Origin of the sequence: Streptomyces sp. ST2-7A, from assembly GCF_021390475.1 — a bacterium.
Taxonomy (GTDB): domain Bacteria; phylum Actinomycetota; class Actinomycetes; order Streptomycetales; family Streptomycetaceae; genus Streptomyces.
In genome coordinates, this window is record NZ_JAJUWS010000022.1 from 1 (window position 1) to 57,671 (window position 57,671).

Annotated in this window: 43 protein-coding genes and 2 CRISPR repeat arrays (1 of these 45 running past the window's edge); of the genes, 22 read left to right on the forward strand and 21 right to left on the reverse strand. The window is 73.5% G+C overall.

Annotated features, from left to right (window positions below):
- Nucleotides 1-182 precede the first annotated feature (182 nt).
- A CRISPR array of direct repeats spans nucleotides 183-1,674; the repeat unit is 28 nt; unit sequence CTGCTCCCCGCGCACGCGGGGATGGTCC.
- A 233-nt stretch (nucleotides 1,675-1,907) separates the two neighbouring features.
- Together LZF96_RS14750 and LZF96_RS14755 are read right to left on the reverse strand one after the other, a co-directional pair.
- Nucleotides 1,908-2,111 carry a DUF397 domain-containing protein gene (locus tag LZF96_RS14750; RefSeq protein ID WP_233871605.1) on the reverse strand — a complete coding sequence of 68 codons (204 nt, stop codon included), beginning with the start codon at nucleotides 2,109-2,111 and terminating at the stop codon, nucleotides 1,908-1,910.
- Complete coding sequence (locus tag LZF96_RS14755) at nucleotides 2,108-2,938, reverse strand: helix-turn-helix transcriptional regulator (RefSeq protein ID WP_233871607.1); 831 nt, start codon at nucleotides 2,936-2,938, stop codon at nucleotides 2,108-2,110. Before LZF96_RS14755 ends, LZF96_RS14750 begins: the two co-directional genes overlap by 4 nt.
- Before the next feature lie 402 nt (nucleotides 2,939-3,340).
- On the opposite strand from LZF96_RS14755, the gene LZF96_RS14760 reads away from it, so the two are divergent.
- From LZF96_RS14760 to LZF96_RS14780, 5 genes are all read left to right on the forward strand, one after another.
- Nucleotides 3,341-3,547 (forward strand): hypothetical protein, encoded by a 207-nt coding sequence (locus tag LZF96_RS14760; RefSeq protein ID WP_233871609.1) that lies wholly within the window; start codon nucleotides 3,341-3,343, stop codon nucleotides 3,545-3,547.
- Nucleotides 3,548-4,143: 596 nt separating this feature from the next.
- Nucleotides 4,144-4,720: a CRISPR direct-repeat array (repeat unit 29 nt; unit sequence CTGCTCCCCGCGCACGCGGGGATGGTCCC).
- A 117-nt stretch (nucleotides 4,721-4,837) separates the two neighbouring features.
- Nucleotides 4,838-6,049, forward strand: coding sequence for a methyltransferase, FxLD system (gene fxlM / locus LZF96_RS14765; RefSeq protein WP_233871611.1), 1,212 nt, complete (start codon nucleotides 4,838-4,840; stop codon nucleotides 6,047-6,049).
- 78 nt (nucleotides 6,050-6,127) lie between these two features.
- Nucleotides 6,128-6,301: a hypothetical protein gene (locus LZF96_RS14770; RefSeq protein WP_233871613.1), complete on the forward strand. Its 174-nt coding sequence runs from the start codon at nucleotides 6,128-6,130 to the stop codon at nucleotides 6,299-6,301.
- Between the two features lie 88 nt (nucleotides 6,302-6,389).
- Nucleotides 6,390-9,248: a lantibiotic dehydratase gene (locus LZF96_RS14775; RefSeq protein ID WP_233871615.1), complete on the forward strand. Its 2,859-nt coding sequence runs from the start codon at nucleotides 6,390-6,392 to the stop codon at nucleotides 9,246-9,248.
- Entirely contained in the window at nucleotides 9,245-10,441 is a 1,197-nt protein-coding gene (locus LZF96_RS14780; RefSeq protein ID WP_233871617.1) for a lanthionine synthetase LanC family protein, read from the forward strand. Before LZF96_RS14775 ends, LZF96_RS14780 begins: the two co-directional genes overlap by 4 nt.
- A gap of 428 nt (nucleotides 10,442-10,869) precedes the next feature.
- Here the strand turns inward: LZF96_RS14780 and LZF96_RS14785 are convergent, their stop codons facing one another.
- From LZF96_RS14785 to LZF96_RS14795, 3 genes are all read right to left on the reverse strand, one after another.
- On the reverse strand, nucleotides 10,870-11,508 hold the full coding sequence (locus LZF96_RS14785) for a 1,4-alpha-glucan branching protein (protein ID WP_233871619.1): 639 nt from the start codon (nucleotides 11,506-11,508) through the stop codon (nucleotides 10,870-10,872).
- 72 nt (nucleotides 11,509-11,580) lie between these two features.
- Nucleotides 11,581-13,239, reverse strand: coding sequence for a penicillin-binding transpeptidase domain-containing protein (locus LZF96_RS14790; protein ID WP_233871621.1), 1,659 nt, complete (start codon nucleotides 13,237-13,239; stop codon nucleotides 11,581-11,583).
- Between the two features lie 347 nt (nucleotides 13,240-13,586).
- Nucleotides 13,587-15,380, reverse strand: coding sequence for a dolichyl-phosphate-mannose--protein mannosyltransferase (locus LZF96_RS14795; RefSeq protein ID WP_374203242.1), 1,794 nt, complete (start codon nucleotides 15,378-15,380; stop codon nucleotides 13,587-13,589).
- A gap of 604 nt (nucleotides 15,381-15,984) precedes the next feature.
- Here LZF96_RS14795 and rsmI point away from each other — a divergent pair.
- From rsmI to LZF96_RS14835, 8 genes are all read left to right on the forward strand, one after another.
- Nucleotides 15,985-16,854 carry a 16S rRNA (cytidine(1402)-2'-O)-methyltransferase gene (gene rsmI, locus LZF96_RS14800; RefSeq protein WP_233871804.1) on the forward strand — a complete coding sequence of 290 codons (870 nt, stop codon included), beginning with the start codon at nucleotides 15,985-15,987 and terminating at the stop codon, nucleotides 16,852-16,854.
- A gap of 121 nt (nucleotides 16,855-16,975) precedes the next feature.
- Complete coding sequence (locus LZF96_RS14805; protein WP_374203239.1) at nucleotides 16,976-17,263, forward strand: hypothetical protein; 288 nt, start codon at nucleotides 16,976-16,978, stop codon at nucleotides 17,261-17,263.
- A 100-nt stretch (nucleotides 17,264-17,363) separates the two neighbouring features.
- Nucleotides 17,364-18,239: a TatD family hydrolase gene (locus LZF96_RS14810; RefSeq protein ID WP_233871625.1), complete on the forward strand. Its 876-nt coding sequence runs from the start codon at nucleotides 17,364-17,366 to the stop codon at nucleotides 18,237-18,239.
- A gap of 324 nt (nucleotides 18,240-18,563) precedes the next feature.
- Nucleotides 18,564-19,571, forward strand: a complete 1,008-nt coding sequence (gene rsmA / locus LZF96_RS14815) for a 16S rRNA (adenine(1518)-N(6)/adenine(1519)-N(6))-dimethyltransferase RsmA (RefSeq protein WP_233871628.1) — start codon at nucleotides 18,564-18,566, stop codon at nucleotides 19,569-19,571.
- Nucleotides 19,568-20,569, forward strand: coding sequence for a 4-(cytidine 5'-diphospho)-2-C-methyl-D-erythritol kinase (locus tag LZF96_RS14820; RefSeq protein ID WP_233871630.1), 1,002 nt, complete (start codon nucleotides 19,568-19,570; stop codon nucleotides 20,567-20,569). The genes rsmA and LZF96_RS14820 overlap by 4 nt, the downstream gene beginning before the upstream one ends.
- Nucleotides 20,570-20,722: 153 nt before the next feature.
- Complete coding sequence (locus LZF96_RS14825) at nucleotides 20,723-22,570, forward strand: ABC-F family ATP-binding cassette domain-containing protein (RefSeq protein WP_233871632.1); 1,848 nt, start codon at nucleotides 20,723-20,725, stop codon at nucleotides 22,568-22,570.
- A 1,327-nt stretch (nucleotides 22,571-23,897) separates the two neighbouring features.
- A complete protein-coding gene (locus LZF96_RS14830; RefSeq protein ID WP_233871634.1) occupies nucleotides 23,898-25,376 on the forward strand; it encodes a PQQ-binding-like beta-propeller repeat protein in 1,479 nt (492 codons plus the stop codon).
- A 339-nt stretch (nucleotides 25,377-25,715) separates the two neighbouring features.
- Entirely contained in the window at nucleotides 25,716-26,411 is a 696-nt protein-coding gene (locus LZF96_RS14835; RefSeq protein ID WP_233871637.1) for a response regulator transcription factor, read from the forward strand.
- Between the two features lie 421 nt (nucleotides 26,412-26,832).
- Here LZF96_RS14835 and LZF96_RS14840 read toward each other — a convergent pair whose 3' ends face one another.
- The 3 genes from LZF96_RS14840 to LZF96_RS14850 form a co-directional block, all read right to left on the reverse strand.
- Nucleotides 26,833-27,732: a helix-turn-helix transcriptional regulator gene (locus LZF96_RS14840; RefSeq protein WP_233871640.1), complete on the reverse strand. Its 900-nt coding sequence runs from the start codon at nucleotides 27,730-27,732 to the stop codon at nucleotides 26,833-26,835.
- Between the two features lie 91 nt (nucleotides 27,733-27,823).
- A complete protein-coding gene (locus tag LZF96_RS14845) occupies nucleotides 27,824-29,254 on the reverse strand; it encodes an aldehyde dehydrogenase family protein (RefSeq protein WP_233871643.1) in 1,431 nt (476 codons plus the stop codon).
- A gap of 41 nt (nucleotides 29,255-29,295) precedes the next feature.
- Nucleotides 29,296-29,538 (reverse strand): hypothetical protein, encoded by a 243-nt coding sequence (locus tag LZF96_RS14850; protein ID WP_233871646.1) that lies wholly within the window; start codon nucleotides 29,536-29,538, stop codon nucleotides 29,296-29,298.
- On the opposite strand from LZF96_RS14850, the gene galT reads away from it, so the two are divergent.
- Genes galT through galK form a run of 3 tightly spaced genes read left to right on the forward strand, consistent with a single transcriptional unit; the run spans nucleotide 29,525 to nucleotide 32,792 of the window.
- A complete protein-coding gene (gene galT / locus LZF96_RS14855) occupies nucleotides 29,525-30,577 on the forward strand; it encodes a galactose-1-phosphate uridylyltransferase (protein ID WP_233871649.1) in 1,053 nt (350 codons plus the stop codon). The two genes, LZF96_RS14850 and galT, sit on opposite strands and share 14 nt — an antisense overlap.
- Nucleotides 30,574-31,554, forward strand: a complete 981-nt coding sequence (galE, locus tag LZF96_RS14860) for a UDP-glucose 4-epimerase GalE (protein ID WP_233871652.1) — start codon at nucleotides 30,574-30,576, stop codon at nucleotides 31,552-31,554. Before galT ends, galE begins: the two co-directional genes overlap by 4 nt.
- Nucleotides 31,551-32,792 (forward strand): galactokinase, encoded by a 1,242-nt coding sequence (gene galK, locus LZF96_RS14865; RefSeq protein ID WP_233871655.1) that lies wholly within the window; start codon nucleotides 31,551-31,553, stop codon nucleotides 32,790-32,792. Before galE ends, galK begins: the two co-directional genes overlap by 4 nt.
- A gap of 323 nt (nucleotides 32,793-33,115) precedes the next feature.
- Here the strand turns inward: galK and LZF96_RS14870 are convergent, their stop codons facing one another.
- Complete coding sequence (locus tag LZF96_RS14870; protein ID WP_233871658.1) at nucleotides 33,116-33,958, reverse strand: alpha/beta fold hydrolase; 843 nt, start codon at nucleotides 33,956-33,958, stop codon at nucleotides 33,116-33,118.
- Nucleotides 33,959-34,876: 918 nt separating this feature from the next.
- Here LZF96_RS14870 and LZF96_RS14875 point away from each other — a divergent pair.
- Nucleotides 34,877-35,563 carry a response regulator transcription factor gene (locus tag LZF96_RS14875; RefSeq protein WP_233871661.1) on the forward strand — a complete coding sequence of 229 codons (687 nt, stop codon included), beginning with the start codon at nucleotides 34,877-34,879 and terminating at the stop codon, nucleotides 35,561-35,563.
- A 243-nt stretch (nucleotides 35,564-35,806) separates the two neighbouring features.
- Here LZF96_RS14875 and LZF96_RS14880 read toward each other — a convergent pair whose 3' ends face one another.
- Nucleotides 35,807-36,304 (reverse strand): MarR family winged helix-turn-helix transcriptional regulator, encoded by a 498-nt coding sequence (locus LZF96_RS14880; RefSeq protein ID WP_233871664.1) that lies wholly within the window; start codon nucleotides 36,302-36,304, stop codon nucleotides 35,807-35,809.
- A gap of 101 nt (nucleotides 36,305-36,405) precedes the next feature.
- On the opposite strand from LZF96_RS14880, the gene LZF96_RS14885 reads away from it, so the two are divergent.
- Nucleotides 36,406-37,245, forward strand: a complete 840-nt coding sequence (locus LZF96_RS14885; RefSeq protein WP_233871667.1) for a trans-aconitate 2-methyltransferase — start codon at nucleotides 36,406-36,408, stop codon at nucleotides 37,243-37,245.
- 104 nt (nucleotides 37,246-37,349) lie between these two features.
- Here LZF96_RS14885 and LZF96_RS14890 read toward each other — a convergent pair whose 3' ends face one another.
- Both LZF96_RS14890 and LZF96_RS14895 read right to left on the reverse strand, forming a co-directional pair.
- On the reverse strand, nucleotides 37,350-38,027 hold the full coding sequence (locus LZF96_RS14890; RefSeq protein WP_233871670.1) for a TetR/AcrR family transcriptional regulator: 678 nt from the start codon (nucleotides 38,025-38,027) through the stop codon (nucleotides 37,350-37,352).
- Nucleotides 38,024-39,094: a fatty acid desaturase gene (locus tag LZF96_RS14895; RefSeq protein WP_233871673.1), complete on the reverse strand. Its 1,071-nt coding sequence runs from the start codon at nucleotides 39,092-39,094 to the stop codon at nucleotides 38,024-38,026. The genes LZF96_RS14890 and LZF96_RS14895 overlap by 4 nt, the downstream gene beginning before the upstream one ends.
- 798 nt (nucleotides 39,095-39,892) lie before the next feature.
- Here LZF96_RS14895 and ppc point away from each other — a divergent pair.
- From ppc to LZF96_RS14910, 3 genes are all read left to right on the forward strand, one after another.
- Nucleotides 39,893-42,610 carry a phosphoenolpyruvate carboxylase gene (ppc, locus tag LZF96_RS14900; protein ID WP_233871807.1) on the forward strand — a complete coding sequence of 906 codons (2,718 nt, stop codon included), beginning with the start codon at nucleotides 39,893-39,895 and terminating at the stop codon, nucleotides 42,608-42,610.
- Between the two features lie 191 nt (nucleotides 42,611-42,801).
- Entirely contained in the window at nucleotides 42,802-43,095 is a 294-nt protein-coding gene (locus LZF96_RS14905; protein WP_233871677.1) for a hypothetical protein, read from the forward strand.
- 262 nt (nucleotides 43,096-43,357) lie between these two features.
- Nucleotides 43,358-44,224, forward strand: coding sequence for a putative protein N(5)-glutamine methyltransferase (locus tag LZF96_RS14910; RefSeq protein ID WP_233871680.1), 867 nt, complete (start codon nucleotides 43,358-43,360; stop codon nucleotides 44,222-44,224).
- 166 nt (nucleotides 44,225-44,390) lie between these two features.
- On the opposite strand, the gene LZF96_RS14915 is transcribed toward LZF96_RS14910, so the two are convergent.
- The 3 genes from LZF96_RS14915 to pth all read right to left on the reverse strand — a co-directional run bounded on the left by LZF96_RS14915 (nucleotide 44,391) and on the right by pth (nucleotide 46,855).
- On the reverse strand, nucleotides 44,391-45,212 hold the full coding sequence (locus LZF96_RS14915) for an LPXTG cell wall anchor domain-containing protein (protein WP_233871683.1): 822 nt from the start codon (nucleotides 45,210-45,212) through the stop codon (nucleotides 44,391-44,393).
- A gap of 223 nt (nucleotides 45,213-45,435) precedes the next feature.
- A complete protein-coding gene (locus LZF96_RS14920) occupies nucleotides 45,436-46,116 on the reverse strand; it encodes a hypothetical protein (protein WP_233871686.1) in 681 nt (226 codons plus the stop codon).
- Between the two features lie 130 nt (nucleotides 46,117-46,246).
- Nucleotides 46,247-46,855 (reverse strand): aminoacyl-tRNA hydrolase, encoded by a 609-nt coding sequence (gene pth / locus LZF96_RS14925; protein WP_233871689.1) that lies wholly within the window; start codon nucleotides 46,853-46,855, stop codon nucleotides 46,247-46,249.
- 415 nt (nucleotides 46,856-47,270) lie between these two features.
- Here pth and LZF96_RS14930 point away from each other — a divergent pair, with 415 nt between their 5' ends.
- A complete protein-coding gene (locus LZF96_RS14930) occupies nucleotides 47,271-49,544 on the forward strand; it encodes an N-acetylmuramoyl-L-alanine amidase (RefSeq protein WP_233871810.1) in 2,274 nt (757 codons plus the stop codon).
- A 69-nt stretch (nucleotides 49,545-49,613) separates the two neighbouring features.
- Here the strand turns inward: LZF96_RS14930 and LZF96_RS14935 are convergent, their stop codons facing one another.
- The 6 genes from LZF96_RS14935 to LZF96_RS14960 all read right to left on the reverse strand — a co-directional run.
- A complete protein-coding gene (locus tag LZF96_RS14935; RefSeq protein ID WP_233871692.1) occupies nucleotides 49,614-50,192 on the reverse strand; it encodes a 50S ribosomal protein L25/general stress protein Ctc in 579 nt (192 codons plus the stop codon).
- Nucleotides 50,193-50,538: 346 nt separating this feature from the next.
- On the reverse strand, nucleotides 50,539-51,516 hold the full coding sequence (locus LZF96_RS14940; protein WP_233871695.1) for a ribose-phosphate diphosphokinase: 978 nt from the start codon (nucleotides 51,514-51,516) through the stop codon (nucleotides 50,539-50,541).
- A 124-nt stretch (nucleotides 51,517-51,640) separates the two neighbouring features.
- Nucleotides 51,641-53,128, reverse strand: a complete 1,488-nt coding sequence (gene glmU, locus LZF96_RS14945) for a bifunctional UDP-N-acetylglucosamine diphosphorylase/glucosamine-1-phosphate N-acetyltransferase GlmU (protein ID WP_233871698.1) — start codon at nucleotides 53,126-53,128, stop codon at nucleotides 51,641-51,643.
- 78 nt (nucleotides 53,129-53,206) lie between these two features.
- Nucleotides 53,207-54,865 (reverse strand): hypothetical protein, encoded by a 1,659-nt coding sequence (locus LZF96_RS14950; protein WP_233871825.1) that lies wholly within the window; start codon nucleotides 54,863-54,865, stop codon nucleotides 53,207-53,209.
- 294 nt (nucleotides 54,866-55,159) lie between these two features.
- The gene (locus LZF96_RS14955; RefSeq protein ID WP_233871701.1) at nucleotides 55,160-57,334 is read right to left on the reverse strand and encodes an SUKH-4 family immunity protein; all 2,175 of its coding nucleotides are present in this window, start codon (nucleotides 57,332-57,334) and stop codon (nucleotides 55,160-55,162) included.
- 8 nt (nucleotides 57,335-57,342) lie between these two features.
- A protein-coding gene (locus tag LZF96_RS14960; RefSeq protein WP_233871704.1) for an HNH endonuclease crosses the window boundary here: on the reverse strand, nucleotides 57,343-57,671 show its final stretch. The gene runs 646 nt beyond the window's last position; only the last 329 of its 975 coding nucleotides appear in the window; its start codon lies beyond the right edge, outside the window — the gene reads right to left on this strand; it ends in the stop codon at nucleotides 57,343-57,345.

The window sequence follows — 57,671 nt, forward strand, 5'->3', positions numbered from 1 at the left end:
CACCCCCGGCCGACCCTGTCCCGCCCTTTTCGGGGGTGCCACGGGGCGGGTCGGCGTCGGTGGAACCGGTTACGGTGGTGTCCATGCGGATGTTCAGGAGCCCCGGACGAGACGAAATGTCCGAGTTTCCGCTTCTTGTAAAAAACACCCACCCCGGCCGGTAAACTCCCAGGTCAGTTACTCTGCTCCCCGCGCACGCGGGGATGGTCCTCCTGCCGGGGGGACGTTCAGTACGGGGAGATCCTGCTCCCCGCGCACGCGGGGATGGTCCCATCGACAACATCGCACCGGAGTCCCTGTCCACCTGCTCCCCGCGCACGCGGGGATGGTCCTTGCGGTTTTCTGCTTGTCGGTGGCGCGAAAGACTGCTCCCCGCGCACGCGGGGATGGTCCCAACGTCCTGACGCTGCCTTTCGCACTGGGGGTCTGCTCCCCGCGCACGCGGGGATGGTCCCTCGGCGTCTGCTGCCGACGTCGTGGTGGTGGCCTGCTCCCCGCGCACGCGGGGATGGTCCCCGAACAGTCCACCGGGGCAGGCGACCAGGAGGCTGCTCCCCGCGCACGCGGGGATGGTCCCGACAGAAGTGCCCCCGCCCCGGCCGAAGCCGGCTGCTCCCCGCGCACGCGGGGATGGTCCTATCGGGCCCATACGAGTATCGACCATTTGGCTCTGCTCCCCGCGCACGCGGGGATGGTCCCGGTCCACGTGCCGGCGGCACCGTCACCTACAACTGCTCCCCGCGCACGCGGGGATGGTCCCCCGACAATCCCATGCGGGCGGCCCCACCTCTCCTGCTCCCCGCGCACGCGGGGATGGTCCCCAGCGCCCGCCCGTCGGTGACCTCGCCGAGCTGCTGCTCCCCGCGCACGCGGGGATGGTCCCAGCCAGATCGCCCGACTGGCGCCGGTCAAGCTCTGCTCCCCGCGCACGCGGGGATGGTCCCGACCGGGCCGAATTGATCTACCGACAGGGAGTCTGCTCCCCGCGCACGCGGGGATGGTCCCCGGGCCCGTGATGAACTGGCCGACGCGATCGCCTGCTCCCCGCGCACGCGGGGATGGTCCTTCGGGCAGGTTTTCCGTGATCCGGCGGACGATCTGCTCCCCGCGCACGCGGGGATGGTCCCCGGCGCGGTAAGCGCGTCGGGGACCGTGACGACTGCTCCCCGCGCACGCGGGGATGGTCCCGAGCCGGGCTCCGGGCGGGTGACGCTGCCCGCCTGCTCCCCGCGCACGCGGGGATGGTCCCTTCCTGCCGCCGAAACCCGACGCCCGTACCGGCTGCTCCCCGCGCACGCGGGGATGGTCCCCGCCGCGCCTTCGGGGTGCTGGTGGCGGTGGGCTGCTCCCCGTGCACGCGGGGATGGTCCCGCGGTGGTAGAGCCCATCTCCTTGGCGAGCGACTGCTCCCCGCGCACGCGGGGATGGTCCCCCCGGCGACATGGACCGCGACGCCTGGCTCACCTGCTCCCCGCGCACGCGGGGATGGTCCCCGCGACCGCTACCCCGACGACTGGTCAGAGATCTGCTCCCCGCGCACGCGGGGATGGTCCCCCCACTCACCTCAGCTTTCCGTGGTGGGTGCTGCTCCCCGCGCACGCGGGGATGGTCCCTCCCCGCCCCGCAGCCGACGGCGGCCCTGGGGCTGCTCCCCGCGCACGCGGGGATGGTCCGCTCGGCGTGTGTGGGGTTGGTTGCTGTTCGGGCTACGGGGAGGTGCGGTGCTCGCGGTGGGTGGCCGGGCGTGGGAGAAGCCCCGTCGCGGATGTATGGGTGCGACGGGGCTTCGATGTATCTCTGCCGGTTCCTGCGGCTGGCCGCAGGAGCCCTTGGGACGTTTTGTGCTTCGGGGAGAAGTCGTGGATGTACCTGCCCGGTGAGGGGGAGGCCGCTTCTTTCCTGGCCGTTCAGTTGACGGCTGGGGTGTCGGCTTTGAGGTCCGCGACCAGGGCGGTGAAGGCGGAGGTGCGGAGGCGAAGGACCGGGCCGTCCGGGTTCTTGGAGTCGCGGAGGGGGACCAGGCCGTGAGTGGTGGCGAGGTCGGCGGCGACCTCCACGCAGGCGCCGCCGTTGCTGCTGTGGGAAGACGTGAACCAGCGCAGTTCGGTCACAGGGGACTCCCTTTTCTGGCTTCCTTGATCATGGCGACAGAGGCTGTCTGGGAGGAAGCTTCGGCCTGTAGCTGATGGTAGGCCGTCATCAAGGGCTGCACGGATCGGATATCCCGTTCCAGACGGCCTTGATGCGCGGACTCGGCGTATGCCATGAGGGAGCGATCCGGCAGGGCCAGCAGATAGATGGGTAGATCGAACGACCGTCGTTCCCCCAGGTCGTACGGGGCGACTTGGACCACGGTGTTGGGCAACTCGGCGAAGGCGAGGAGTCGATCCAGCTGGGCGGCCATGATCTTCGGGCCGCCCACCGGCCGACGGAGGCAGCTCTCGTCCAGGACCGCGTGAATCAGGGGGGCCGGGATGCGTTCCATGGACGCCTGTCGCTTGGCGAGGAGCGTCAACCGTTCCTCCGCCTGTTGTTCCGTGATCGCCCCGCGTCGCACGGCGCCCGTGGTGATGGCGGCGGCGTACTCGGGGGTTTGGAGCAGTCCGGGGATGATGCCCAGTTCGAAGAGTCTGATCTCCGCCGCCCGCATCTCGTGTGGGACGTATTCCGAAAATCCTTCCAGTAGCGCGGTGTCGCGCACGGCCCGTCCTTGGCGTTCGAACTGATCTCCGGTTCCAAAGGCTTTGTCAGCGCTGTGCGAGAAGTGGAGAGTTGGGGATCTGCGGCCGGTTTCCACGGCCGATACATGGGTGCCCGAATAGCCCATTCGCTCCGCGAGGTCGTCCTGTGTCCAGCCGCGCTGCTCCCGCAGGCTGCGCAGACGCGCTCCGTAGGCGGCTCCGGGGGATTTGTCGGGGTCAAGCTCTTTCCGGTTCAACGATTCCCACCCAAGTCTTCGTGCGGATAACGCAGGTTGAAGCCCTTCCGACTGTAAGCCACTCTGGGCATTTCTGGTAGTGGCTTCACTACGGAGAGGAATCGTCATGTCCGAGAAGGAACACGGCCGATGGTCCACCGCTCCTCGAATCCGTTCCGATTCCGCACGTGGTCCGGCGGCCACCGTCGGGTTCGCGGCCGATGCCGAGAGTGCTTCACGGGCAAGCGCGGGAAAGGGGTCGGGGCCGGAATCCGGGGGACCGTGTGATGTCTCCTCGACGGACGGCCCCTCGGGGGACGGCACTCGACGGTCGGCGTCGCGCACACCGCTCGCCGAATTGCTGGACCGTTCCGCAGCCCTCAGCCGTGCCATCGACGAACACCTGCGTCGGTTGGAGGGCCGGTGAGTTACCGATACGGCCGAACCCTGCTGTCCTCCACCTGCGGGCCGGTGATCTTTCGGGCCCAGTGCGAGCGGTGCGCCGAAATGGGGCCCCGGGCGGAGACCGGCGAGGCGGCGATGGTCTGGGTGGTGATCCACCGGAGGCAGGAGCCCGATCACGAGGTGTTCCGCGAACTCCGTTCCCTGCCCTACCGCGTTGAGGTGTGACCGTGGGCGCGTCCGGGGTGGGCGGTTACTGGGCGGAAGTGGTCGTGCGGAGTCCGGACGCCGGAGGGGAGTGGTACCTCTCCGCCGCGTGGTCGGATACCCCGGAGGAGGCGTTGTCGTGGCTTCGAAGCCAGGCAACCCGACTCGCGGACGTACTCGAAGCCGCCGAAGACGAGAAGACGTCTTCTCCCGTCGGCTACACGGAACCCATCGCGGCCGTTCTGCGTGGCTGGGCCGGGGATGAGGTGTTCCGACGGGTTCAGCGTGAAGCCCTGGCGGAGGGCCGGCCTGTGAGCGCGAATGCCCGTGGGGCGGACCGTATCTGCGGTCTCCGCGACGTGGAAGTTCTCTACTCGCTCTCGGCCCGCCCCATCATCCGGCCAGGCTGTTCCCGGGGAAGGCCGAAGTGGTGACCCGGGATAGGCCCTTTGTGAGGAGCAGACCGCTGCGCGATCGACCGTCGGCTCTATGCCCCTCGGAGCCGCTACGGTGGTCGCGTGTGGCAGCCCCGGACTACCACGCGAGGCGGAATGTCCGAATCCCCGTTTCTTGCAAAAAACACCCACCCCCGCCGGTAAACTCCCAGGTCAGTTACTCTGCTCCCCGCGCACGCGGGGATGGTCCCCTGTGGGGCGCAATCAACTATGCGGGTGCATCCTGCTCCCCGCGCACGCGGGGATGGTCCCACCGGCCCCCAGGCCAAGGTGCGCACCGCCACCTGCTCCCCGCGCACGCGGGGATGGTCCCAACACGGGTGACTGGATCATCGGCTGGTTCAACTGCTCCCCGCGCACGCGGGGATGGTCCCGCCGGGACTCCCGGCGGAACAGGTCGGGACTCCTGCTCCCCGCGCACGCGGGGATGGTCCCCAGAGGTTGGGTTCGGGGTGGGTGCGGCAGTACTGCTCCCCGCGCACGCGGGGATGGTCCCATCGCCGGGTCCCCGCCGGCCAGCGAGTCGCTCTGCTCCCCGCGCACGCGGGGATGGTCCCCGAGACGGACCATGTGCGGCTGTTCGGGGAGCTGCTCCCCGCGCACGCGGGGATGGTCCCTCCTCCTCCGCCGTCACCTCGCCCCGATCAATCTGCTCCCCGCGCACGCGGGGATGGTCCCCCGGGGTCGCTGCGAGTGCCATTACCAAGGCTCTGCTCCCCGCGCACGCGGGGATGGTCCCCGCCATTAACCGGGGCGGGCACGTCCCGTGCGGCTTCCCTCGGCGGGTCCGCGAGCGACGGCTGAGCCGGGATGAAGGCAGAACTGATTGGTGTGGACTGCGATGAGAAAGGGCAGCATGACGGCTGGAACAGAGGTAACCCCCGAAGAACTCCGTGAGCGAATGGTTCGGGGGCTGGTGGAGCGAGGAGCCATCGTGTCCTCGGCCGTGGAGGCGGCGTTCCGGGCCGTCCCGCGCCACCGCTTCGCGCCGGAGGTGCCGCCGGAGGAGGTGTACGGAGCACCGGAGGCCATCTTCACCAAGCGCACCGATGACGGGCGCGCGGTCAGTTCCGTGTCGGCTCCCTGGTTGCACGCGCGCATGTTGGAGGCGGCTCGTTCGGCCCCCGGGATGCGGGTACTGGAGATCGGCTCCGGCGGTTGCAACGCCGCGCTGCTGGCCGAACTGGTCGGTCCGGCCGGGGCCGTCACCAGTGTGGACATCGATCCGGACGTCACAGGCCGCGCACGCAGGCTGCTCGACGGGACCGGATACCGGCGTGTGCGTATCCGTACGGGCGATGGAGCGTTGCCGGTGGTCGATGCCCCGGCCGGGGGGTGGGACCGCATCATCGTGACCACCGGATCGGCCGATCTTCCGGAGGCGTGGTTCGATCAACTGGCCGCCGACGGGCGTCTCGTCGTTCCGCTGCGCTTCCGCGGGCTGTCCCGCACCCTGGCCTTCGCCCGGGAGGGGAAGTGGCTACGGAGTGACACCACCATCGTCTCGGGGTTCCTCGCCATGCGAGGAGAGAGCGCGGACGCACCGAGGGTGGTTCGCCTGGCCGATGACGATGTCCGGCTCACCGTCGATGAGCGACAGCCCTGTGACGAACCCGCCCTCCGCGAAGCGTTCTCCACAACCCGCCACGAGCTGTGGACCGGAGTGCGACTGACGGGCTCGGAGGGACTACTGCCGCGCTTGGACGTCTGGCTTGCCGGTGTGGTCGCACCCTACGGGCGCCTGCGCGCCAACCGGGCCGCCATGGAGCGCGGATTGGTCGGCTGGGTCCTGGGAACGGGTGCGGCCACCGTGTGGAACGACGACTCCCTCGCCTACCTCACCCTGCGCCACGCACCGGACCACACCGACCGCTTCGAACTCGGCGTCATCGGCCACGGTCCCGATCGGGAACACCTCGGCGCCTCACTTGCCGACGCGGTTGTCCGTTGGAACGAGACCGCGCGCCACCAGGGTGAACCCGTGGTGCGCGCCTACCGGCGGAACGACCCGGAGCGCCCCACCGGAGTGGTCATCGAGAAGTCCGACGCGCGCCTGACCATCACCTGACCCTGCGGCCCACCCTGCGGCGGGCCGCACACAGATCTCCTGGCACGGTGCCGGGAACTTCACCGCAAGGAGAATCACATGTCACCACCTCTGTCACCTGCACCCGAGCTGGCCGACGCCTTCGACCTCGACTTGCAGCAGCGGCCCGTGGAAGGACTCCACGTATGGCTGAGCGGCGATGAGGAAGAAGGCGACACGACCGGGGACGGCTGCGGAGAGTCTCCGCCCCAGGGCCCGACCACCGGCTGCTGAGTCGACTCGACGGCCCGCGGCCGGGTGCCCATCGCATCCGGCCGCTCTCCGCCATATCCACGTCCCCCTTCCGACGAAAGGTGAGGCGATGCCCCGCAGGCTGTTCTCCGCTCAGCCGGTAGCCATGGCCCGAATCCCGCTCCGGCCCCACCGAGGATCCAGCCCGTTTGCCGACGGCCTTCTGACCGAGGGTGTTTTCCTCGCGAACCGGGCCATCGACCGGTCCGAAGCCGAGACCGATGTCCGCACCAGGGCGACTCTGCGCGCCTATGACATCCGCTCACGCAGCCGCACAACGCCGCACGGCGTCTTCGCAGGAGTAGCAGCGGCGTCCCTTACCGCCCGAACCACCACGTTGCGGCTGGGTCCCACCCACCGGGCCATCACCAATCCCGGCCCACGATGGCTGACCGCACTCGCCGATCGACTTTTGCACGAGGAGCCCGAACTGCTTCCCGTCCTCACCCTGACCACCAGCAACCTGATCACCCGACGTGGGGGGCGTCTGGAAACCGAGCGTCCCACCGAACGGGGAGCGGAGATCGGCAGTGTGCGGGATACCGAGGTCTCCCGCAGGCTGCTCCGAACATGTGCGGCCGGCACGCGGGCCGCCGACATCCTGGTCGCCCTCGCCGACCGGTACCCCGGTACAAGCCCTTCCAGCATCAGGCGCGCGGTGCTGAACATGATCGAGGCCGGCGTCCTGCTCAGCGATCTGCTACCGGACGATCCTCGCGCCGACCCCATCCACCACCTCCTCGAACGGCTTCCCGCATACTCACCGGCCGCCCGCACTCTGGAACAACTCCGAGCCTGTCTCTTCGAAGCCGACAGCCGACCCCCCGGCTCACCCCGCCGTCATCCGCTGCTGTCATCAGCCCATCGCCTCGCAGACTCCCTCCATTCCTCCCCTCGTCCACTGACCGTGGACACCCTCGCGGATGCCGAGATCGGTCTACCGCCGACCGTGGGCGACAGCGCGGAACTCGCCGCATCGGTCCTCTGGCGCATCGGTCACCGCAGGCCGCCGCTTGGTGACTACCACCGCCGTTTCTGCGCCCGGTACGGTCACCACCGTCTCGTCCCCGTCCTCGAAGCCCTCGACCCGGCGACAGGATTGGGTCCACCCACAGCTCACGATGCGCTCGGCATCGACGAAGAACTTGCCCCCGATCGAGCAACCGCACTGGCCGCTCTGCTCGCCAATGCCCTCGGCACCAACACTCTTGAGATCTCCCTCCGGGAACACGACCTCGACCAGCTCGCGAACCCCTCGCCGCTGCCGCCTCCCCGTACTGCCGAGATCCACATTCAGCTCCTCGGCGGCAACAACGGAACGCCGCGTATCGCGGTCGTTCCCGGAACCGGTTCCCAGGACGCCGGAGCGGCACCGGGTCGCTGGACCCCCTGGCTGCCCGAACTCGCTCCGAACGAGCCCTTCGATGACGGCAACGGAACGATGGTCGCCGAAATCGTCTGCCGCACCCGTACTGCCGCCACCGGCACACTCAACGTCGAAACCGGCACCGCCCCTTGGCGTATTCCGCTTGGTGTTCCCACCCGACCGGGAGATCTGCTCCCCGAAGAACTGGCCCTCACCACCACCGGCACGCATCTGTTGCTGTGGTCCACCCGCCACGACCGGCCCGTAACCCCGGTTCTCCACAGCCGCATCGCGCCCCGCCTGTTGCCGCCGGTTGCCCGCACCCTGCACCTGCTCGGCCATGCCGGTACCCGCCCCTGGCACCCCTGGAGTTGGGGCAGGCTCTCCACTTTTCCCTTCACTCCGGGTGTGCGCTATCGAAACATCCTTCTGGCACCCGCTCGTTGGCACATTCCGGTGGAATTGGCCACCGCAGCGGGTAACCGCGGTGACTTCGTCCTCGCACTCGAAAGCTGGTCCCGCTCGGTCCGTCCCGCCCTCCCCGACACCGTGGTCGTCGTCGAGAACGACCGCCATCTTCCTCTCGACCCACGCGACCCCGACGAGCGCGAACTCCTGCGCCGAAGTGTCCACCGGGGTGCCCGCATCCTCCACCATCCCCTCGGCTCTTCCGACGCCCTGGAGGTGCTCCTCGGCCCTCACGGCGAACGTCATCAGCTCGAACTCGTCATACCGCTCATCCGGCGTGACGCACCGCTTCGCCCTCCACCCAGTTCGCGCCGCGCTCCTCGCTTGCCGGGAACCGGCCGTTATCTTCCCGGCAGCAGCTGGCTTTCCGTGGCCCTGCCCGGCCCGGCCGAGCTCCACGACACCACCCTGACCGAACTCACTTCCCTGTTGAACCACCTCACTGCCCAAGCTGACATCGACCGTTGGTTCTGGCTTCGTTACACCACTCCGGCCCTCGGCCCCCACCTCCGCCTTCGCTTCCATGGCAACCCCGCCGGCTTGGCCGCTCTCGTGCAACCCCAACTCGCCACAGCCGTCGATCGCCTTCACCAACGCGGACTGCACGGCAGCCTCCACCTGGAGCCCTACGATCGGGAGACCGAGCGTTACGGTGGCCCGCAGGCCATCACCGCCGCCGAGGATCTCTTCTGCGCAGACAGCAAACTCACACTCCTCGCCCTCTCCCTCACCGAGGATGAGCGACTCCTCCTTGCTGCCGCATCATCCGCCGAAATCGCCGAATTCCTCGCCCCCAACCACGCTCGACTCACACTCAACCCCGGTCGCCTCACCCCGGACCAACGCCGCCGCCGCGACGGTCTTCGTTCAACCATCCACAACGACCCCCCGGCCCTCATCCCACCTGCCCTGACCACCGTCCACGCGGAACGTCGCAAGGCACTCCTCACCTATCGCGACGCCCTCCCCTCCTCTCTCCTTGCCCCCTGCGCCTCCGACGTCATCCATATGCACAGCAATCGGCTTCTTGGAACCGACCCCGGTCATGAACGCCTCGCCCGAACCCTGGCCGCCGACTTACTCCACCGCCCATGACCGATAACCCCCGTGCCCTTGCCGCTGCCGGCGCGAGGGAACTCGCCGGAGCCCTTCGTTCCCCCGAGTCCGTCGTATCGACCGTCTCCGCCCGGGCCGCACACACCCTTTGCCATGGCCTGGCAGGCACCGCCCTCCTTCATGCCTGCCTCGGTGACGCGAACACAGCTGCCGACCACTGGAACGCAGCCTCCCGCATGCTGGGCAGCGCCCCGTCCGACGGCATCCACACCGGTCCCGGCGCTCTCGCCACATCCCTGATCATCGGCACCGCTCACTTCCCCGCCGGCAGTGCCCACCACGCACTGGTGCCCCGCGCCACCACCTGGCTCTCGGCCCGTGCCCAAGCACTCGCCCACCATCGACAGACCGGCTCCACCCCCTGGACACCCTGGGCCGTCTACGACGTGATCAAGGGTTTGAGCGGGATCGGCCGCATTCTCCTCGCGGCTTACTCCACCGGTCACGAAGCCGAAGCCGCTGTCGGGCTGCGAGTCGCCCTGTCCACTCTCACCGAGATGATCCTCACCGACCAGGGCACCCGCCCCGGTTGGTGGCTTCCCGCCCATGCCCATCCGCCCACCGTCCGCATTCCGCCCTCGGGCGCCGCTACCACCGGCATGGCTCACGGCATCGCCGGACCTCTCGCCTTCCTCGCCCTCGCCCAACTCGCCGGCCACACCGTCCCCGGTCAGCACGACGCCATCGCCAACGCCGTCCACTGGCTCCTCACCCGGGCAGATCCCGGACCTTTCTGGCCGCCCCACATCAGCGGCACCGACCTCGACACCGGTCCCACCTCGACATCCGACACCACACCCGGCCGCCGAACCGCCTGGTGCTACGGCACTCCCGGCATCGTCATCGCCCTCATCCACGCTGGCCGCGCTCTCGGCAACCCCACCCTCCTTCACACCGCCGCAACCGCGCTCACTCTCCTGGTCGGTCACCCGGACCGCTGGGACATCGAAGGCTCCGGCCTTTGCCATGGCACCGCCGGCCTCCTTCAAGTCACCACCCGATGCAGCCCGCACCTCGCCCACGTCACTGCTCGGGCTGCCCTGACCGTGCCCCCTGACGCTTGTGGCTTTCTCAACGGCGCAGCGGGGACAGCCCTGGCCTTGGCCGACTACGCTGGTCTTCTCGTTCATCCGGATTCAGCGGCGTGGGACGCGATCCTGCTGGTGTCCTGAACTCCGGGTGAATGGGCCGGTCGATAGCCGAGTGTTGAAGGGCGAGGTCGTTATTACCCCGAAGGCCGAGCACAGTGGAGAGAAGGGAAATGCCGGCCCGAACAGGTCCGGCGGTACCGGGTGCGGCCGGCGGAAGAAGCCGTCCCGCACGGTGGCCGACACCGAGGCCATCATCAGTGGGTTGGCCCGGCCGGTCTGGCCGATGAGTTGGGCGGCGCGGGCGCGTTGCGATGCAGCCTGCTCCCCGCGCACGCGGGGATGGCTCCGTCGCCGGGCCGGGCTTCGTGCCGGTTCGGGTGGACCCTCCCTCGACCGGTGCGGACCGGTGGGCCGGGTCGGCTTCCGGGGGCGGTTCTTCGGGGGATCAGTCGAAGCCGGCGCCGGCCGCCCGGGGCCGGGGGCGCCCGGACGGTCGGCGCCGTAACCGGCTACGGCGTCGTCGGCTGTGAGCGCACGCCGGCCAGGACCACGGGCCCGCCTTCGCTCCATCGGCCGGTGAGGGTGGCGTCCGCCGGGGTGATGTCGGCGCCGACGGTACGCACGACGACGAGTTCCGCCTCGCCTGCGTGGACCACCGTGGTCGGCCCGTCGTTGCGGCAGGCCACGGTGTCGATGCCGGTGAACGCCGGGGTCCCCGGGTCGCCGTCCGCCCGCACGCGCACCGTCGGCTCACGCGACTCCCGGTGCCCGTCGGCCTCGATCACCTCCTCGGCCTGGTCCTGCTGCCCGAGGGCACCCCTGATCATCGCCGTCACCCCGACCGGGTCGCCGCAGCCGTCGTACACCCACCGGGTGCCGAGTACCGAGTGCTCGGTGGTGCCGATGAGGAATTCGTCCGCCCCTTCCAGCGGCGCGCCGCGGTACGTCACCGGCACGTGGAGAAGCGTGCCGTCGTCCGCCTCGAGCAGGAAGGCTTCCAGGCCCACCTCGCCCGCCGGGTCGTCGAAGCGGTAGGCGCCGACCTGCCGGAACCCGGAGCTGCCCGCGCTCCACGGCCGGTGGGGCAGCCAGCCGCCGAGCAGGTCGAGCTTGCCGGGGGTGAGCGTTGCTTTGTAGATGAGTGCCATGCCGTGGACGTTAGCCGATCGGGCCCCCGTCGCGCGGTCGGCGACGGGGGCCCGGTCGGGGGAAAGGCTCGGTCAGGGGGCGGAGTTGAGGACCTTGGCCACCAGGGGGCCGGCGATCTTGCCGCCGTGTCCGCTCTCCGGCACCACGGCCGCCACGGCCAGGTCGTCCCGGTAGGCGGTGAACCAGGCGTTCGGGTCCTCCTGGCCGATGACCTCGGCGGATCCGGTCTTCGCCCCGGCGTCACCGGCCACCCCGGACATCGCCGCCGCCGCCGTGCCGTACTGCGCCGTCGCCACCATCAGTCCGCGCAGCTGCGCGGCGGTGCCCTCCGAGGGCCCGGCGGCGGTGGCGAGTTCGCGGCCGTCGTGGTCCGGCGGCACCAGGTACGGCTGGCGGAAGGAGCCGTCCCGCACGGTGGCCGACACCGAGGCCATCACCAGAGGGTTGGCCCGCACGCCGGCCTGGCCGATGAGCTGGGCGGCCATCTGCGCGTTGGACTCCACCGGGACCGTGCCGGTCTCCACCGCGATCCCGGCGTCCCACTCCAGGCCGATGCCGAAGGTGTTCCGGGCGTAGGCGCCCAGTTCCTCGTCCGACAGGTCGGGCGCGGCGGAGACGAAGGCGGTGTTGCAGGAGGCGGCGAAGCTCTGCGTGAAGGTGCCGTTCTCCAGCTCGAACTCGTTGAGGTTCTCGAACGGCCAGCCGCCGTGGTCGAAGTTCTTGGGACACGGGTGGGCGGCGGACGGTGAGGCGAGTCCGCGGTCGATCATCAGCGCCGAGCTGACGATCTTCCAGGTCGAGCCGGGTGCCAGTCGTCCCTTCACCGCCAGGTCGGTGGACTCCTCGGGGTCCTCGGCCGGGTCCGGGGCCGGCGTGGTGACCAGGGCGAGGATCTCGCCGGTGCTCGGCCGGATCGCGGCCAGACCGGCGCGGTCGGTGCCGGCCAGCACCTCCTCGGCCGCCGCCTGGAGGTCGGAGTCGATGGTGGTCGGCACCTCGACCGGGTTCGACCCCGCCAGTTCCAGCAGCTGCTCCACGCGCGCGCCGGCGGAGTCCACGAGCCGCAGTTCGCTGCCGGTGTCGGCCTCCGCGCCGTAGCGGGAGCCCAACTCGGTGAGCATCGCGGCCAGCGAGGGGTGGGCCTCCGCCGTCAGTTCGTCGCCGTCGCGGTCCAGTACCCGCACGGCCGCGTCGTCGGACAGCGGCCCGGTCTCCAGGCGGTTGCCGTCGGTCAGCCGGGGGTGCAGGACGGTCGGTTCCCAGGCCACCACGGTGCCGAGGTCGTCGTCCTGCCGCACCGACAATTCGGAGCGGTACTGCCAGTCGACCAGGTTCTGATCGCCCTGCCCGTCCTGCCCGTCCTCGTCACCCGGCCCGGTGGGCAGGCGGGCGGTGACCAGGAAGGAGATGGCGCCACCGGAGCTCGTGCCCGGGGTGAGGGTGAGGTCCGACAGTCGGGTGTCGGAGGCGAAGGAGGCGAGCGCGGTCCGCGCCGCGCCGGGGTCATCGGTCAGGCTCGCGGCCTGCTCGACGTCGCCGTTCTCCCAGGCGGTCAGGAACTCCGCGGCGGTCTCGGCCGGGGTGGCGTTCCGGGCGGTCGGGCCGTCACCGGAGTCATCACCGGAGTTGCACCCCGCCAGCAGGGCCAGCGCGGCCACCGCGACGGTGCCCCGGACGACGCGCCGGCCGGGGCCGCCGCGTCGGTTCGCGCGGGACGCCGCGCGGGACATCGGTCGCGCCGTCCGTCCCGACCCCGGGTCGTTCTCCGCCGGTCCCGGGAGCGGGCCGCCTCGCCCGGCCCCAGCTGTCGTGTCACGCGCTTCCCGCGCCCTTCCCGTCACCGGTGTCCCCCACCGTGTCGTTTCGGATCCCCCGGTCGTGCCGGAGCCGCCGCTGGTGTCGATCCTGTTGATGGCCGTCCCCGTCGCGCCGGTACCGGTCCCCGGGCCCCGCCGGCCCCACAGCGTTCTCATCCGCACCTCGCACGTTCAGACGCCGCAGCCTACCCGGCGTGGTCCCGGGCCCTCGCGAGGTGTCCGCCGGGAAGACCCCGAACCCGGGTCGGATCGGGCCCGGGTCAGATCCAGGTCGGCAGCCACATACGGGCGCGCCAGCCGTCCATCGGCAGCGGCACGTCCGCGTACACGGGGTAGAAGAACACGAAGTTCCAGACCACGACGAGGACGACGATCCCGCACACCGCGATGCCCACCGCCCGCCGCCGCTCCGGGCAGCCCGGCGGTCCGAGGATCGCGCCCAGCGCCATCGTCAGCGCCAGGCACAGGAACGGCACCAGCACCACGGCGTAGAAGTAGTAGATCGTCCGGTCCTGGTAGAGGAACCACGGCAGCAGCCCCGCCGCCGTCCCGCACAGGATCGCGCCGGCCCGCCAGTCGCGACGCGCCGCCCACCGCCACAGGCAGTACACCAGCGCCGCGCAGGCCGCCCACCACAGCAGGGGGGTGCCCAGGGCCAGCACCTCGCGGGCGCAGCCGCCGGCCTCCCGGCACATCCCCTCGCCCTCCTCCTCGGAGAGGTAGGAGAACGACACCGGGCGCCCGAGTACCGGCCAGCTCCACGGGTTGGACTGGTAGCTGTGCTCGGAGTCCAGGCCGACGTGGAAGCCGTAGACCTCCGCGTGGTAGTGCCACAGGCTGCGCAGCGCGTCCCCGACCGGGTGCCCGGTGGGGGCGTTCTCCGCCGCCCAGTCCCGGTGGTACCCGCCGGGTCGCAGGAGCCAGCCGGCCCAGGAGGCGACGTAGACGACCACCGCGACCGGGACCGTGGACAGGAACGCCGGCACGGCGTCGCGGCGCAGCATCGACCGGTACGGGCGGGGCGCGCCGGCGGTGCGCCGGGCCGCCGCGTCCCACAGCACGATCATGATCCCGAAGGCGGCCAGCACCCACAGGCCGCTCCACTTGGTGCCGCAGGCCAGGCCGAGGCAGACGCCGGCGGCGATCCGCCAGGGGCGCCATCCGAACCGGGCGCGGTGCCCGACCCCGGGGTCCGGGCGCAGCATCCCGTCGTCGGAGCGGTTGCCGCGCGGCGGCCGGTCGGGGTCGCGCTCCGCCTCCTCCAGCGCCGCCGCCATCCGGGCCCGGGCGCGGTCGCGATCCACCAGCAGGCAGCCGAAGGCGGCCAGTACCCAGAACATCAGGATCAGGTCGAGCAGGGCGGCCCGGCTCATCACGAAGTGCAGCCCGTCCACGGCCATGAACAGCCCGGCGAGGCAGCCCAGCGCGGTGGAGCGGAACAGTCGGCGGCCGATCCGGCACAGCATCAGCACCGACAGCGCGCCGAGCAGCGCCGGGACGAAGCGCCAGCCGAAGGGCGTCATGCCGAAGGCCCACTCGCCGAGGGCGATCATCCACTTGCCCACCGGCGGGTGGACCACGTAGGAGGCGGTGTCGCCGAGCGGCACGACGCAGTCCAGGATCCGCTCGTTGGCGTCGTCCGGCCAGCTCGCCTCCCAGCCGTGCCGCAGCAGCGCCCAGGCGTCCTTGGCGTAGTAGGTCTCGTCGAACATGACGATCGCGGGACGGTCCAGGCGCACGATGCGCAGCACCCCGGCGACGGCGGCGACCAGCAGCGGTCCCGCCCAACCCATCACCCGGTTCAGGCGGACGGCGGTCGCGGGCGGGATGCCGAAGTACTCCCACAGCCGGGTGCCGGCCGGCGGGAAGGGCGGGACCAGGCGATGGCGGACACCGCCGTCGGCGCGCGGCCGGTGGAGGCGTTCCCCCCGGCCGGCGTCCGGCGGCGGGGGACCGGGGGAGGGCCGGCCCGGGCGGGGGCGTGGGGGTTGGCCGGCGTCCCCGTCGCCGGGGAGTCGGCCGGGGCCGGGGCCGGGCGCGTACGGGTCGTCCACGGGACCCGGGGCGTCGGTGTCGATCGGGGCGCCCGGGTCGGTGGCGGCGCCGGAGCGGCTCCTCCCGGCGGGGCGCGGTCCGGGGCCGCCGCTCACCGGGGCCCCGCGGGCGTCGGTGAGCCGGCGCCGCTCGTCTCCGTCGTCCCCGTCATCGGGCCGCCGTCGTTCCGGTTCGCTCCGCTCACCCGGCCCATCTTGTCATCCGTCGTCCGGCGGGCCCGGGAGGATGACGGATGTGACGGCGGAGGAGGAGAGGGACGTGCGGGAACGGACGGGACGGGACGGCCGAGAGGGCCGGGACCCCGGTGAAGCCGGGGGCGGCCGGGAGGCGGCGGGGTCGGGCGCGGACGTGTCCGACCCCGCCGGGCCTCGCCCGGGCGACGGGCGCGAGGCGCCGGGCGACGGACCGCGCGCCGGTACGGCCGACCCCGCCGGGCACGGCCCGGAGTACGAGTCGGACGGGCACGAGGGGCTGCCCGCGGTCGACCCGTACGACGGACGCGACGCGTACGACGGGGCGGAGGCCGACGGGCCGCACGAATACGAGGGGGCGGAGGCCGAAGCCCTCCCCACCCCCCGGGCCCGGGAACCGGAGGAGGGCGGGCTGTTGGTGCTGGCCGGCACCCCCATCGGCGACCCCGACGACGCCCCGCCCCGGCTCGCCGCCGAACTGGCCCGCGCCGACGTGGTCGCCGCCGAGGACACCCGCCGATTGCGCCGGCTCACCCGCGACCTGGACGTGCGGATCACCGGCCGGGTGGTCTCCTACTTCGAGGGCAACGAGGCGGCCCGTACGCCCGAGCTGGTCGAGGAGTTGGTGGCGGGCGCCCGGGTGCTGCTGGTCACCGACGCGGGGATGCCCTCGGTCTCCGATCCCGGCTACCGGCTGGTGGCCGGGGCGGTGGAGCGCGGGGTGCGGGTGACGGCCGTGCCCGGGCCGTCGGCGGTGCTCACCGCCCTGGCCGTCTCCGGCCTGCCCGTGGACCGCTTCTGTTTCGAGGGCTTCCTGCCGCGTCGTCCCGGTGAACGCGCCGCGCGGCTGCGGGAGAGCGCCGGGGAGACCCGCACCCTGGTCTTCTTCGAGGCCCCGCACCGGCTCGCCGCCACCCTCGCGGTGATGGCCGAGATCTACGGCCCGGACCGGGAGGCGGCGGTCTGCCGCGAGCTGACCAAGACCTGGGAGGAGGTGCTGCGCGGCACGCTGGCCGAGCTGGCGGCCCGCGCGGAACAGGGGGTGCGCGGTGAGATCACCCTCGTGGTGCGGGGCGTCGACCCGGCCTCCGCCCCGCCCCCGGACCCCGCCGAGCTGGCCCGCCGGGTGATGGCGCTGGAAGCCGGCGGGACCCGTCGCAAGGAGGCCATCATCGAGGTCGCGAAAGCGGCCGGTCGGCCCAAACGGGAGGTCTTCGACGCGGTGGTGGCGGCGAAGCGGGAGGGGCATACTGGTGGCGAGCGGGGCGAATCGGGCCGGTAGCGGTCCGGGGTTCGTCGCCCGTCCCGGTCGCCGAGCGCGCCGGGTTCCCGCGCGGGCGCGGCCCCGATCCGCCGTCCCGGCGTCCCGCCGCCGGCGCCGAGCACAGCCCCCGGAGGGGCCGATGAGGGACAGCCACCGCGAGACGGTCACCGAGTCCTACGCCTTCGCCTGCCTGAGCTGCGGTCACGGCTGGGAGCGCACCTATCGCATCGAGCACCACGTCGATCCCCTCGGCCATCCCTTCGTGTTGTATTTCGCCGATGGCGAGCGGGTCCCCTCCCCGCTGAGCCGGCCCCGCTGCCCCGACTGCGGCGGCGGCCGGATCCGGCTGATGCGCTCGGGGCTGGTCTCGCGGGTCGAGCACGCCCTGGACGAGGTGCCCCGTCCGGCACCGGGCAAGTGGATCTGACCCCGGGGACCCCGGGGACCCCGGGGTCCCCGGAGCGCCCGGGGTCCGGCGCGGTACCGGCCGGCGGGTCGGCCACCGTCCCGGCCGTAGACTCGGGCCCATGCCGCAGTCCAAGGCCGCCCGCGCCGCCCGCGCGGAGATCCCCCCGCTCCCCGAGCCGCTGGCCCACCCGGTCGTCGACTCCCACACCCACCTCGACATGCAGGAGACCGAGCCGGCGCTCGCGCTGGAGCGGGCCGCCGCCGTCGGGGTCGAGCGGGTGGTGCAGATCGGCTGCGACGTCGAGCGCGCCCGGTGGGCGGTGAAGACCGCGACCGACCACCCCGACCGGGTGTGGGCGGGGGTGGCGCTGCACCCCAACGAGGCGCCCCGCCTGGAGTTGGAGCACGGCCCGGCCGCGTTGGACGCCGCGCTGGAGGAGATCGCCGGGATCGCCGCGCTGCCGCAGGTGCGTGCCGTCGGCGAGACCGGCCTGGACCACTTCCGGACCGGCCCCGAGGGGCGGGCGGCCCAGGAACGCTCCTTCCGCCGGCACATCGCCCTGGCCAAGGAGTTGGACCGCACGCTGGTCATCCATGACCGGGACGCCCACGAGGACGTGCTGCGGGTGCTGGGGGAGGAGGGCGCCCCGGCGCGCACCGTCTTCCACTGCTTCTCCGGGGACGCCGCGATGGCCCGCCACTGCGCGGAGCGCGGCTGGTTCCTGTCCTTCGCCGGGAACATCACCTTCCGCAGCGCCGAGCCCCTGCGCGAGGCGCTGGCCGTCACCCCGCCGGAGCGTCTGCTGGTGGAGACCGACGCCCCGTTCCTGACCCCGGCGCCGTTCCGGGGCCGGCCCAACGCCCCGCACCTCATCCCGCACACGCTGCGGGCGATGGCCGGGGTGCTGGATCTGGACGAGACGGAGCTGGCCCGGCACATCGCGGACAACTCGCGGCGCGCCTTCCCGGAGCCGGGGGCGGCGCCGACCGTGTGAGCGGAGGCGGCCGGCGGGAGGCGTCCCGGCCGGCCCGCCGGCCCGCCGGCCCCACCGACTCCACCCGTCCGACCGCGTCGGACGGTGCCCGGTCGGCGGCGGGCCCCGGGGGAAGCGGGAGAGCGCTCCGGGCCTCCGCCCCTCCCGATCCCCACCCGGGAGCCGGCCCGGGCGGAGTGCCCCGGGCGGCCCGCACGGCTCATGGCGCCGGGCGCGGTACCGCCGACCGGAGGCGTGCCCGACACCCCGGGAGCCCCACCCGTCCCGCCGGCCCCGGGCCGGCGCCCGACCGGGCGCGGGCCCGAGCGCCCGTAGACTGCCGGCATGACTTCGGAACGGGACGACGCCGCACCCGGCGCGGGCGCCGACGGGCTGCTGGGCCCGTCGGACGTCCGTGAACTCGCGGCGGCGCTCGGCGTGCGCCCCACCAAGCAGCGCGGCCAGAACTTCGTCATCGACGCCAACACCGTGCGCCGCATCGTGCGCGCCGCCGACCTGCGCCCCGGGGACACCGTGGTCGAGGTGGGGCCCGGCCTGGGATCGCTGACCCTGGCGCTGTTGCCCGCCGCCGCGCACGTCACCGCCGTGGAGATCGACGACACGCTGGCCGCCGCCCTGCCCGCCACCGTCTCCGCCCGGCTCCCGCGTCTGGTCGACCGCTTCGCGCTGGTGCACGGTGACGCGATGCGCGTCACCGAACTGCCCGGCCCCGCCCCCACCGCGCTGGTCGCGAACCTGCCCTACAACGTGGCGGTGCCGGTCCTGCTGCACATGCTGGCGACCTTCCCGACCCTGGAGCGGGCGCTGGTGATGGTGCAGGCGGAGGTCGCCGACCGGCTCGCCGCCGCCCCCGGCTCCCGGGTGTACGGGGTGCCCTCGGTCAAGGCCGCCTGGTACGCCCGGACCCGTCGCGCGGGTTCCATCGGCCGTTCGGTCTTCTGGCCCGCCCCCAACGTGGACTCCGGACTGGTCTCCCTGGAACGGCGGGATCCGCCGCAGACCACCGCGAGCCGCCGCGAGGTCTTCGCGGTCGTGGACGCCGCCTTCGCGCAGCGCCGCAAGATGCTGCGTTCGGCGCTGTCCGGGTGGGCCGGGTCCTCCGCCGCCGCCGAGGCCGCCCTGGTCGCCGCCGGGGTCGGGCCCCGGGCACGGGGTGAGGAGTTGACCGTGGAGGACTTCGCGCGGATCGCCGCGCACCGCCCCGGCCGGACCGACGGGCCGTCCGCCCCCACCGACACCCCAGCCGGCGCCGAGCCCCATGCCCCGGGCACCACCCCCGCCGACCACCGGGACCGGGAGAACGCCGAGAACCAGGAGAACACCGCCGCATGACCCCCGAGCCCACCGGCCGGACCGTGCCCCCGCCCGTCCCGACCGGACCCGCCGCCGGACCCGGGGCCGTGACGGTCCGGGCCCACGCCAAGGTCAACGCGCAGCTCGCGGTCGGGGCACCCCGCGCCGACGGCTACCACGACCTGGCCAACGTCTTCCTCGCCGTCGGCCCGCACGACGCGGTCACCGCCCGCCCCGCCGACCGGCTGCGCGTCACCTGCTCGGGCCCCGGTTCCGAACAGGTCCCGCTGGACGGCACCAACCTCGTGGCCCGCGCAGCCGTCCTGCTCGCGGAGCGGCACGGCCGGGAGCCCGCCGTCCACCTGCACATCGACAAGGACATCCCGGTGGCCGGCGGCATGGCCGGTGGCAGCGCGGACGGCGCCGCCGCGCTGCTCGCCTGCGACCTGCTGTGGGGCACCGCCACCCCGCGCGCGGAGCTGTTGGAACTCTGCGCCGAATTGGGTTCGGACGTGCCGTTCTCCCTGGTGGGGGGCGCCGCGCTGGGCCGGGGCCGGGGGGAGCGGCTGACCGGTCTCCCGGTCACCGGCACCTTCCACTGGGTTTTCGCGCTCGCCGACGGCGGCCTGTCCACGCCGGTGGTCTACCGGGAGTGCGACCGGCTACGGGAGGCGGCCGGGGAGACCGTGCCCGAGGTGCCCGAGCCGGACCCCGCGATCCTCGTGGCGCTGGCCACCGGGGACGCCAAGGCACTGGCCGCCGCCCTCGCCAACGACCTGCAACCGGCTGCCCTCGCGCTGCGTCCCGCCCTCGCCGACACCCTGGCGGCGGGGACGAGGGCGGGTGCCCTGGCCGCGATCGTCTCCGGCTCCGGTCCCACCTGCGCCTTCCTCGCGGAGGACGCGGAGGCGGCCGGGCGGGTGGCGGCGGCCCTGGAGGCGTCGGGCACCTGCCGCGCCGCCCGGGTCACCACCGCGCCGGCGCCGGGGGCCCACCGCGTGCCGCCGGAGTCCGTCGCCGGCGTGCCCGACGCCTGACCGCGCGACGCCCGACCCCGGGGCGTCCCGACCGCACGGCGCCCGCCGGGACGCCCCGGACCCCGGAGCGTCTCTCGTACCGGGCCCGGAAACCCGGTGCCCCCGCGCCGCCCCACGACCCCACCCGTGACCACGACTTCGGACTGAGAGCCCATGGCAGCCCCCGCGAAGAACCTCGTCAACCTGGAGTCCGTCACCAAGGTCCACGGCACCCGGACCCTGCTGGACGGCCTCTCCCTCGGTGTCTCCGAGGGCGACCGCATCGGTGTCGTCGGTCGCAACGGCGACGGCAAGACCACCCTGATCCGCGTCCTCACCGGGCTGGAGGAGGCCGACGCCGGCCGCGTCGTGCACGCCGGCGGCCTGCGGGTGGACGTGCTCACCCAGCACGACTCGCTCGACCCGGCCGCCACCGTGCGGCAGGAGATCATCGGCGACCGCGCCGACCACGAGTGGGCCGGCGACGCCCGCATCCGCGACGTGCTCACCGGCCTGTTCGGCGGCCTGGACCTGCCCGGTTTCGCCGACGGCCTGGACACCGTCATCGGCCCGCTCTCCGGCGGTGAGCGCCGGCGCATCGCGCTGGCCCGGCTGCTGATCGCCGAGCAGGACCTGCTGGTGCTGGACGAACCGACCAACCACCTCGACGTCGAGGGCATCGACTGGCTCGCCCGCCACCTGGGCTCCCGCCGCTCGGCACTGGTCTGCGTCACGCACGACCGGTGGTTCCTGGACACCGTCTGCACCCGCATCTGGGACGTGCAGCGCGGCACCGTGCACGGCTACGACGGCGGCTACAGCGACTACGTCTTCGCCCGCGCCGAGCGGGAGCGGATCGCCGCCACCGAGGAGAGCAAGCGGCAGAACCTGATGCGCAAGGAGTTGGCCTGGCTGCGCCGGGGCGCCCCGGCCCGCACCAGCAAGCCGCGCTTCCGCGTCGAGGCGGCCAACGCCCTGATCGCCGACGTGCCCGCCCCCCGCGACGGCGCGGAGCTGATGCGCTTCGCCAACGCCCGGCTGGGCAAAACCGTCTTCGACCTGGAGGACGTCACCGTGCGGGCGGGGGAGAAGACCCTGCTCACCGACCTCACCTGGCAGCTCGGACCCGGGGACCGGATCGGTCTGGTGGGCGTCAACGGCGCGGGCAAGACCTCGCTGCTGCGGGCGTTGGCCGACGCCGCCGAGCGGCAGACCGCCGGCGCGGAGGACGGCACGGCGCCGCGCGGCGTGGTCTCCGGCACCGTCCGGGTCGGCCGCACGGTCCGCCTGGCGTACCTCTCCCAGGAGGTCGCCGAACTCGACCCGACCTGGCGGGTGTTGCAGGCGGTGGAGCGGGTGCGCGGCCGGGTGGACCTGGGCAAGGGGCGGGAGATGACCGCCGGTCAGCTCTGCGAGCAGTTCGGCTTCGGCAACGAGAAGCAGTGGACGCCGGTGGGCGATCTCTCCGGTGGCGAGCGGCGCCGGCTGCAGATCCTGCGCCTGCTGATGGACGAGCCGAACGTGCTCTTCCTCGACGAGCCCACCAACGACCTCGACATCGAGACCCTCACCCAGTTGGAGGACGTGCTCGACGGCTGGCCCGGCTCGCTGGTGGTCATCAGCCACGACCGGTACTTCGTGGAGCGCACCACCGACCGGGTGTTCGCGCTGCTGGGCGACGGCCGGCTGCGGATGCTGCCGCGCGGCGTGGACGAGTACCTGGAGCGGCGGGCGGCCGTGCGTTCCGCCGAGGGCGAGCGGATCGCGGCGGCCCCGGCGGCCGAACGGGAGCGCCCGGCCACCTCGCCGTCACAGCTCTCCCGCGAGGCGCAGAAGGAACAGCAGCGCATCGAGAGGCAGTTGGACAAGCTGGGGGACCGGGAGACGCGGCTGCACGAGAGCATGGCCGAGCACTCCACGGACTTCGCCCGGGTCGCGGAGCTGGACGCCGAACTGCGGGAGGTCGTGGAGCGACGGGAGGAACTGGAGACCCGCTGGCTGGAGCTGGCCGAGGGCGCCTGACGCGGTGCCGGCCGGCCGGTGCCCGGGGTCGCCACCCGTTTCGGTGCGGCGTGGTGCCCGGTTCGGCCCGGGGTCGCCACCTTTTTCGGTGCGGCGTGGTGCCCGGTTCGGCCCGGGGTCGCCACCCGTTTCGGCGCGGTGCGGTGCCCGGCGGTTCGCCGCCCGGCGCGGCGGGGGCCGGCGCGGTACGAGGCCGGCTCGCTTTCGGGGTCGCCACCCGGCGGGGCGAGGGTTCGGCATCCGATGTGGCGCGGTTCGGTGGTCGGTTCGGCCCGGTGCCATCACCGGGCGGGACGGGGCCGGCTCGGCCCGGTGCCATCACCCGGTGTGACGCGGCATGGTGCGGGTTCGGCATCCGGCACGGCGCGGGGCGGGGTTCGCCGCCCGGCGTGATGGGAACCGGTGCCGGGATGGGTTCGGCACCCGGCGCGGCGCGTGGCCGGTTCGATGGGTGGCGGACACCCGGTGCGGGGTGGGATCGGCGCCGGCGTGGCACCCCGTGCGGCGCGGGGAAGGGGGAACCCCTGGTGGGGCCGGTCGAGTTGGGACGACGGCCGGGGCGACGGTCGACGAACGGGTCGTCGTCGCGTTCGGTGGTCGGACGGTCACCCCTCGCGGTGACGGGAACCACTCCCGACACCGCCGCAGTCCGGTGATAGAAAGAGCCTGCCCGTACACCATCGGCCGTCGGACCCGACCGTTCGACGCGCCAGGCACAGGGGGATCCATGTCACAGCCGCCGCCACCGCCGAACCAGCCGCCACCCCCGCCGGAGGAACCGCCGGGCGGGAGCGGCGTGTCGGAGGAGTCCACCCCGGAACCCGCCTCTTCGGATTCCACCCCGGAACCGGCGGTCGAGGGCTCCGGCGGCACGGACGGGAAGCCCGCGGGTGACGCGGTCCCCGGTGACGCGGGTGCCGACGCGCCGGGCGGGACCGACGGGGTCCCGACGCCGCCCGCCGGCGGGTTCGGCGCCCCGGCCTCCTCGCCGGAGCCCGTTCCGCTGCCGCCGCACGTGCCGGCCCCGCAGCAGGTTCCGCCCCCTCCGCCGGCAGCGACGCCGCCGGCCGCCGCGCCGCCGGCCGGGTACGGTTCCCCGTCGCAGCCCCCCGCCGCGACACCGCCCGCGGGAGCACCGCCGGCCGGGTACGGCTACCCGTCCCCGCCGCCGCAGCCCGGTTACGGCCACCCCCAGCAGCCGCCGCGGCCCGGTTACGGCTATCCGCCGCAGCCCCCCGCCGGCTTCGGCGCTCCCGGTGCCCCCGGCCCGTACGGTCAGCCCGGTGCGCCCGGTGCGCCCGGCCCGTACGGCGCTCCCACCGGCCCGATGCCCGGTTACGGCTATCCCCAGCAGCCGCCGCAGCCCGGCGTGGTGCCCGCCAAGCCCGGAAACGGCGGTAACACCCCCCGGATGGTGCTGATCATCGGTGTGGTGTTGGCCGTCCTGCTCGCCGGCGGCTTCGGCGCCTACTACGTACTCGCCGGTGGCTCCTCGCCCTCCGCCGGCGGCGGCACCGACACGGACACGGATACCGACACCGACACCGACACCGATGGGCCGGATGACGGCACCGGCGGCGACGACGCCCCCGACGGTGGTGGCGCGGCCCTGCCGGACGGCGCGGTCGAGGCCGAACTGGTCATGGAGGTCGCCCAGCCGGAGGTCCCCGAGGAGGACATCCTCACCGAGGCCCACGGCTACTGGGTGATCGGGGACGACCTCGTGCGCCTGATGACCCGCGAGGTGGTCTCCTACGACCTGAACACCGGTGAGCAGCAGTGGAGCTTCTCGCTCCCGAACAACGAGTGCCGTGCCTCCCACGAGCACTCCGAGGGGCTCATCGCCATCCTCCAGGGCCGCGACTGCGAGGTGCTGACCGTTCTGGACATCACCACCGGTGAGGACGTCTGGACGACCACCATCGAGACCAACGTCACCCCCGGCCGCTACGCGGTGCCCGCCATCCTCGGCGACACCGTGGCCCTGGGCTGGACGATGGGCGGCCACGGCTGGAGCATCTCGCAGGAGGAGGCCCTCTGGGAGCCGCGCGCCAGCGAGGACTGCCGAGAGGACTCGTACGCCGTGATGGACGGCGTGTTCATCTCCAAGGTCGGGTGCGGCTTCATCGGCGACGACGGCGGCAGCATCCGGGCCACCGAGGAGGACGGCACCGAGCTGTGGGAGTGGGCGTATCCGGCCGAGGTGGACGCCGGGGACAAGCTGCGCTTCCGCTCGGTCATCTCCGCCGACCCGCTGGTGGTGCGGATGGACATCGGTGATTTCGCCGACGCCGAGGAGCAGATCTGGGTGATCGACGACGCCCGCGAGGACGTTGCGCACGTGCTGCCCTACGACCGCGAGCGGCACGTCGGCCCCTGCGACGCGGTGACACTGTCCTGGTGCCCCGGGGCCGTCGTCCACGACGGGATGATGTACCTGGCCTCCCTGGCACAGCAGAACTCGGTGATCGCTTTCGACCTGTCCACCGGCACGGCGGTGTGGGAGGTCTCCTCCGAGCGGGAGGCGACGATCATGCCGATGCAGGAGCAGGACGGGAAGATCCTCGCCTACGAGATCCCGACGAGCGAGCAGCCGGGTGCCGTGGTGGCGATCGACCCGGCCACCGAGAGCGCCGAGCCGGTGATGATCCTGCCGCGCGAGTCGCGGGACGACCAGCGGAAGGTGGTCTCCAGCGCCTACTCGGCCGACGACCGCCCCTTCTGGGTGGACAACCGGCTGTTCCTGGTCTCGCAGCGGTTCTACGACCACACCGTCGACGAGCCGGTGACCATGGTCTTCCGGTGAGGTCCCGACGGTGGGGGCCCGACGGGCCGAGGCCGTGAACGGCCCCCGCCCCGATTCACCCGGCCCGGGTTCCAACGGTCCTCGCAGCACCCGCGATCCGTGGGAGTTGCGAGGACCGTCGGCGTGCGGGGAGGTGCGGAGAATGCCCGGTGGGACCGGAGATGCCACCGGGGGTGGTGTCCCGCGTGTTCCGCCCCCGGGGGGTGGGGCCCCGGACGTATCCTCGACCGCGACCGTCGGTCGGCGCCCCGGTGGTGGGACCGGGCCGTCGCCGGCCGGGACCCGGACGGTCCCGATGGCGTGTGGAGGGGACCCGACGGGGTCCCGAAGGGGGAGGACGTGACGATCGTGCGGGTGGTGGTCGTGGACGATCGCCGGTTGGTGGCCGAGGCGTTGGCGTCGGCACTGCGGGTGCGCGGCCACCGGGTACCGGCCGTGGCGGCGCCGTTGTCCCGGGCGGCCGAGTTGGTGGCCGCCAAGCAGCCGGAGGTGTGTCTGTTCGGCACCGCCACGCCGGAGGCGGACGGCGCGCTGGAACCCTTGGCCCGCATCCATCGGGAGACCCCCCGCACGGCGGTGGTGGTGCTCGGCCCCGTGCCGCGCCCGCGCGGGGTGGCGGCGGTCTTCGCCGCCGGCGCCCGGGGGTACGTGCGCGAGGACGAGCGGGTGGAGGGCGTGGAACGGGCGATGGCCCGGGCCCGCTCCGGCGAGCCGGCGGTGACGCCGCAACTGCTGCGGGAGGCGTTCGCCGAACTGCTGCACCCGCGCTCGGCACCGGACGCCGAGGGCACCCGGCTGGCCGGGCTGCTGACCGAACGCGAGGCGGACGTCCTGCGCCGCATCGTCGACGGCGAGGACACCCGGCTGATCGCGACCGGCCTGGGGGTGGCGCAGAGCACGGCCCGCACCCATGTGCAGCGGCTGCTGTCGAAACTGGGGACGACCTCGCGGCTGGAGGCGGCGGCGCTGGCGGTGCGCACGGGGCTGCTCGAGCAGCTCCCGGCCGCCCGCCTCCCCCGCCCCCGCCGCCCCTGACACCCCGTCTTCGTCTTCTCTCCGCCGTCCGGTGGAACCGGCCCGGCCTCCGCCGCTCCCCGCCGGGTTGCCGGATCGGGCGACACGGCCCCGCCGCTCCGCCCCGTCTCGAGGCCTCGGGTGGACGCCGGGTGCGCGCCCCGGGGCGCCGCCGGGCGGTCGGGGCGGGTGCCCCTGCGCCGGGTGACGCCGTGCCCGCCGGGTGTTGCTGTCCCGGCCGAGCCGGTGCGGCCCCGACGGTCCGCCCGCCGCCCGCCGTCCGCAGTTCCCGAATCCGCGCCCCGGGCCCGCCGCCCGCCATCCGCAGTTCCCGAATCCGCGTCCCGAATCCGCGCCCCGGGCCCGCGCCCCGATAGGCCGCTGCCGTGTCCGGGGGACGCGGATTCCGGGCCGCCGCCCCGACGGCTCCGCCGGGGGCGGGTCAGGCGACGCCGTCCCGGTGGCCGGGGCCGCGCACCGGTTCCCGGCCCGTTCCGGACACGGCGTCCCGCCCCCCGGCCCATCCCGCGAGGAAGGCGAGGCCCTCCGCCGAGCGGGAACCCGGTCCGGCGGCGTACACCACCAGGGTGTGGTCCGGGGTGCCGCGCAGGTCCGACACCCGGAACCCCAGGGTCAGTTCGCCGACCATCGGATGGGCGAATCGCTTGTGCCCGGCGTGGTGCGCGCGCACCCGGTACTCCGCCCACCAGCGCCGGAAATCGGTGTCGGTGTCGGTGAGTTCCCCCACCAGTCGGGCGGTTTCGGGGTCGTCGGGGTACCGGCCGGCCTCCATGCGCAGGTACGCGACGCACTCCGCGCCGACCCTCTCCCACTCCGCGTACCGGCCGCGCAGTTCCGGGTCGCGGAAGGCGAGCCGGACGAGGTTGCGCTCCCGGGGCGGGTGTCGGGCGAAGTCGGTGAGCAGGCCGGCCGCGAGGTCGTTCCAGGCGAGGACGTCCAGTCCGCGCCCCAGCACCAGGGCGGCCACGCCCGTCATGCCCTCCAGGAGCGCCCGGGTGGCGGGGTCGACCGACCGGTCGCCCGCCGGGGCGGCGCGGGAGCCGTCCCGGGAGGACCCCGCCGCGCACCGCAGCAGGTACTCCCGTTCGTCCGGCCCCAGACGCAGGGCGCGGGCCAGGGCGGAGAGCACCTCGGGGGAGACGGTGCCCACCCGTCCCTGTTCGATGCGGGTCACGTAGTCCACGCCGACACCGGCGAGGACGGCGAGTTCCTCCCGTCGCAGGCCGGGCACCCGGCGGTGTCCGGAGGAGGGCGGCATGCCCACCTCCTCCGGAGTGATCCGGGCACGGCAGGCCCGCAGGTAGGAACCCAATTCCGTCATCACAGCGCCTTCCCCGATCCTCCCCGACCTTCTCCGACGCTCTCCCGGTCGCTCCGGCGCCCCGCGCCGCGCGGCCTCTCCCCGACGACGGTCAACCGCCGTGGATCACCTTGGTCTCCAGATATCCGACCATGCCCTCGACCCCGAACTCGCGCCCGTTTCCGGACTGCTTGTACCCGCCCCAGGGGGCGTTCCAGTCGAATTCGGCGTCGTTGAGGAGCACGGCTCCGGCCCGGACGCGCGAGGCGACCTCGTCCACCCGCTCCCGGTCGGCGCCGACGACGTAGGCGGCGAGGCCGTACGGGGTGTCGTTGGCGATGGCGATCGCCTCCTCCACGGTGTCGTAGGCGATGACCGACATCACCGGGCCGAAGATCTCCTCACGGGCGACGGCCATGTCGTTGGTCACGTCGGCGAGCACGGTCGGTCGGACGTGGTGGCCGGCCTCGAGCCCGTCGGGGACCCCCGGCTTGCCGAGGCCGCCGGTGACCAGCCGGGCGCCGGCCTCCGTTCCCCGCCGGATCCACTCCTGCACGGTGTTCCACTGCGCCTCGGAGACCAGGGGGCCCATGTCGGTGGCCGGGTCGCGCGGGTCACCCACCGTCAGGGCCTCCAGGGAGGGCACCAGAACGGACAGGAACTCCTCCAGCCGCGCCCGGGGCACCAGGGTGCGGCTGGGAGCGCTGCACAGTTGTCCGGTCATCGCCATCATCCATCGGTGCACCGTGGCCACGGCGATCCCGAAGTCGGCGTCTGGCAGCAGGATGTGCGGGGACTTGCCGCCCAGTTCGGTGAGCACGCGCTTCATGGTGGGCGCGGCGGCCGTCGTCACCCTCACGGCGGTGGCGAGGGAGCCGGTGAAGGAGAGGACGCCGATCCCGGGGTGGGAGGCCAGCGCGGCCCCGGCGACCGCCCCGTGGCCGGGTACCAGGTTGAAGACGCCGGTCGGGGTGCCGGCCGCGTCCATGACCTCGGTGAACACCTCCGCGGAACGCGGGGCGAGTTCGGCGGGCTTGAGCACCACGGTGCAGCCGGCGGCCAGCGCCGAGGCGGTCTTGCCCGCCATCTGGAGGACGGGGAAGTTCCACGGGGTGATCAGCCCGGCCGGGCCGAGCGGCTCGCGGCGGATCAGGGTGGGACCGCGCCGCTCCTCGAAGGCGTATCCGGTCAAGGCGTCGATGGCGCCGGCGATCCGGCCCCGTCCGGAGGGCACGTGTCCCTGCCGGGCGAGGGTGATCGGCGCACCCATGTCCTCGGTGACCGCCTCCGCCAGTTCCTCGACCCGCTTGTCGAATTCGTTGAGGACGTTCTCCAGGAGGGCGATCCGTTCCGCCGGGGTGGTCCGGGACCAGGTGTCGAAGGCGCGGTCGGCGGCGGCGACCGCGCGGTCCACGTCCGCCGCCCCGCCCATCACCACCCGACCGGTGGGGCGGCCGTCCGCCGGGTCGGTCCGTTCCACGACGGTGCCCTCCAGTGGGGTGGTCCATGTGCCGTCGATGTACAGGTGATCGAAGTCGCGCATGGTGACCCGCTCTCTCGTGTTCGATCCCGCCACCCGGCGGGTCACACCAGGCTGGGGGCGGGCGCGGGGTTCATCCAGGCGCGGTTCTTCCCGGGAGCGCCGGTACCACCCTCGGGGCCGGCGGGTGCCGTGCCCGCTCCCCGTGCCCGGGCGCCGTTGACGCGCAGTTCCTCTTGTGCTTCATTGTGTTTGTTTCTGTTTGACTTATTGGTGAAAAAATTGGCCTGTTGTCGGGTGCGGGACACACCGGCGGGACCGAAGAGGGCGGCGATGAAGAAGACCATGACCCGGCTGGCCGACGGCCGGGAGCTCATCTACTACGACCGGGCGGACGACGCCGTCCGGTCCGCCCCCGACCGGCGCCCGCTCGGGGCCGCGACCTCCTCCTCGGAGGTCCGGGTGGACCGCCTGCTGCGCGAGGAGATCGGCTACGCCGCCCACCGCCAGGGCCGCACCTTCATGCCGCCCGCCGACCAGTGCCCGTTGTGCCCGACCGTCGGGGAGCGTCTGAGCGAGATCCCGGAGTCCTCCTACGAGGTCGCGGTCTTCGAGAACCGCTTCCCCTCCTTCGGCGGCGGCACCGGCCGCTGCGAGGTGGTCTGCTTCACCTCCGACCACGACTCCTCCTTCGCCGACCTCGACGAGGAGGGTGCGGCCGTGGTGCTGAACGCCTGGATCGACCGCACCGACGAACTCTCCCGGCACCCCGGTGTCCGGCAGGTGTACTGCTTCGAGAACCGGGGCGCCGAGATCGGCGTCACCCTCGCCCACCCGCACGGCCAGATCTACGGCTACCCCTACGTCACCCCGCACACCGCCCGGGCCATGGACTCCGCCGCCGCCCACCGCGCCGCCGGAGAGGGCAACCTGTGGGACGAGCTGGTGGCGGAGGAGCTGGCCGACGGCCGGCGGATCGTCCTGGACGGCGAGCACTGGGTGGCCTTCGTCCCGTACGCCGCCCGCTGGCCCTACGAGGTGCACCTGTACCCGCGCCGCCGGGTGCCGGACCTGACCGCCCTCGACGACGCCCAGCGTGCCGAGTTCCCCCGCCTGTACCTGGACCTGCTGCGCCGCTTCGACCGGATCTTCGGCCCCGACGCACCGCCCACCCCGTACATCTCCGGCTGGCACCAGGCGCCCTTCGGGGACGGACTGCCGCTGCCGCGCGAGGAGTTCGCCCTGCACCTGGAGCTGTTCACGATCCGGCGCGGCCCGGGGAAGCTGAAGTATCTCGCCGGTTCGGAATCCGGCATGAGAGCGTTTGTCAGTGACGTGCTGCCGGAGGCGGCGGCGGAGCGACTGCGTGAGGTGGAGGGTCAGTGAGCAGGTATCTGGTCACCGGAGGGGCGGGCTACGTCGGTGGCGTGGTCACCGCCCACCTGTTGGCGGCCGGGCACGAGGTGACGGTCCTGGACGACCTGTCCACCGGCTTCCGCGAGGGCGTCCCGGCGGGCGCCGAGTTCGTCGAGGGCTCGATCCGCGACGCCGGCAAGTGGCTCGACCCCTCCTACGCGGGCGTCCTGCACTTCGCCGCCTCCTCGCAGGTGGGCGAGTCCGTGGTCAACCCGGAGAAGTACTGGCGCAACAACGTCGGCGGCACCACCGAGCTGCTCACCGCCATGCGGGAGGCCGGGGTGCGGACCCTGGTGTTCTCCTCCACCGCCGCCGTCTACGGCGAGCCGGAGACCTCCCCCATCACCGAGGACGCGCGCACCGCCCCCACCAGCCCCTACGGCGCGACCAAGCTCGCCGTGGACCACATGATCACCGGAGAGTGTGCCGCGCACGGCCTGGCCGCCGTCTCGCTGCGCTACTTCAACGTCGCCGGCGCGCACGGCGAGCAGGGCGAGCGGCACGACCCGGAGAGCCACCTCATCCCGCTGGTGCTCCAGGCGGCGCTGGGCCGCCGGGAGGCCATACACGTCTTCGGCGAGGACTACCCCACCCCCGACGGCACCTGCGTGCGCGACTACATCCACGTGGACGACCTCGCCGAGGCGCACCTGCTGGCCCTGGACGCCGCCACCGGCGGTGAGCACCTGATCTGCAACCTCGGCAACGGCAACGGCTTCTCGGTCCGCGAGGTGATCGAGACCGCCCGACAGGTCACCGGTCGGCCCATCCCCGAGGTCGCCGCCGAGCGGCGCGGGGGCGACCCCGCCGTCCTGGTGGCCTCCGCCGAGCGGGCCCGGACCCGCCTGGGGTGGAACCCGACCAGGGCCGACCTGGCCGGGATCATCGCCGACGCCTGGGAGTTCGCCCGGCGCGAGCAGCAACGGAAGGACGCCTCCATCTCATGAACCAGCCCACCGCGGCCTCCCCCGGCGCCGACGCGGACGCCGCCTCCGCCGCCGCCTCGGCCGACGACGCGCGCGCCTCCGACGCCGCCCGCGCCGGCGACACCGCCCGCCTCTTCGAGCGGATCTTCGGCGCCGAGCCCACCGGCGTGTGGGCCGCGCCGGGCCGGGTCAACCTGATCGGCGAGCACACCGACTACAACGACGGCTTCGTGATGCCGCTGGCCCTCCCACACACCACGACCGTGGCCGCCGCGCCCCGCGGGGACGGCGTCCTCGCGCTGTACTCGGCCGACGTCCCCGGCCCGGTGGCGGTGCTCCCGCTGGAGGACCTGGTCCCCGGCGCGGTGCCCGGCTGGACCGGCTACCCCGCCGGTGTGCTGTGGGCGCTGCGGGACGCCGGTCACGAGATGGGCGGCGCCTCGCTGTGCGTCACCTCCACCGTGCCCACCGGCGCCGGCCTGTCCTCCTCCGCCGCCCTGGAGGTCGCCACCGCCATGGCGCTGTGCGAGCTGTACGGGGAGCCGGCCGACGGGCAGCGGCTGGCCCGGATCGGCCGGCGCGCGGAGAACGCCTTCGTCGGCGTCCCCTGCGGGATCATGGACCAGATGGCCTCCGCCTGCTGCACCGCCGGCCACCTGCTGCACCTGGACACCCGGGACATGGCGGCCCGGCAGGTCCCCTTCGACATGGCCGCCGAGGGGCTGCGACTGCTGGTCGTGGACACCCGGGTCAAGCACGACCTGGCCGACGGCGGATACGCCGAACGCCGGGCCGGTTGCGAGGCCGGCGCGGAGGAGCTGGGCGTGCCCTCACTGCGCTCGATCCCGCACGCGGAGTTGGGCGACGCGCTCGCCCGACTGACCGACCCCGTGGTCCGCGCCCTGGTGCGGCACGTGGTCACCGAGAACGAGCGGGTCGGCCGGGTGGTGGAGCTGCTGGAGACCGGCCGGGCCCGGGAGATCGGGCCGGTGCTGAGCGAGGGCCACGCCTCGCTGCGGGACGACTTCGAGGTCTCCTGCCCCGAGCTGGACCTGGTGGTCGGCACGGCGCTCGCCGCCGGCGCGCTGGGCGCCCGGATGACCGGCGGCGGCTTCGGCGGATCGGCGATCGTGCTGGTCGAGGCCGACGCGGTCGGGGAGCTGGGGGAGCGGGTGATGGCCGCCTCGGCCGCCGCCGGGCACCCGCAGCCACGCGTCTTCGAGGCCGTCCCCTCGACCGGCGCCCGCCGCGTCATCTGACCCGTTGACGCCCCCGGGGACCGGTGCCGCGTTCGGCACCGGTCCCCGGGGGCGTTTCCGGGAGCGATCCGCCACGGATCCGGCGGGCGGTCGGGGACGCGCCGGCCCCACCGCGGGCGGGGCATGACCGGCGCACCCCCGGTGAAACCCTGTTCGATGGCCAACCGCGATGGCCAACCGCCGGAGGGTGGCGGGAGCGAGGTCGCGCCCGGTGGCGGCTCGGCCGGTTCCGGCAGGCCGATGTTCACATGACTCCCCGCGATCCCGGGTCCCGGACCCACGTGATTTCCCGGGTGGGGGCGCCGACGGCGGAGTGAACCGGATCACCGGCCGGACGCGCGTTCCTCGGCTCCCGCCGCGCGGATGAACCCGGTGAGAGCGGTCGCGTACTCCCGCGGATGGGTGATGTGCGGGATGTGACCCGCGCTCTCGAAGGTCCGGCGCCGCGCCCCGGGGAGGACCGCGGCCAGCCGTTCCAGGACGGTCGAGAACCAGGTGGGGCTCTCGCCGCCACGGCTCAGCAGCACCGGCACGGTGCAGGTGGAGAGCCCGTCGAGGTCCAGCGCGGCCCAGGACGGGTCGGTCTGTTCGTCCAGCCAGGTCGGCGCGTGGCTCACGAACGTCTCACGCAGGGGAGCCGGCAGCCGGTCCCACATGCAGGGGCCCAGAACCACCTCCTCCACGAACAGGCGCGCGCCCCGCTCGTCCTCCCCCCGGCGGAGGTGTGCCATCACGGCGTCGAAGGAGGCCGTCATCGGCCGCACCTGTGCCATGGACTCCGGGTCGTCGGCCACGATCCCCACCAGTGGTGGCTCATGCGCCGTGATGCTGCGGAACAGTTCGGGTCGGCGTGCGGCGAGGCCGAGCACGATCGCGGCGCCGAAGGAACTGCCGGCGACGTGCGCGGGGGCGTGGCCGAGTTCTTCGATCAGCGCCGCGAGGTCGTCCTCGTCCTGCCGTCGGGTGCCCTGGCCCGGCACCTCCTCGCTCCGGCCGTGGCCGCGGCGATCGTATGAGATCACGGTGAAGGAGGCGGAAAGACCTGCCCCGATCGCGGGTTGCCAGCTTCGGTGATCGTTCCACGAGCCGTGGACGAGGACGAGCGGTTCCCCCTCTCCCACGGTCTCGTGGTGGAGATTCACGCCGTTGGCTCGCACCTGTGGCATGAGGTGCCTCCTCGGAGGGATGGGGCGACGAATCCACGGGCCGCGCGGGCGTCGCCACGCGGGTTCCGACGGCATCGTCCGGTGTCGCGCCCGCCGCCGGCCCGGCGACCGTCGGCGGGGTGTGCGCCGGGTGCGCGAGCCGGCGCCCCGTCACCACGGCTCTCCCGCGGGCGGGCACCGCCCTTCGCGCCTCCTCGAACCGGCGGGGGTGTGCGCCGAGTGCGCGGACCCTTCCCCCACGCCGGGGATCCGGCGCCGGCCGGGGCCGGGCCCTCCGGGGGAAGCCCGTGATCTTCCCCGAGGGGCGTCGGGACCCTTCGCGGGACGTGATCACGGCACCGTGCGCGAAAAGGTGCGAAATGGACGAAAGTGCCCTTTCCTCCATCGTAGTGCTCGGGATCGCCGCCGCGCACTCACGTCCCCCGGCTGGGCGGCGACGCGCGCGACGACGCCGTGGAGGTCGGACACGCGGGAGCCGGATGTCGCCGAGCCGGGCGGACGGAGGGATCGCCCGTGGCGGCGAATCCCTGGTCAACGGCTTCGGAGCACCCCGATGTCGGTCGTGCCCGTTTCCCGCCGCGTCACCGTTCCCGCGTCCGTGTTCGCGGGCCGCACCCGACCCCACCGGGCCGTACCGAGCGGGAACGCGGGGACGTGACGAAGTCGGTACCGGGCCCGGGGGAGGGGATTCGTCCAAAGCCCTGTCGACGCGCCGCGCGGCCCGTACTCTTGGGCGCAGCACCGGTGGGGGCCGGTGCCCGATCAGGGGGCGAGACAGGTGGGCGTGGCGTCCACCGTCCGGTGGCCCGTCCGTTCGGCGGCGGCCGAGCGGGTGCCCGGGAAGCCGGCCGGGGCGTCACGCCCGCCCGCCGTACGAGGCGATGACGGCCCTCGGGTCGCGCGGTACAGGGGGTGAGGGTGGAGCGGATCCGGGTTCTGGTGGTGGATCGCCATCGGGTGTTCGCCGAGTCCCTGGCGATGGCGCTGACGGCCGAGCCGGACGTGGAGGCCGCCGCGACCGGCGGGGCCGCCGCGGCGGACCGACTGGTGGAGCGGGCCCGGGAGACCGGTGACCCGCTGCGGGTGCTGTTGGTGGAGGCCGCCGCCGAGGGCACCGAGGACGCGGGCGCCGCGCTGGCGGCCCGGATCGGCACCTGGCGGGCCCGACAGCCCCGACTGCACGTGGTGGTGCTGGCGACGGAGGACGACCCGCGTGCCTGCGCCCGACTGCTGTCGGCGGGGGCGCGCGGTTGGGTGGCGAAGGACTGTTCGCTGGCGCGGCTGCTCCAGGTGGTGCGCGGTGTGGTCCGGGAGGAGACGCACCTGCCGCCGGCGCTGCTGACCGGCGTACTGGTGGAGCTGAGCCGTGAGACCCGGCACCGCAGCGAGCACGAACGGCTGGTGGAGGTGCTGACGCCGCGCGAGCTGGAGGTGCTGCGCTGCATGCTGGCGGGCCTGGGGCGCAAGGCGGTCGCCGAACGGCTGTACCTCTCCCCGCACACCGTGCGCACCCACATGCAGAACGTGCTGGGCAAGCTGGGCGTGCACTCGACGCTGGCGGCGGTGGCGCTGGCCCGCCGGGCGGGCGTGCCGCCGGCCGACTGAGCGGGCGGGGACCCGGCGCCGACCTCTAGGGTTTCGGGCGGCCTCGGCCCGCGACGGTGCCCCCGGCGGTATGTTCGGCCCGGTGGCCCGGTGGCCCGGTGGCCCGGTGGCCCGGTGGCCCGGTGGCCCGGTGGCCCGGTGGCCCGGTGGCCCGGTGGCCCGGTGGCCCGGTGGCCCGGTGGCCCGGTGGCCCGGTGCGGCGTTCGCGCGGACCGGCCGGTGCCCGCCGTCGGTCCCGACGGCTCAGTACGGGGTGTTGTCGAACGGGGCCGTCAGTTCGCGCAGCAGGGCGGCCAACTCCCGGCGCTGCGGGGTGCTCAGTTCGGAGAGGATGTCCCGTTCGCGGGCCAGCAGCCCGGCCAGGGCACGGTCGGCGTGGTCGCGGCCGGTGTCGGTCAGGCGCACCAGCACTCCGCGCCGGTCCTCCGGGTCCGGGAGGCGCTCGACCAGGCCGCGCTTGGCGAGCCGGTCGATCCGGTTGGTCATGGTGCCGGAGGTGACCAGGGTCTGGGTGAGCAGCCGGCCGGGGGAGAGCTGGTAGGGCGTGCCGGCTCGCCGCAGCGCGGTGAGCACGTCGAACTCCCACGGCTCCAGATCCAGTTCGGCGAAGGCGGTGCGTCGCGCGCGGTCCAGGTGGCGCGCCAGCCTGCTGACACGGCTGAGCACCTCCAGCGGCTCCACGTCCAGGTCCGGTCGCTCCCGCCGCCAGGCCGCCACCAGTCGATCGACCTCGTCCTCCATGGGATCAGTGTAGTAGTTGTGTCGATGTGAAGTCTCTTGATGTCAACTTTCTCGGCACGGTGAATCTTGACATCGAGATAATTCGGCGATCTGATCGCATCATGAGCGACGAACGGACCGCCCCCCGTTGGGACCCCGGACAGTACCTGCGCCACGCCGACCACCGGCTGCGCCCGCTGCGCGAACTCCTCGACCGAGTCGCCGACGGCCCCGCGCCGCCCGGTGCGCCCCCGCGTATCGCCGATCTCGGCTGCGGTCCCGGCACCCCCACCGTGATGGTCGCCGCCCGCTTCCCCGGCGCCCGGGTCACCGGGTGGGACAGCTCCGGGGAGATGCTGGACGCCGCCCGTGACCACGCCGGCCCCGCCCCCGGCGGCGGCCTCGTCGACTTCGCCCGCGCCGACATCGCCGACTGGCGCCCGGCGGAACCCCACGGCCTGATCGTCTCCAACGCGGCCCTGCAATGGGTCCCGTGCCACGCCGAGCGCTTCCCGGAGTGGGTGGCGGGACTGCTGCCCGGCGGCGTCCTCGCCTTCCAGGTGCCCGACAACTTCGACGCCCCGAGTCATCTGCTGCTCCGCGAGCTGTGCTCCTCGCCCGGGTGGCACGACCGCCTCGGCCACGTGCTGCGCGGCCCCACCCCGATCCTCGACGCCGACGGCTACCACGAGGCACTCGCCGCCACGGGGTGCTCGGTGGACCTGTGGACCACCGAGTACCGGCAGCTCCTCACCGGCCCGGACCCGGTCCTGGAATGGACCCGGGGCACCGCCCTGCGCCCCGTCCTCACCGCGCTCGCCGACGCGCCGGCGGAGCGGGACGCCTTCCTGACCGAGTACGCCGAACGGCTGCGCGCCGCCTACCCCCGGCGCCCGGACGGCACCACCGTCTTCCCCTTCCGCCGCCTGTTCGCCGTCGCCCGCCGCCCCGCCGGGGCGTGACCGGGGCGGGGCGACCGACCGGCCCCGGGGCCGGGGAACGGTGAGGGGCCGGCACGCGGGTTCGCGTGCCGGCCCCTCGGGCCACCCCCGGAGGGGCGGTCCTTTCAGGTGCGGCGGTGCCCGATCAGGCGCGGCTCGTGCTCCAGCCCCTGGAGCCCGTGCCAGGCCAGGTTCACCAGGTGGGCGGCGACCTCGGCCTTCTTCGGCTTGCGGACGTTCAGCCACCACTGACCGGTCAGCGCCACCATCCCCACCAGCGCCTGCGCGTACAACGGCGCCAGCTTCGGGTCGTACCCCCGGCTCTTGAACTCGCGGCCCAGGATGTTCTCCACCCGGGTGGCGATGTCGCCGATCAGGGAGGCGAAGGTACCGGTCGGGGTGGTCACCGGCGAGTCGCGGACCAGGATGTGGAAGCCGTCGGTGTGCTGGTCGATGTAGTCCAGCAGGGCGAAGGCCGCCTGCTCCAGCAGTTCCCGGGGGTGTCCGGCGGTGAGCGCGGAGGTCACCATGTCCATCAACCGGGACATCTCCCGGTCCACGACCACGGCGTACAGGCCCTCCTTGCCCCCGAAGTGTTCGTAGACCACCGGCTTGGAGACCCCCGCCTTGGCGGCGATCTCCTCCACCGAGGTGCCGTCGAAACCGCGTGCGGCGAAGAGCGTGCGACCGATGTCCAGCAGTTGCTCCCGGCGTTCGGTGCCGGTCATCCGGCGCCGGGCACGTCGGGTGGTGCGGGCCGGTTTTTCCGTACTGCTGTTCTCGGTCGCCACGCCCCCCATCATGCCGCGCCGGTGTCGGTCTTCTCCGCCGGGTTCACCGAGCCCGTCCCCGAACCGGCCGTTTCACGCCGTTCCGACCGGTTCCGACGGGAGCCGTCGTTGTCACCGGCGACCCGCTTGGCGTCCAGGCGGGACTTCTTCGGCCAGCGCACGTCGTGCGCCCAGCCGGCCAACTCGAACCAGCGGATCAGACGGGCGCTGGAGTCCACCTGCCACCGGTCCACGCCGTGGCGGGCGGAGGTCGGGTCGGCGTGGTGCAGGTTGTGCCAGGACTCACCGCAGGAGAGCACGGCCAGCCACCACACGTTGCCCGAGCGGTCACGCGACTTGAACGGCCGGTTGCCCACCGCGTGGCAGATCGAGTTGATCGACCAGGTCACGTGGTGCAGCAGGGCCACCCGCACCAGGGAACCCCAGAAGAAGGCGGTCAGGGCGCCCTGCCAGGACCAGGTCGCCAGGCCGCCGATGACGGCCGGGGTGATGAGGGAGACCACGGTCCAGAGCGTGAACTGGCGGGAGATGCGACGGATGTCGGGGTCGGCGATCAGATCGGGGGCGTACTTCTGCTGGGAGGTCTGCTCCTTGTCGAACATCCACCCCATGTGCGCCCACCACAGGCCCTTCATCAGGGCCGGCACGGTCTCGCCGTACCTCCAGGGCGAGTGCGGGTCGCCCTCGGCGTCGGAGTGCTTGTGGTGCCTGCGGTGGTCGGCCACCCAGCGGATCAGCGGACCCTCGACGGCCATCGAGCCGGCGATGGCCAGCGCGACCCGCAGCGGACGCTTCGCCTTGAAGGAGCCGTGGGTGAAGTGGCGGTGGAAGCCGATGGTGATGCCGTGACAGCCGATGAAGTAGAAGGCCACCAGCAGACCCAGGTCCAGCCAGCTCACCCCCCAGCCCCAGGCCAGGGGCACGGCCGCGAGCAGTGCCAGGAACGGCACCACGATGAAGAGGAGGAGGGTGATCTGCTCGATGGAGCGGCGCTCCTCGCCGCCGAGGGTGCCGAAGGAATTCCCGGCGTCGGATGCCTCGGCGGACGGGGGCGGTACAAGGTCCGGACTGGTGGTCATGACAGGTACTACCTCATGGGTGGGAGGGGGGTGGGCGGGGTCCTGAGGAGGACGGGGGAGGCCACACCCCGGACAAACGGGCGGATCGGCGGTGACCGGGAATTCCGGGGACACCGCGAACTGATGTACGTATCAACGGGGAGGGTCGGGGCGGGATACCCGCCGCTGTTCGACGGCATGATGCGAACCGGTGGATGGGCGACGCGCGTTTCGCGCATCCATCGGGCGCGCGGTCCTGCCGGAGCGACCGACGGACCATCATCCGGGGCGGAGAGCGGATGACCGCCCTGTGCTCCCGGGGGAGCCGAACCCGGGCTCCACCTACGTCACCGTAACCTACGGAACCGTAAGTCGAAAGGGGAACACAGCCGTCCGTGTTGCCGTGCCGCGTGCCGCACGCCCTCGGAGCGGGGCTCCGGGCAGGATTCACACGTCTCCACGACGACCGGCCCCTTCCGTACCGCTCCCGTTCCGATGTCGTCCGTGTCTCCTTCCCTCCCTCCACCGTGACGTAACCATCCCCGCACCGCACCCCGCACCGATCCGCGCCCACCCCGCCGGGGCCGTCCGACCAGCGGGACGGGGCGGTCGGGGTGTCCCCTGCGCGACACGGAGTGCCTATCCTGGTGCGGTCGGACAGCGCGGTCCGTGACCTGCCGAACCGAAGAGCCGCAAGGAGCCGCATCTGTGAGCAACAGTGCCGACACCACGACGGAGACTCCGACCTCCCCATCCGGCGGGTCCGGCGGGGCCGACCACACCACGTCCGCCGGGGACGGGCCCGGGGCGGACGCGGCGATCGCGGCGGCCGACCCCGGCAGTGCCCTGCGCGCCGACATCCGACGCCTGGGTGAGCTGCTGGGCGCCACCCTCGTCCGACAGGACGGCCCCGAACTGCTCGAGCTCGTCGAGCGCGTCCGCCGACTGACCCGCACCGATGGTGAGGCCGCCGCCGAACTCCTCGGCGAACTCGACATCGCCGACGCGGCCAAGCTGGTGCGCGCCTTCTCCACCTACTTCCACCTGGCCAACGTCACCGAGCAGGTGCACCGGGGGCGCGACATGCGCCGTCGCCGCGCGGAGGAGGGCGGCCTGCTCGCCCGCACCGCCGACACCCTCAAGGACGCCGATACCGAGCACGTGCGCCGCACCGTCGCCAACCTCCAGGTGCGACCGGTCTTCACCGCCCACCCCACCGAGGCGGCCCGCCGCTCGGTGCTCACCAAGCTCCGCGCCATCGCCGGTCTGCTGGAGACGGCGGCCTCCGAGGCCGACGCCCGCCGGTTGGAGCTGCGACTCGCGGAGAACATCGACCTCATCTGGCAGACCGACGAGCTGCGGGTGGTCCGTCCCGAGCCGGGTGACGAGGCCCGCAACGCCATCTACTACCTCGACGAGCTGCACCGGGGCGCGGTCGGTGACCTGCTGGAGGACCTGGCCGCCGAGCTCGAGCGCGCCGGGGTCCCGCTGCCCCCCGGCACCCGCCCGCTCACCTTCGGCACCTGGATCGGCGGCGACCGGGACGGCAACCCCAATGTCACCCCGACCGTCACCCGGGAGGTGTTGCTGCTCCAGCACGAGCACGGCATCGGCCGGGCGCTGGACCACGTGGACGAACTGCGCGGTTCGCTCTCCGGCTCGATCCGCAACACCGGCGTCACCGACGAGCTGCGCGACTCCCTCGCCCGGGACCTGGAACTGCTGCCGGAGATCACCCCCCGGTACAAGCGGCTCAACGCGGAGGAGCCCTACCGGCTCAAGGTCACCTGCGTGCGGCAGAAGCTGCTCAACACCCTCTCCCGGCTGCGCGAGGGCTCCTCGCACCAGCCCGGCCGCGACTACCGGGGCACCGGCGAGCTGCTGGAGGACCTGGGCATCGTGCAGAGGTCGCTGCGCGAGCACCGCGGAGGGCTGGTCGCCGACGGGCACGTGGAGCGGATCATCCGGACCATCTCCGCCTTCGGCCTCCAGCTCGCCACCATGGACGTCCGCGAGCACGCCGACGCCCACCACCAGGCCCTGGGCCAGCTCTTCGACCGGCTCGGCGAGGAGTCCTGGCGGTACGTGGACATGCCGCGTGACTACCGCACCCGGCTGCTGGCCAAGGAGCTGCGCTCCCGCCGCCCGCTGGCCCCCACCCCGGCACCGCTGGACGAGGCCGGCGCCCGCACCCTGGGCGTCTTCGCCACCATCCGCGAGGCACTGGACACCTTCGGGCCGGAGATCATCGAGTCCTACATCATCTCGATGTGCCAGGGGGCGGACGATGTCTTCGCCGCCGCCGTGCTCGCCCGTGAGGCCGGGCTGATCGACCTGCACGCCGGATGGGCCCGGATCGGCATCGTGCCGCTGCTGGAGACCACCGACGAGCTGAAGATCGCCGACGAACTGCTCGACGCGATGCTCTCCGACCCCTCCTACCGGCGGCTGGTGGCGCTGCGCGGCGACCTCCAGGAGGTCATGCTCGGCTACAGCGACTCCTCGAAGTTCGGCGGCATCACCACCTCACAGTGGGAGATCCACCGCGCCCAGCGCCGGCTGCGCGACGTCGCCCACCGGCACGGTGTGCGGCTGCGGCTCTTCCACGGCCGGGGTGGCACCGTCGGCCGTGGCGGCGGCCCCTCGCACGACGCGATCCTCGCCCAGCCCTGGGGCACCCTGGAGGGCGAGATCAAGGTGACCGAGCAGGGCGAGGTCATCTCCGACAAGTACCTCGTCCCCTCGCTGGCGCGGGAGAACCTGGAGCTGACGGTCGCCGCGACCCTCCAGGCCTCCGCCCTGCACACCTCGCCCCGGCAGCCCGAGGAAGCGCTGGCCCGCTGGGACGCGGCGATGGACACCGTCTCGGAGGCCGCGCACACCGCCTACCGGGCGCTGGTCGAGGACCCGGACCTGCCGCCGTACTTCTTCGCCTCCACCCCGGTGGACCAGCTCGCCGAGCTGCACCTGGGTTCCCGGCCCTCGCGCCGTCCCGACAGCGGCGCCGGCCTCGACGGCCTGCGGGCCATCCCCTGGGTGTTCGGCTGGACGCAGTCCCGGCAGATCGTGCCGGGCTGGTTCGGGGTCGGCTCCGGGCTGAGGGCGGCCCGCGAGGCGGGTCTGGACGGAGTGCTCTCGGAGGCGTTCGAGCGCTGGCACTTCTTCCGCAACTTCCTGTCCAACGTCGAGATGACGCTGGCCAAGACGGACCTGCGGATCGCCGGGCACTACGTGGAGACGCTGGTCCCCGACGAGCTGCGGCACGTATTCGAGACCATCCGGGCCGAGCACGAGCTGACCGTGGCGGAGGTGCTGCGGATCACCGGTGGTGACGAGCTGTTGGCCGCCAACCCGGTGCTGCGGCAGACCCTCCAGATCCGGGACGCCTACCTGGACCCGATCTCCTACCTCCAGGTCGCGCTGTTGGCGCGGCAGCGGGAGGCGGCCGAGCGCGGGGAGGAGCCGGACCAGCTGCTCTCCCGGGCGCTGCTGTTGACGGTCAACGGCGTCGCGGCCGGGCTGCGCAACACCGGCTGAACGGCGCGTCGGGGACGTGGAACGGGCCGCCCGGGTGTTTCCGGGCGGCCCGTCCCGCGTGCCGAGCGGGCGGATGCCGCCGGGTGCGGCGCGGAATTCGATCATGCTCTCCGGGAGGTCGGGTCGCCGAATCGGAGAACGGAACGTACAATCACCGGTTTGCTCCGCCGAGCACGGGCAAGATGTGCGTCATGGTCACCACAAGGAGAAGTACCGGAAACCCGATCGCCGGCATCGTCGCCGTGATCGCGGACGTCGCCGCCTTCATCATCGTCCTCTGGATCATCATGTACCTGCTCGACGCCAACCGGGACAACACCCTGGTGTCGATCGTGCGGGACGCCGCCAACTGGCTCGCCGGCTGGTCGCGTGACATGTTCAGCGTGCAGCCCGAGTGGTGGCGTGTCGTCCTCAACTACGGCATCGCGGCCCTGGTCTACCTGGTCATCGGCAACGCACTGGCCCGCGCCATGCGCCGTTTCTGACCGCTGTCCTCCCGCCACGGGCCCATCACGGGCCCGGAAGGTCCGATGCCCCGACGAGCTCCCTCGACTCCGCCGAACCCGATACGATCCGCCCCGGACCGATCCGTGTCGTCGCTTCCGCACCGCATCCGCGCCGCATCGCCGGGCGGGACACCGAACATCCCGGTGCCCCCCCCGGCGATGCGGCGTCCGGCCCCGTCCGGCGCCGGTACCCGCCCCCGGGTCCGGGGGTGACCGCCCCTCCCGACCCCGGAGATCACCGATGACCCCTGTCCCGTCGTCCGAACCGGCAGCCGACCCCGACCCGTTCGACACCCCCGGTGGGGTCGGAGGGGCGGGGGCCGGGGAGCCTCCGGACCCCGGGGTCGTCGCCCGGCTCCGACGGGCGGGGTGCGTGTTCGCCGAGGAGGAGGCCCGGCTGCTGATCGCCGCCGCACCGGGGTCGGCGGAACTCACCGCGCTGGTCGAACGCCGCGCGACCGGCGAGCCGTTGGAGCACGTCATCGGGCGGGCCCGGTTCGGCGGGATGTGGATCGTCGTGGACCCGGGCGTCTTCGTCCCGCGCCGGCGCACCGAGTTCCTGCTGGAGCGGGCCGCCGCGCTGTTGCGGCCGGGAATCGTGGTGGTGGACCTGTGCTGCGGCTCCGGCGCGCTGGGCGCCGCCCTGCTGGAGCGGGAGAGGCGCATCGACCTGCACGCCGCCGACCTGGATCCCGCCGCCGTGCGGTGCGCCCGCCGCAACCTCGTCGCCCTCGGTCCGGACCGTGTCCACCGGGGGGACCTCTTCGAGGCGCTGCCGGCCGACCTGAGCGGGCGGATCGAGGTTCTGGTGGCCAACGTGCCGTACGTGCCCACCGGGGACATCGCGCTGCTGCCGGGAGAGGCTCGGGAGCACGAGGCCCGCGCGGCGCTGGACGGTGGCCCGGACGGCCTGGATGTCCTGCGCCGGGTGGCGGCCGGGGCCGTTCGGTGGTTGGCGCCCGGCGGGCGGCTCCTCGCCGAGACCGGCGACCGGCAGGCCGACGCGGCGGTGGCCGTCCTGGTGGGATCCGGGCTGGTTCCCGACGCGGTGACCTCGGAGGACCACGGCACCACCGTCATCGCCGGCCTCCGTCCCGCCGGCCCCTGACGGGGCGGGGAGCCGTCCGCCCCGTTCTCCGTCCGGGTGATCTCCGGCCGTCGCCCGCCCGCTGCCCCGGGCGACGTGGGGAGGCCCCGTCCGCCACTCCGTGGTGGGAGTGGGGGGCGGGGCCTCCCGGGTGGTGTGTGCGGGTGCGGTGTCGCCCGCCGTCGCGTCAGACGCGACCGGTGGCGTTGCGGCGACGCATCGCCATGTAGCCACCGACGCCCAGCAGGGCGGCGGCCAGGACGGAGGCGCCGATCACCGGGGTGTTGGAGCCGGTGTTGGCCAGGTCCGGGGTGTCGCTGCCGCCGTCGGGGGTCACGCCACCGGTGGTGGCCTCGGCCTCGTCGCCGGTGGTGCCCTCGGTGGCGTCGCCCGTGTTGCCGGTGGTGCCCTCGGTGCCCTGGTCGCCGGTGGAACCGTCGGTGCCCTCGTCACCGGTCGAGCCGGTGTCGCCGGTGCTGCCCTCGGTGGTGTCACCGGTGGAGCCCTCGGTGCCCTCGTCACCGGTCGAGCCGGTGTCACCGGTGTCACCGGTGGTCCCGCCGGTCGTGTCACCCGGCTTCTTCTTGCCCGGGCAGGTGTGCGAGAGGTTGAAAACCTCGAACCTCGCCCCACCGGTCTTGGTGCCGGTGATGACCGCCTCGGCGGAGACCAGCAGGTCACCGACCTCGGAGGCGATGTAAGCGTGCTTGCCCGCCGGGTTGCCGTACCTGGCGAACTCGGTCTCCACCACCTCGTGACCCGAGGCGAAGGTGACGGTCAGCTTCTTGAAGATCCCCTGCGGAGCGACGAAGTGCCAGCCGTCCTTGTACTTCCCGACGAACTCCTTGGGGCAGTCGCCGGTCTCGAACTCGTCCGCCGAGATGGGGGTCTTCTGGCGGAGTTCGGCGTCGTAGTCCTTGAAGGTCGCGGAGGCGGGAGTCGCGCCGAGGAAGATCATCGCGGCGGCGGCGGACGCCGCGAGGGCGCCCTTGGCGGAAAGGATGCGCATGGAGGCCGTCCACATCTTGGGGGGACTTTATGAATATCGGACAATGTGGCTGCCATAGCTTCGGGGTGAGGGGCGATTTTTGGCAAGGCGTGTCCACGTCGAATGGGCCCACTTGAGGGCATATGGCCGATTGGTCGTCTGCAACAGTTCCGTAACGGAGGTTTACGGGTCGTCAGATGCTGAAGTGCCGGAATCCGGCGGGTGATCTCCGGAGTCGTCGTGGTTACCAGGTGAGGAAAATGCCGCCCAGCAGAACAATTCCGGAGATTCCGATCACCCAGCCCGTGCGGACCATCCGCAGGCCGCCCCCGACCACCAGGGAGGCCAGCATCAGGGCCCCCGCGAAGGGCAGGGTGGACTCCATCACGCCCGGCCCGCCGGTCCGCACCGCTTCCACCGTCCCCGGGCGCAACACCACCGTGAAGCTCTCACCGGGGGAACGGCCGACCGATTGGGCCAGCACGGCGGTTGGCGGGATATCGCCCCCCTGCTCACCACCGAAGGGCGCGAAGGAGCCGGCGCAGGCATCGCGCCCGCACTCCTGGAGGGTGAGCGTTCCGCGCTCGCCGCCCCCGCTGCCGACCGCGTGCCGCATGGTGTCCCAGGAGGTCCACACCCCCGATACCAGGATCAGCAGGGCCACCAGGGACAGCACACCGCGCAGCAGCCACCGGCCGGCGCGCGTCGCGCCGCTCTCCGGTGGGTCGTCGGAGTCGTCGGGGGCGTCGTCCCCGACCGGCTCCTCCGGTTCCGGGTCGTTCCCGAACTCCCGGGTCGACGGGTTCCGCTCGTCGGCGGACCGGGACCCGTGGGACCCATGTGCCCCCCGAGCACGCCGGGACTCCCGTTCCTCCCGGCGTCCGGGAGGCCGGTGACCACTTCCGGGACGCTCGGTGTCGGACATGCCGCGATCCTTGGTCATCCCCCGCGCCGGGTCAAGGGAGGTCCCTCCCGATGGGGGACGGCCCGGGGTCCCCCATCGGGAGTCGACGGCCGGGGTGTCGGGGCCGGTGGCCCGGCGGGTACCCGATCCCTCAGCTGTTGAAGGTGCTCTGCGCCCGTTCCAGACCCTGCGTCACCAGGGCCTCCACCGCGTCGGCGGCCCGGTCCACGAGATAGTCCAATTCCTTGCGTTCGACGGTGGAGAAGTCCTTGAGCACGAAGGCGGCGACATCCATCCGACCCGGCGGGCGTCCCACACCGAAGCGTGCCCGGTGGTACTCCCGGCCCAGCGTCGAGGTGATCGACTTCAGCCCGTTGTGACCGTTGTCACCGCCGCCGCGCTTGAGACGCAGCGCCCCGTAGTCGATGTCGAGTTCGTCGTGCACGACGACGATCCGCTCGACCGGGACCTTCAGCCAGGAGGCCAGCGCGCCGGTCGGACCACCCGAGAGGTTCATGTAGGTCATCGGCTTCGCGATCACCACCCGGGGGGCGCCGGCGGCGGAGCCGGGGACGCCGAGCCGTCCCTCGCAGACCTGGGCCCGCGACTTGTGCGCGCGGAACGAACCGCCGAGTCGTTCGGCCAGCAGGTCGGCCACCATGAAGCCGACGTTGTGGCGGTTCCCGGCGTACTGCGGGCCGGGGTTGCCCAGCCCGACGATCAGCCAGGGTCCCTGTGTCGTCTCCGTCGCGTCCGCCACGTCCGTCCGTCCCGCTCTCCGCCGTCTCCGGGGGCCGGTCCGGTCCCCCGATTCGTCCGAAAGCCTACCGGCGCCCCTCACCCACACGGGGGTTCGGTTAAGCTACGCGCGGTGATCTCGATGGTCCGTGCAGCGGTCTCCGCCGTGCCCGCAGGGGTGTGATGGGGCCTCACCCGCTCCGGCCGTCCCCGGCGCCCGCACGCGCCGGCACCCACCCGCACCGCCGGTACCACCCCGCCCCACCCGGGCGGACCCTTCGCATCTCCCGTACTTCCGCTGTGCCCGCGCCGTCCGCCGACGGCGCGGGGTCATCGCGCGTCCCCACCGGGCGCGCACGCTCGAGGAGACGTCTGTGAAACGTCGTCTGTGGGGAACCTCCGTCGTGGCGGGGGCCGCTGTGCTCGGCACCCTCGTCATGCAGGGCATCGCCGACGGCTCCACCCCCGGCGGCACGGCCGACGGAGACCCGTCGGCCGTGGTCGAACCGGAGACGCACGAGGCCGACCTGGCCCGTGCCGCCGGCGGCACCCGCGCCGCACTGCCCCGCACCACCACCGATCCCTTCAGTCTGATCGGCGTCACCTGGACCGACCCGGAGACCGAGCTGGTCGGCACGGTCGAGGCCCGGGTCCGGGACGCCGCCGGCGGGGCCTGGTCCTCCTGGCTGGCCCTGGAACCGCACCCTGCCCCGGCCGAGTGGGAGGACGCCGAACGCGGCGGCACCGAACCGCTGTGGGTGGGGCCCTCGGACGGCATCGAGGTGCGGGTCGTCTCGGAGACGGGTGTCTCCGAGAAGCTGCCCGCCGGTCTGCGCGTGGACATGATCGACCCCGGCGCCGGCACCGCGCGCACCATGGATCCGGCCGGTTTCACCCGGGACGAGACGGTCGGCGGGGAGAACGCCGGGACGCCCGTGCCGGGCACGACGCCCGCGCCGGTCCCCGAACAGGAGCCCCAGCCCGCCCCCGGCTCACGGGACACCGTTTCCGCCCCGGTGGAACTCACCGCCGAGGCGACCGGGGAGCCCGGGGCCGACACGCCGGTCGCCCCCCTGAACGACCCGGCGCCCACCGACCCCGCACCGGGCGACCCGGCACCGAGCGACCCCGAGCCGACCACCCCGGCCCCCGACCCCACCGTCTCCGTGCCGCCGGCGCCGCCCTCCACCGCCCCGCGCCCGCCGATCGTGAGCCGGGCGGAGTGGGGCGCCGACGAGGCGGCGACCCCGCTGGAGGCCATCTACCTGCCGGACCCGGTGGTCAAGGCGGTGGTCGTGCACCACACCGCCGAGTCCAACGCCTACACCTGTGAGAACTCCACCGCCGTGGTCCGGGGCATCTTCACCTACCACGTGAGGACCCTGGGCTGGCGCGACGTCGGCTACAACTTCCTGGTCGACAAGTGCGGCACCATCCACGAGGGCCGCAAGGGCGGCGTGGACCGGCCGGTGTACGGAGCGCACGCCTACGGTTTCAACGACCAGACCACCGGCATCGCCGTCCTGGGCACCTACAGCGACACCGCCGCGCCCACCGCCGTGCTCAACTCCGTGGCCCGGCTGTCGGCCTGGAAGCTCGGCCAGTACGGCGCCGACCCCACCGGCACGGTGGGCCTGGTCGCCGGCGCCGACGGCGTCAACCTCGCCGGGCAGCGCTGGAGCAAGGGCGCCGTGCGCACCCTGCCCCGCATCCACGGACACCGCGACGGCTACAACACCCTGTGCCCCGGCGACCGGCTGTACGGGCAGCTGGAGACCATCCGTGGCCTCGCCGGCGGCGCGCCCACCGGTCTCGCGCTGAACGGCGTCACCGGTACCACCGCCGTGGGCACCACCCACTACACCAAGACCTCCGCCACGGTCGCCTGGAAGACCGGCACGCCGAGTCAACTGCTCACCCGCTTCGAGGTGTTGGTGGACGGCAAGGTCGCCGCCACCACCGCCGGCAACGCCCGCTCGGTCGCCGTCACCCTGGCCCCCGGCACCCGGAAGGTCTCGGTGCGCGGCGTACACCTGTCCGGCCGCACGGCCACCACGCCGGCTGTCACCGTCATCGCCGACACCACCGCGCCGACCTTCACCACCGCGCCGCGCCTGGCGCTGCGGGCCGGGACGGTCGACACCGGCGCGGTGCCGGTGCGGCTGACCTGGAAGGCGGCCGACAACACCCGCCTGGAGGGAGTGCGGTTGCTCTCGCCGGTCGCGAGGTCCTACGCCGCGACCACCACCTCCGCCGACCTGACGGTGAAGTCGGGCTCCGCCTCCACCTGGCAGGTCCGGGCCCTGGACACCGCCGGGAACCAGCGCACGGTCTCCCCGTCCTTCACCCCGGTGATCCTCCAGGAGACCGCCGCCAAGCGGACCGGCACCTGGACCACCCGGTCCGACTCCCGCTACCTGGGTGGCAAGTCGCTCTCCTCGGGGACCAAGAACTCCTCGCTCACCTGGACCTTCACCGGCCGCTCGGCGGCGCTGGTGGTCTCCCGGGCCTCCGGCTCGGGCCAGGTGCGGGTGTACGTGGACGGCAAGCTCGCCAAGACGGTGGATCTGAAGTCGTCCACCACCCGCTACCGGGACGCGATCTGGACGCAGAGCTGGACGAGCAGCGCGAAGCACACCGTGCGGATCGAGGTGGTCGGCACCTCGGGCCGCCCCACCGTCACCGTGGACGGCCTGGTCCACCTCAAGTAGGCGGGAAACGACCCGGGGGCCGGGTGTGTCGGGCGGGAACGGTCACCCGTGCCGCCCCGACGCCGGTGCTCAGACCTCGGTGGTCTCGGACTCGGCGGAGGGCTCCTCGGCCTGGGCGGCCAGGATCTGGATGATGGGCTCGTCGCCGTCGATGGTCAGCGAGGTGCCCTTGGGCAGCTTCACGTCCTTGGCGAACACCTGGTCGCCGGAGGACAGGCCCGCGATGGAGACGGTCACGCTCTCCGGCAGGTGGGTGGCCTCGGCCTCCACGCTCAGGGTGTTGTGGACGTGCTCGACGAGGAACTGGCCGGGGGCCAGGTCGCCCTCGGTGTAAATCGGGATCTCGACGGAGACCCGCTCGCCCTTCTTGACCACCAGCAGGTCCAGGTGGACCAGGTTGGGGCGCAGCACCTCGCGCTGCACGGCCTTGGGGATCACCAGCTCCTCGCGGCCCTCGATGTCCAGGGTGATCAGGACGTTCGAGTTCTTCAGGGCCATCATGAGGTCGTAGCTCGGCAGGGTGACGTGCACCGGGTCGCCGCCGTGGCCGTAGATGACGGCGGGCACGCGGTTGGCCTGCCGCACGCGGCGGGACGCGCCCTTGCCGAACTCGCGGCGGACCTCGGCGGTGATCTTGACGTCGCTCATGGTGGCGCTCCTCGTGGTCTGGATCGCGGTGCGCGATCGCGGGATGCGGTCGTTCCCGGTCGGTCCCGGGGGCCCGGGCCGGGTGTCACCCGGCCCCAACGGGCCTGCCGCACACCGCGCGAGCCGGCGGCCGGGGCCGGGCGGATCACCGCGATGAGGAGCGCGTCGATAACGGACAGCCACCCGCTCCGGTGCCGGTGTCCCGCGATCGCGGTTCGAGCCGGTCCGATCCGAAGCGTGCGCGGCCTCCCTCGCCGAGCAACGCGCACAGCGTACCCGGCGGGGAGGCCGCGGTCGAAATCGGGTGGTGCCGGCTCACCCGTCGGGGAGCCGGCACCGGGAGCGATCAGGCGTCGCCCTCGAAGAGGCTGGTGACCGAGCCGTCCTCGAAGACCTCGCGGATCGCGCGGGCGATCGTCGGGGCCAGCGAGACGACGGTGATCTTGTCCATGTCCATGCCGCCCGGCGTGGGCAGCGAGTCGGTGAAGACGAACTCGCTGACCTTGGAGTTCTTCAGCCGATCCGGGGCGGGGTCGGAGAGGATGCCGTGGGTGGCGGTGACGATCACGTCGGCCGCGCCGTTGGCGAACAGCGCCTCGGCCGCCGCGCAGACCGTGCCGCCGGTGTCGATCATGTCGTCGACCAGGACGCACACCCGGTCGCGGACCTCACCGACGACCTCGTGCACCGACACGCGGTTGGCCACGTCCGGGTCGCGCCGCTTGTGCACGATGGCCAGCGGGGCGCCCAGCTTGTCGCACCAGCGGTCGGCGACCCGAACCCGGCCGGCGTCGGGGGAGACGATGGTGAGCTTGTCGCGGTCCACCCGCTCGCCGATGTACCTGGTGAGCAGCGGCAGGGCGAACAGGTGGTCCACCGGGCCGTCGAAGTAGCCCTGCACCTGGTCGGCGTGCAGGTCCACGCTCAGGATCCGGTCGGCGCCGGCGGTCTTGAGCAGGTCGGCCATCAGACGGGCGGAGATCGGCTCCCGGCCGCGGTGCTTCTTGTCCTGGCGGGCGTAGCCGTAGAACGGGATCACGACCGAGATGCTGCGGGCCGAGGCCCGCTTCATCGCGTCGATCATGATCAGCTGCTCCATGATCCACTTGTTGATCGGGGTGGTGTGGCTCTGGATCAGGAAGCAGTCCGCGCCGCGAACCGATTCCTGGTACCGGACGTAGATCTCCCCGTTGGCGAAGTCCCGTGCGGTGGTCGGGACCAGTCCCACGCCCAACTCGGCGGCGACCTCCTTCGCCAGCTCGGGGTGGGCGCGGCCGGAGAAGAGCATCATCTTCTTCTCACCGGTCGTCTTGATCCCGGTCACAGCAGATCTCCTTGGGTGATCGACGGTCGCTCGGAGTCGTCGGGTCGGCCCCGGACGGCCGTCTTTCGGCCATCCGTGAGGGCCCCCCTTACGGTACGCCCCGGGCCGGCACCCCGTGCACCCCTCAACCGTTCCCGGACGGCCGTTCCCCCGACGCCCCGCCGTCACCGGCGGTCCCGCCGTCGGCGGCCTCGGCGGCCTTCGCGGCGGCGCTGCCGGGCCGCTTGCGGGCCACCCAGCCCTCGATGTTGCGCTGCTGTCCCCGCGCCACGGCCAGCGAACCGGGCGGCACGTCACGGGTGATGACGGAGCCGGCGGCGGTGTAGGCGCCGTCCCCGATGGTGATCGGCGCGACGAACATGTTGTCCGAGCCGGTGCGGCAGTGCGAGCCGATGGTGGTGTGGTGCTTGCGCTGCCCGTCGTAGTTGACGAAGACGCTGGCCGCGCCGATGTTGCTGTGGTCGCCGATCGTGGCGTCCCCCACGTATGTGAGATGCGGCACCTTGGTGCCCTCGCCCACGGTGGCGTTCTTGGTCTCGACGTAGGTGCCGATCTTGGCGGAGGCCCCCAGTCGGCTGCCCGGCCGCAGGTAGGCGTAGGGGCCGACGGTCGCGCCCTCGCCGACCTCCGCCCCCACCGAGACGGTGTTGACCAGCGTCGCCTCCGCCCCGACGACCGTGTCGGTCAGGGTGGAGTGCGGGCCGACCTCGGCACCGGCGCCGATCCGGGTGGCACCGCGCAGCTGGGTACCGGGGTGGATCACCGCGTCCGGCTCGAACTCCACCGTCACGTCCACCCACACCGAGGCCGGGTCCACGACGGTGACGCCGGCGAGCATGGCCCGCTCCAGCAGTCGGTCATTGAGCATCCGGCGTGCGGCGGCGAGCTGCACGCGGTTGTTGATGCCGGAGATCTCGCGGTGGTCGGCGGCCCGGCAGGCGCCCACCCGCCGACCCTCGGCGCGCAGGATGCCGAGCACGTCGGTGAGGTACTCCTCGCCCTGACTGTTGTCCGTGGTCAGCTTCGCGAGGGCGGCGACGAGGGCCTCGGCGTCGAAGGCGAAGACCCCGGAGTTGATCTCGCGGATCGCGCGCTGCCCCTCGTCGGCGTCCTTGTGCTCGACGATCGCGGTCACCGAGCCGTCCGCCGCGCGCACGATCCGCCCGTAGCCGGACGCGTCCGGCAGTTCGGCGGTCAGCACGGTCACGGCGTTGCCCGCCTCCGCGTGCTCGGCGGCGAGCGAGGCGAGCGTCTCCCCGGTCAGCAGCGGGGTGTCACCACAGGTCACCAGCACCGTGCCGGTCGGGGCGGCGCCCCGGGCGGTCAACTCCTCCAGCGCGCGGCGCACGGCGTGCCCGGTGCCGCGCTGCTCCTCCTGCACGGCGGTCAGCACGTCCGGGTCGATGCCGGCCAGGTGCTCGCCCACCCGTTCCCGGGCGTGCCCCACGACCACGACCAGCCGCTCGGGGTCGGTGTGCCGGGCGGAGGCGACCACGTGGCCGAGCAGCGAGCGCCCGCAGATCTCGTGCAGGACCTTGGGCGTCGCGGACTTCATGCGGGTCCCCTCACCGGCGGCGAGGACGATGACGGCGGCCGGGCGCGTGGAGCTCAACTGATCGGGCCCTTCGTGCGGTGGTGGGTGATGCGGACGGACCTCCGCACCCTACTCCCCACGCCGGGCGACGGCGTTTCACCCCGGCCGACGTGCCGTTCCCCGCCCGGCCGGGGCCCGGTCGCCCGGTCGGCGCCCGCCGGTGCGGGGCGCGGCGGGACGGCCGTCGGGGCGCCGGTGGCCGGCACCGCCGCCCCCGGTCTCCGGGGACCCGGGGGTCTCCGCCCCGGCCTCCGTTCCCGCCTCCGTCGTCTCCTCGGCGTCGTCCTCGGGGGAGGAGTCGTTCGACGGGGCCCCGGGCCGGGGCGAGGGGCGCGCACCGCGCCCGTCCCCGGTGCCCGCTTCGGTGTCGGTGTCGGGCGGGGTGGTGTTCTGGCCGGCCGGAACGGTCCCGTCGGCCCCGTCAGCCCCGTCAGCCCCGTCAGCCCCGTCGGTGGCCTCGGTCCTGTCAGCCCCGTCAGCCCCGTCGGCGGTCACGGTCCCCTCGGCGGTCACGGTCCCCTCGGTCCCCTCGTCGGCCACGGCCGCCGGCTCGGGGTCGGTGGCCGGCACCTCCCGGGTCGGCTCGGGGCCGGTGACCCGATCGGCTCCGACGTCCCCGGCCCCGTCGGGGCGGGGGACGGCTCCGTCCGTGCCGCTCGCTTCCGGGCCGGTGGGGCCGGAGGCGTCGTCCGCCGGATGACCGGTCGTTCCCGGTGCGTCCGCCTCGCCGGGAACCCCCGCCTCCGTTCGGGACGCCCCGGTCCCCCGGGTGCCGTCGTCGGCGGCCCCCACCCCGGCGGCACCGTGCTTCCCGTCGTCCTCGCCGTCCTCGCCGTCCCCGGTGTCCCCGGTGTCCTCGCCGTCTTCGGGGGCGCGGCCGGTCAGGGCCGCCAGCGCGCGCCTGACCTGCCGCAGGTGTTCGCGGGTGGCCTCCGCCCGCTCCTCGTTCTCCCGCAGCAGTCGGGCGGTCTCCCGCTCCACCCGCCGTTCCAGGCCCCGGGCCTCGGCGAGGAGGCCGGCGGCCCGTTCCTCGGCCTCCCGCTGACGGGCCCGCGCCTCGCGGGTCGCCGCGGCGTGGTCCTCGCGTCGGCGGGCCAGCAGGTCCTCGGCGTATCCGAGGGTCTCCTTCTCGCGGCGGGCCCCGGCCTCCTCGGCGGCGGCCAGTTCGGCGGCCAGGGTCTCCTCGGCCCGCTTCTCCAGTTCCCGGCGCCCGGTCCCGGCGCGGGCGCTCTCGGCGGCGAGGCGGTCCCGGTGTTCCCCGGCGGCGGCGAGGAGGTGCTCGGCCTCCTCCCGGGCCTCCGCCGCGATCCGGTCGGCTTCCCCGCGGGCCGCCGCCAGTCGTTGGTCGGCCACCGCCTCGGCGGCGGCGCGGCGTTCGGCGGCGGCCTCCCGTGCGCGTTCGAGCAGGGCGCGGGCCCCGGCGGCGGCCCGCTCGGCGACGCGCCGGCCCTCCTCGGCGGCCTCCCCGGTCAGCTCCTCGGCCTGCGCGTCGGCCTCCTCGAGCAGTTCGACCATGCGTCGGCCGAGGGCGGCCCATCGTTCGTGCGGCAGGTCGGCGGCGGCCTCCCGGGCGGCGCTCGCGCGGGTGCTCTCCCCGGTCAGTTCGCGTTCGGCGGCGACGAGGGCGGCCAGCCGTCGGGCGAGGGCGTCCCGGTCGGCGGCCAGTTCGGCGAGGCGTGCGTCGACCTGCTCGGCTCGGTAGCCGCGTTCGAAGAGTCCCACCCGGTCGAACTCCGCCCCCGGGGTCGCGTTCACGGGGCCCTCCTTCATCGCCGTCGCCCACTGCCGCCCCCGCCCGATGCGCCTAACGGACGAAAAGACGAAAACCTCCTCTCAGGATGCCCCTCACGCCGCCGACGAACACCCGGGCGTGCGTCACACCCGTGCCATCCGGCCGGCACGTCCCGCCGGCCCGGGGACCCGCCCCCGCCGGCCCGGCCCCGGGCACGCGGGAGGGGCCGGCTCGGGGACGATCGCGTGATCACTCCCGAACCGGCCCCTCGGCACGGACGGGTCCGTGCCGAGGGGGACCCGGGGCCGGCGCCGGACCTACAGCAACCCGTCCCACATCTGCTCGACCAGCACCGACCACCAGCTCTCCGGGTCGGCCAGCGCCTGCCCGTCGAGCGTCACCAACTGCGTCTGGAAGTCCGTCGTCCAGCGTCCGGCCTGCTCCGGGGTCAGTCCGTGCCGCAGCGGCCACATCCGCCCCAGCATCGCCAGCGACCGCGCGAACTGCGGCACCGAGGTGTTGACGAACCGAACCGGCGCCGGCTGCCCGCCCGGACCGCCCTCCAACGGCACCGCCACCACGTGCGCGGTCCCGTACTGCACGCACAGCTGCCGGCCGAAGTCGTTGCCCAGCACCAGGTACGAACCCGAGTCCATCGCCGGCACCACGCCGCGCTCCTGCGCCAGCTCCGCCAGCGTCGGGATCGGACGTCCCGGCTGGACGTGCGCCCAGAAGAACGGTCCGATCCCGACCGGCAGCCCCGACCAGACCAGCGTCTGCGCCACGATGTCCGGCACGCCCTGACGGGCCACCGCCTGCTGTTCCCAGTGGTAGACGGCCTGCGGACCGTAGGACTGCGCCAGTTCCTGCCCGATGACGTCCAGCCCCACCGCCGGGGCGGTGGGCTGCTGCGGCACCGGCGCGCGCACCGGCACCGCGCGCGGCGGGCCGTCGGCGTACTGCTCCAGCTCGTCCTGGTGCTCCACCAGGTGCCGCACCCCCGCCTGCCGGGAGGCGAGGTCCGCGCCGTACGGGGCGGTGTGGGTGATCCGGACCTGCGGCCAGGTCTCCCGGATCATCCGCGCGCAGTACCCACCGGGCAGTTCGCAGGACTGCAACTCCGTGTGCAGCTCGATCGCCTGGCCGGCCGGCACCCCCAGGGCGTGCAGCTCGTGCAGCAGCTGCCACTCGGGGTGCGGCATGCCCGGCGCCGAGCGGCGGATCAACCGTTGCTCCGAGCCGTCCGGCGCGCGGTAGCGCAGCACCGCCATGTAGCCGGAGCCCACCGCGGGCACCTCGGACCGCGCGGGATACCCGTAGCCACCGGGCGGCCCGGGCGCGGGCGGGGGCGGGATCATGTGCCCACCGGGCGGGGGCGGCGGAGGCGGGGGCGGGGTGCCCGCCCCGGGATGAGCGGGCACCGGCGTGCTGTGCGCCAGCACCGTCGCGGCGTGGTGCACCTCGTTCTGCGCGGGCGGACCGGGCGGGGCCGGCGGCGGTGGGGGCGTCGCCGCCCGTACCGGCGCCTGCGGGCTGTCCGCCGACACCATCTGGGTCGGCACGTAGCCGCTCTCCCCCTCCTCCGGTCCCTGCCGCGGGTGGGCGTCGGGGGTGCCGGGCGCGCCCGGGGGCGGCGGCACACCCGGGCCGGGGGTGTCCAGGAGGCCGGGGGGCACGGAGGATTGCACGGCGGTCCTCGGCAGCGCGCTGCCCTGCGGCAGCACCGAGGTGCGGGCCTCGGCACCGCCGGCCGGCGGCTCGGCGCCGGACTTCCGCCGATCACCGAACCCGCCCCCCGACGACCGGTCGGGGCCCGGGCCGGCGAAGGAGCCGGAGTCGCCCGCGGGCGGTGGGGTGTCCTCGCGCGACACCGGGGTGGAGTACACGGTGTCCGGTGGCGCGACCGACTCGGCGCCGTCACCGCTGCCGGAGGTGTCGGCCGCGTCCCAGGGCGAGCCGCCGGTCGGCGTGGCGGGCACCGGTGGGGCCGGGGGCGGCGTCGTCCCCGCACCCGTCCCGGCACCGGGGGATCCGAACGCGCCCGGCGGTGTCGGGGGCACCGGGGCCGCCGGGATCGAGGGAGGTCCCGACGGGTCGGTCGCTCCGGCGTCCGGCCGCTGGTCGGGGATGCCCGCCCGATCGGCCGCGTCCTGCAACCACTGCGGCGGCGTCAGCAGGAACGAGGTCTTCTCCAGGTCCATCGACTCCACCGGGGTCGGGGCCGGTGCCGCGCCGGAACCCGAGGCGCCGTACTCGACCGTCCAGGCGGAGATCACCTCGTCCACCGGCAACGCCGGCCACAGCGTGGTCTCCCCGCTGTCCCGGGCGATCACCAGCTTCCCGCCGGCGGTCGGGGCACCCACCGGGCCCTCGGCCCAGGCGACGAAGCCCCGGTCGAACTCCCGCATCCCGACCTCGCGGCGCGCCGCCTGCGGATCGGACTCCGACACCCACTGTTCGGCCCGCTCACGGGCCTGCGCGAAGGTCACCATCGGGCGCCTCACCCCTCCACCGGGACGGAGCGCGCGAACCCGCCGTCCACCATCAGATCGGCCACGGTCGTCAGCTCCGGCGGATTGCCCGCCAGCCGCAGCAGGAACTCGTCGAAATCGGCCGCGCACGGCAGCAGCAACTCCGCCATGCGCTCCTCCACCCCGACCCCGTCGCGGTCACGGGCGTCGTCGTGCGGGCACAGCCACACCGAGCCGGCACCACTGCCACGCACCTTCACCGCCAGGACGCCGCCCTGCGCGAAGCACACCCCGAGGTAGTCCTTGGTCAGGTGGTCCCGCAGGCACTTGTTCGCGTAGACGAGGTCGTTGACGTCCG

What these genes read in the sequence shown, in the direction of transcription:
- fxlM (WP_233871611.1), top strand. Translation starts at nt 4,838, where the DNA reads ATGACGGCTGGAACAGAGGTAACCCCCGAAGAACTCCGTGAGCGAATG.
- LZF96_RS14770 (WP_233871613.1), top strand. Translation starts at nt 6,128, where the DNA reads ATGTCACCACCTCTGTCACCTGCACCCGAGCTGGCCGACGCCTTCGAC.
- LZF96_RS14775 (WP_233871615.1), top strand. Translation starts at nt 6,390, where the DNA reads ATGCCCCGCAGGCTGTTCTCCGCTCAGCCGGTAGCCATGGCCCGAATC.
- LZF96_RS14780 (WP_233871617.1), top strand. Translation starts at nt 9,245, where the DNA reads ATGACCGATAACCCCCGTGCCCTTGCCGCTGCCGGCGCGAGGGAACTC.
- LZF96_RS14785 (WP_233871619.1), bottom strand. Translation starts at nt 11,508, where the DNA reads ATGGCACTCATCTACAAAGCAACGCTCACCCCCGGCAAGCTCGACCTG.
- LZF96_RS14790 (WP_233871621.1), bottom strand. Translation starts at nt 13,239, where the DNA reads ATGTCCCGCGCGGCGTCCCGCGCGAACCGACGCGGCGGCCCCGGCCGG.
- LZF96_RS14805 (WP_374203239.1), top strand. Translation starts at nt 16,976, where the DNA reads ATGAGGGACAGCCACCGCGAGACGGTCACCGAGTCCTACGCCTTCGCC.
- LZF96_RS14810 (WP_233871625.1), top strand. Translation starts at nt 17,364, where the DNA reads ATGCCGCAGTCCAAGGCCGCCCGCGCCGCCCGCGCGGAGATCCCCCCG.
- rsmA (WP_233871628.1), top strand. Translation starts at nt 18,564, where the DNA reads ATGACTTCGGAACGGGACGACGCCGCACCCGGCGCGGGCGCCGACGGG.
- LZF96_RS14820 (WP_233871630.1), top strand. Translation starts at nt 19,568, where the DNA reads ATGACCCCCGAGCCCACCGGCCGGACCGTGCCCCCGCCCGTCCCGACC.
- LZF96_RS14825 (WP_233871632.1), top strand. Translation starts at nt 20,723, where the DNA reads ATGGCAGCCCCCGCGAAGAACCTCGTCAACCTGGAGTCCGTCACCAAG.
- LZF96_RS14830 (WP_233871634.1), top strand. Translation starts at nt 23,898, where the DNA reads ATGCCCGGTTACGGCTATCCCCAGCAGCCGCCGCAGCCCGGCGTGGTG.
- LZF96_RS14840 (WP_233871640.1), bottom strand. Translation starts at nt 27,732, where the DNA reads ATGACGGAATTGGGTTCCTACCTGCGGGCCTGCCGTGCCCGGATCACT.
- LZF96_RS14845 (WP_233871643.1), bottom strand. Translation starts at nt 29,254, where the DNA reads ATGCGCGACTTCGATCACCTGTACATCGACGGCACATGGACCACCCCA.
- galT (WP_233871649.1), top strand. Translation starts at nt 29,525, where the DNA reads ATGAAGAAGACCATGACCCGGCTGGCCGACGGCCGGGAGCTCATCTAC.
- LZF96_RS14850 (WP_233871646.1), bottom strand. Translation starts at nt 29,538, where the DNA reads ATGGTCTTCTTCATCGCCGCCCTCTTCGGTCCCGCCGGTGTGTCCCGC.
- galK (WP_233871655.1), top strand. Translation starts at nt 31,551, where the DNA reads ATGAACCAGCCCACCGCGGCCTCCCCCGGCGCCGACGCGGACGCCGCC.
- LZF96_RS14870 (WP_233871658.1), bottom strand. Translation starts at nt 33,958, where the DNA reads ATGCCACAGGTGCGAGCCAACGGCGTGAATCTCCACCACGAGACCGTG.
- LZF96_RS14880 (WP_233871664.1), bottom strand. Translation starts at nt 36,304, where the DNA reads ATGGAGGACGAGGTCGATCGACTGGTGGCGGCCTGGCGGCGGGAGCGA.
- LZF96_RS14885 (WP_233871667.1), top strand. Translation starts at nt 36,406, where the DNA reads ATGAGCGACGAACGGACCGCCCCCCGTTGGGACCCCGGACAGTACCTG.
- LZF96_RS14890 (WP_233871670.1), bottom strand. Translation starts at nt 38,027, where the DNA reads ATGATGGGGGGCGTGGCGACCGAGAACAGCAGTACGGAAAAACCGGCC.
- LZF96_RS14895 (WP_233871673.1), bottom strand. Translation starts at nt 39,094, where the DNA reads ATGACCACCAGTCCGGACCTTGTACCGCCCCCGTCCGCCGAGGCATCC.
- LZF96_RS14905 (WP_233871677.1), top strand. Translation starts at nt 42,802, where the DNA reads ATGGTCACCACAAGGAGAAGTACCGGAAACCCGATCGCCGGCATCGTC.
- LZF96_RS14910 (WP_233871680.1), top strand. Translation starts at nt 43,358, where the DNA reads ATGACCCCTGTCCCGTCGTCCGAACCGGCAGCCGACCCCGACCCGTTC.
- LZF96_RS14915 (WP_233871683.1), bottom strand. Translation starts at nt 45,212, where the DNA reads ATGCGCATCCTTTCCGCCAAGGGCGCCCTCGCGGCGTCCGCCGCCGCC.
- LZF96_RS14920 (WP_233871686.1), bottom strand. Translation starts at nt 46,116, where the DNA reads ATGTCCGACACCGAGCGTCCCGGAAGTGGTCACCGGCCTCCCGGACGC.
- LZF96_RS14930 (WP_233871810.1), top strand. Translation starts at nt 47,271, where the DNA reads ATGCAGGGCATCGCCGACGGCTCCACCCCCGGCGGCACGGCCGACGGA.
- LZF96_RS14935 (WP_233871692.1), bottom strand. Translation starts at nt 50,192, where the DNA reads ATGAGCGACGTCAAGATCACCGCCGAGGTCCGCCGCGAGTTCGGCAAG.
- LZF96_RS14955 (WP_233871701.1), bottom strand. Translation starts at nt 57,334, where the DNA reads ATGGTGACCTTCGCGCAGGCCCGTGAGCGGGCCGAACAGTGGGTGTCG.